The organism is Polaribacter sp. MED152 (assembly GCF_000152945.2).
Classification (GTDB): domain Bacteria; phylum Bacteroidota; class Bacteroidia; order Flavobacteriales; family Flavobacteriaceae; genus Polaribacter.
On the sequence record NC_020830.1, the window covers coordinates 2234632 to 2292302 of the forward strand.

A 57671-nucleotide genomic window follows, 5' to 3' on the forward strand; every position below is an offset into this window, starting at 1 on the left:
AATTACACCTGTAAATTATTGGTTGGCAGAGCATATAGAAGATGGAAAGAAACATTTAGATTTTTCGAATTGGAGCGCTTATTCTCTTAAGAAAAAAGAACACAAAATGGATGAGTTGTATGAAGAAGTAGAAGAAGGTGAAATGCCTTTAAACTCATACACTTGGACGCATGCAGAGGCAAATTTAACACAAGAACAAATTAATGCTGTAGTAACTTGGGCTAAAAAAGTTCAAGCAGATTACAAGCAACAATTGACAGAAAAGTAATTGACGAAAGAAACAATTTTAATCATTGGTGCAGTTTGGGTAGAGCCAAATTCATCTGCTGCAGGCAGCAGAATGATGCAGTTGATAGAATTGTTTTTAAAAGAAAATTATAGGATAGTTTTTGTTTCAACAGCTCAGAAAAATGAGAATGCTGTAGATTTATCTCAAATTGGTGTTGATGAAATTCAAATAGAATTAAATAATTCCTCTTTTGATGATTTTATAAAAAACTTGCAGCCTACAATTGTTGTTTTTGATCGGTTTATGATAGAAGAACAATTTGGTTGGAGAGTAGCAGAAAATTGCCCAAAAGCACTACGGATTTTAGATACTGAAGATTTACATTTTTTACGCAAAGTAAGACATCAACAATTAAAAAAAAGGGAAGAATTTAGTAACGACGCTTTATTAAAAGCCGATGATACTAAAAGAGAAATTGCAGCTATTTTAAGATGTGATTTGTCTTTAATTATTTCTACTTATGAAATGGATTTATTAACGTCAGTTTTTAAAATTGATGGAAAAATCCTTTATCACTTGCCATTTTTATACCATAGAATTGATAAAGATCATGAAGAAAAATGGAAGACTTTTAGTGAAAGAAGACATTTTCTTTTTATTGGTAATTTCTTCCATAAACCAAATGTTGATGCTGTTATTGCCTTAAAAAAAGAAATTTGGCCAATAATAAGAACAGCATTGCCAGAGGCAGAAATTCACATTTATGGAGCTTATGTAAATCAGCAAATACAGGATTTACAAAACAAAAAAGAAGGATTTATTATTAAAGGTTTTGCTAAAAATGCTCAAAAAGTTTTTGAGGATGCAAAAGTTGTTTTAGCACCTTTACGTTTTGGAGCAGGAATTAAAGGGAAGTTAACAGAGGCAATGCTATGTGGAACGCCAAGTATTACTACAAAAATAGGAGCAGAAGGCATGCATAATAATTTGCCTTGGAATGGCTTTGTGGAAAATGATTTTAAAGAATTTGCCCTAAGAGCTGTTGAGCTTTATTCAAATGAGAAATTGTGGTTATCATTGCAAAAAAATGGAATTGAAATTATCAATGAAATTTATAATAAAGAAAAATTGAGTCAACCTTTTATCAAACAGATAAATACTATTCAGAATCATATAGAAGTCCACAGAACTCAGAATTTTTTGGGTAGTTTGTTGCAACATCAAACAATGCAAGCTACAAAGTATATGAGTAAGTGGATTGAAGCTAAAAATAAATAGCAATCTACCTTAGTTTAACACTAGGAACATAGTCTAAAGGAAGTTCATCTGCAAATTGTTCATAAGACCAATAACCACTCACAAAAACTTTAAAAGGATTAGCAAAAGTTCCATTTTTATTCACCTTTACTTTATTGGCAAGAAGTCTTATATAGTTTTCTTGATACTCTAATCTATGTCCATTTCTTGGGTAGTTCGCTTCTTCAGATTCAGCCATATATCTTACTCTTAATTCATTAGGAAAACTAAAATAATAATCTTCATTTTCCTTATTAAAAAATTCTTTTTGTTTTAAGTATTTATTAATTATGATATACTCATGAAGAGGAAGGTTGCTACTTTTAACAGCAATAATTGCAGAGTCTAATTTTGTTGAGGGATATTCTATTTCTTTAGAAAAATCTACAAATACATTTTTCATTTTTTGTTCGGTAATATAATTATTTGCCTTAATTATTTCCTCATTAGTTGCTCTTTTGCTGTTTTTTATTTTTTGAACCAACTCAATTTTATATTTCTGTCTTCTATAATCTTTATTCATTAAAGATTTTAAAAAATGTTGTTTAGAGCCCAAGTAACTGCGTAATCTGTTTTTTTGCCATTTTTCAAGTACTTTTTTCCTTTGACTCTCCATATTTGAATATTTGCTATACCCTAAATAAGCAACTTGTGTTGGAGATAGCTCAAAATACTCTAAATTATAATCTATTAAATAACCTAAAGATTCATTCTTAATCTTTAAAGGTTGGGATGCGTCTACACTTAGTACTTTGGTGTCTTGGTTGTATTGATATTTTAGAACTTCTGGGTTTAATATTTTACATTTTTTAGAAAATAAGGTAGTTCCTATAAATGTCTTTTTGAACCTATTAAAATATTGATTACGTTTAAATCTAGATAATTTAGATTTTTTTCCTGTTTTACTGGTGATTATAATTTCATCTAAAGACTTTGTTTCTGGTTCTAATGAAAAAATCAATGGTTTTTTATATTCACTCGTCTTTAAATTATAGGTAATGTTTTTGTAGCCTAAATAGGATACAACCAATTGATACCTGCCTTGTTTGACGGGCATCCTAAAGGCACCATTATCGTCTGTGGTAGTACCAACCATAGTGCTGTTTAAATACACAGCAGCATTTTCTATTGGTTTATTATCTATATAAACGTAACCTGTAATTATTATTAAATCTTTATTCTGAGAGTAAGTATTAACTATAAATAGCCAAAAGAATACTGCTAGGAGGAAGCAATTTTTATTTTTCATAAAACTAAAACTAACCCTATTTCAGTAGATATGCAAATAAAACATTAATTAGTAGATTACGTTATAATTTGGGATTAGGTGCATAATCTAAAGGTAAAGAATTCGCAAATTTTTCATAGGACCAATACCCTTCATAATATGCAGATAAGGGTTCTTTTAGTATTCCTCTTTCATCTATAATTATATTTGGTTTTAAAGGAATAAAGCTTGATGTTTGAGTTAGGGGAGTTGTTCTTTTACTAAAGAGTTCTCTTCTTAAAAAACGAAGCTCCTCTTTTTCTTTGGTAAATACAATACTTAAATTATCATCAAAAATTAAGTAATATTGATTGTCTTTTTGGCTAATAATATCCGCTTGTTTTAATTGCGATTTGTATAAATAATCTTCAAATTTGGGTAATCTACTTTTTCTTACAATTGCGTAGGCAGAGTCTAATGCTGTTTTAGGATTATCTATATTTCTTTTTACATTAATACTACCTATTCTACTAAATCTAATAAGGGCTCTCGCTTTTTCTATAGCTTCCTCAGTGGGTCTTTTTTTATTTAATACCCTTTTAAATTGATTTACAATAAACCCTTCTTCTGTAAAAGTATTATTCATCAACGATTTTAAGAAGTGAACTACAGAACCATTATAAGCTATTTTTCTATTTAGCTCCCATCGTTTTTTCTTACGTTTTCCTCCCTTTAAATTCTCATATCTAGAATACCCTAAGTAAGACACATAATTATTGATTTTTGTAAAATCTTCAAGCTCATATGTAATTAAATAGCCTAAACCATTATTTCTGATTTTTAATGGTTTACGAGCAAAAGCAGTAAATTTATTTTGCTTATAATCAAACTCAAAATGCAATACTTCTGGATTTAGAATTTCACAATCTTCAGCCAAATTTGTTAGTCCAATAAATTCTTGTTTAAATGATGCTAAATTATGTTTCCAAGTTTCATTGTAAACTGTTTTTTTGATGACAATTTCATTTAATACATTTTCATTTTCAACTAAATCGAAACGTAAAGGCTTTGTATAATTGACAGTATTTAAGCGATAATTAATTTTTTTAAAGCCTAAGTAAGAAACTATTAATTCATACTCACCTTCATTTACTTTTAACTGAAACTCACCTTCTTTATTGGTAGTTGTACCTAACATAGTATTGTTTAAATACACAGCAACATTTTCTATTGGCGAATTAGATTCATAAACATTGCCTTTTATGGTAATTTGGGCTAATATTAAAGAAGGAAAAAGAATACCTAAAAGAAAAAATCGATTTTTCATATGCTAAAAATACACATTGAAAAATCGATTTTATAAAACTAAATGTTAATATCTATTTACCTAAAGCAAACCAGCTCTTTTCAATAAAGCATCTGGTTTAGGTTCTTGTCCTCTAAAACGTTTGTACAATTCCATTGGTTTTACTGTACCTCCTTTAGAAAGTACATTGTCTTTAAATTTAGTAGCTACTTCTTTATTAAAAATACCTTCTTCTAAGAAATATTCAAAAGCATCTGCATCTAATACTTCTGCCCATTTATAAGAATAATATCCAGCAGAATATCCTCCTTGAAAAATATGAGAAAAAGCAGTACTCATACAATTTTCAGCAACATCAGGATATAATCTAGTTTCAGAAAAAGCATCTATTTCAAAATCTTTTACAGAGGTAATTTCTGATGGATTTTCAGAGTGCCATTTCATATCTAAAAGTCCGAAACTTAACTGACGTAAAGTTTGCATACCTTCATGAAAGCTTGCAGATTCTTTAATCTTTTCTACATATTTCATAGGTATAATTTCACCTGTTTCATAGTGTTTTGCAAACAGTTCTAAAGCTTCTTTTTCATAACACCAGTTTTCTAAAACCTGACTTGGTAATTCTACAAAATCCCAAGAAACAGAAGTGCCTGATAAACTATTATATGTAGTGTTGGCTAGCATTCCATGCAAAGCATGACCAAATTCATGAAACAAGGTTGTAACCTCATTAAAAGTCAATAAAGAAGGTTTAGTTGTAGTAGGTTTGGTAAAGTTACAAACTATAGAAACGTGTGGTCTTTCATTGATTCCGTTTTTAATTTGTTGAGATTTGTAACTCGTCATCCAAGCCCCATTTCTTTTTCCTTTTCTAGGATGATAATCAGCATAAAAAACAGAAACAAAGTTACCATCATTATCTGTAACGTTATATGTTTTTACATCTGGATGATATTTTTCTAAAGTATCTACTTCTTCAAAATTTAAATCATACAAACGATTTGCAATTTCAAAAACACCATCAATTACGTTTTCTAATTTAAAATATGGCTTTAAAATTTCTTGATCTAAATCAAATAATTCTTTCTTTAATTTTTCTGAATAATAAGCACCATCCCATTTTTGTAGTTGATCAATTCCATCTAATTTTTTAGCATATTTTTCTAAATTTTCGAATTCTTTTTTAGCAGCAGGTTCTGCTTTTGCTAATAAGTTGTTAGAAAATTCAATTACCTTTTCTGGAGTTTCTGCCATTCTTTCTTCTAAAACAAAGTGAGCATGGGTTTTATAGCCTAATAAGTTTGCTCTTTGCTGACGTAATTTTACAATCTCTAAAACTATTTTTTCATTATTAAATTCATTGTCTTGAAATGCTTTTTTACCAGCTGCAATTGCCATTTTTTTACGCAACTCTCTATTGTCTGCATACGTTAAAAACGGAATGTAACTTGGGTATTGTAAGGTAAAAATATACCCTGGTTTATTTTGCTCTTTAGCCAATTGCTGGGCAGCTTCTTTTAAAGATTCTGGCAAACCAGCAACATCTTCTTCTTTAATTAAATGCATTTCAAAAGCATTGGTTTCTGCCAAAACATTTTCGCCAAATTGTAAAGATAATTTAGAAAGTTTTGAATCAATTTCTCTTAATTGAGATTTTTTGTCGTCGTTTAAATTGGCGCCATTTCTTGCAAAACTTTTGTATTGCTTTTCTAGTAGCATTAGCTGTTCTGCATTTAAATTCAAGTTTTCTCTAGCCTCAAAAACCGATTTAACTCTTGTAAAAAGTGCTTCGTTTAAAGTAATATCGTTTCTAAACTCACTTAACCAAGGAGAAACTTCTTGTGCTATTTTTTGAATATCATCATTTGTTTCAGCAGAATTTAAATTAAAGAAAATAGAAGTAATTCTATTTAACTTTTCTCCTGTATAATCTAAAGCCTCTGTAGTGTTTTCAAAAGTTGGAGCTTCATTGGTATTTACAATAGCATCTATTTCTGCTTTTGCAATTTCTATCCCTTTTTTTATGGCAGGTTTATAATCTTCTGATGCTATTTTTGTAAACGGAGCTGTATTAAAATCTTGTAAAAGTGGATTCATGTTCTTATAATTTATAAGCCCTTCAAATACGAATACTTGAAGGGCCTTTTATTATTTGTATTCTTTTATTTTTTTACTCTTTCAGAAGCTTTTTCAACCTTAAGTTTTAAGCCTTCTTTATAAGCTATAATTTTATCTAGTACACATTTATCTGATGCCCCAATTATCTGGGCAGCTAAAATTCCTGCATTTTTTGCACCATCTAAAGCAACAGTTGCAACAGGTACACCTCCAGGCATTTGTAAAATAGATAAAACAGAATCCCAACCATCTATAGAGTTTCTACTTTTCACAGGAACTCCAATTACAGGTAAAGGACTCATACTAGCAACCATTCCTGGTAAATGAGCAGCACCTCCAGCACCAGCAATAATTGCTTTTATTCCTCTTTTATGTGCGTTCTTAGAATAATCAAAAAGCTTTTCTGGTGTTCTGTGAGCAGAAACAATATCTACCTCTATTTGAATATCAAAACTTTCTAAAATATCTATTGCTTCTTGCATTATTGGAAGATCTGAATCACTTCCCATTATAATTCCTACCATAATTATTTGCTAATTACTCTTATTGTTTCTTTTACTTGTTGTGCTATTTCTCTTGCCTTATCAATATCTGAATTTACAATAGTAACATGCCCCATTTTACGAAAAGGACGAGTTTCTTTTTTTCCATAAATATGAGGTGTAACTCCATCAATCTTTAAAATATCATTTAAATTTTCATAGATTACTTCTCCAGAATAACCTTCTTCACCTACTAAGTTTACCATAATTCCTGCAACTTTACTAGCAGTATTTCCTAAAGGAAGATTTAAAATTGATCGTAAATGCTGCTCAAATTGACTGGTATAACTAGCTTCTATAGAATAATGACCTGAGTTATGTGGTCTTGGAGCAACCTCGTTTACTAAGATTTGGTTGTCTACGGTTTGAAACATTTCTACAGCCAATAAACCAACAAAATCTAATTTACTTACTACATCTAAAGCAACTTCTCTAGCTTTTTCAGCAACTTTAAAATCTATTCTTGCTGGGCAAATTACATACTCTACTTGATTTGCTTCTGGATGAAATTCCATTTCCACAACAGGATATGTAGATACTTCACCATCTGCATTTCTTGCTACAATTACAGCCAATTCATTTTTAAACGGAATTAATTTTTCTGTAATACATTCTACCTTTGGTAAACTTTGTAAATCTTCGATATTTCTTACAATCTTTACTCCATTTCCATCATAACCAAAACGTGCAGCTTTCCAGACGAAAGGAAAATCAATAATATCATTTTCGTAAGAATGTATTAATTCTTGCAAATATGCATAATGAGAAAATTCTGCAGTTGGTATATGGTTATCTGCATAGAAATTTTTCTGACGAGCTTTACTTTGAATAATTCTTAAGTCTTTTGGTTTAGGATAAATAGCCAAACCTTCTTCTTCTAATTTATCTAAAGCATCTAAATTAACTTTCTCTATTTCTATGGTTAGTAAATCTACAGTTTTACCAAAATTATAAACTGCATCAAAATCCAATAAATCTCCAACCACAAAAGTGTTGCAAATCTCTGTACATGGTGCGTTTTTGTTACCATCTAAAATAGAAGTATGAATATCGAACTTTTGAGTATCAGCCAGTAACATTCTACCTAATTGACCTCCACCTAAAATTCCTAATTTAAAATCTGAAGAAAAATAATTTTTCACGATACTTTATGTTGAGTTTACGCAAAAATACGCATCTAAAATATAAGAAACTATTAAAAATTACTGATTCGAATTGAAGAGCCATTTTTTGTAACTCTGTATTCAATTGCTGGGCAATCGAAACCATCTTTTTGAGGTGCACCACCAAAATCAACGCTATACGTGCCATCATCACAAGAACATTTAAGTAACCTGTTTTCAAAAATCATTGGAGTTGTGCAGTCATTGCTTGGGCAAAAACGATCAAAAGCAACAAAATCGGTACCGTTTTTATTGAATAATAGAATGCCTTTATTACCACCTGCAAGTTCTGCAAAACCTCCTGGGGTTTGTGCATTTATTAAGCTTGGGTTGTTTAAATCTGTTACCACACTTACATTAAAAGATCTAATACAATTGGCTAAATTGGTTGTATCTGAGCAATTTAGAAGTAAACTAAAAAGAAGTAAACAAGCTGTTTTTTTAATCATAATAGATTCCTGTTTCTGTAAAAACGATGACAAGTTACAAATATTTTGTACATTTGTAGTCTAATCTCATTCCTGAAAAGGCAATGAGATTTTTAAATTTACCTAAAAAGGTTTTTTAAATAATTATGTATGGTTTTCATTTGAAGATGTCTGATACAGAAAACGATACACTAAACATATATTATAATGAGCGATATTTCATATTATTCTCCTGAAGGATTAAAAAAATTAAAGGAAGAATTACACCAATTAGAACAAGTAGAAAGACCTAGAGTTACTCAAGAAATTGCAGATGCAAGAGATAAAGGTGATTTGAGTGAAAATGCAGAATACCATGCAGCAAAAGAAGAGCAATCTCATTTAGAAACTAAAATTGCGAAACTTAAAAATGTAGTTGCTAATGCACGTATTTTAGATGAGAGCCAATTAGATACTTCTAAAATATTGATTCATTCTAACGTGAAAATTAAAAACACAGCTAATGGTATGGAATTTTCTTATAGATTGGTTGCAGATTCTGAAACTGATGTAAGAAATGGTAAATTATCTGTGAATTCTCCTATTGGTAAAGGTTTACTAGGTAAAGAAGTGGGCGAAATTGCAGAAATTCAGGTGCCAAGTGGAATAATGAAATTCGAAATTGTAGAAATTACTAGATAATTAGTAACTATAATGTATTTATAAATTCGGGTTTTGACGCAGTCAAAACCCGAATTCTTTTTTATATTTACTTGATAGCAACAACCCAATATAAACTAAATTGTATGAGCATTTTTACCAAAATTATTAACGGAGAAATACCAAGCTATAAAGTTGCAGAAGATGATGATTTTATTGCTTTTTTAGATATTAATCCTAATGCAAAAGGGCATACGTTAGTAGTTCCTAAAAAAGAGGAAAACAAAATTTTTGACTTGTCTAAAGACGAATACACTAAGCTTATGGATTTTTCATATAGAGTAGCAAAAGCATTAGAAAAAGCAATAGAATGTAAAAGAATTGGAATGAGTGTTATAGGTTTAGAGGTACCTCATGTACATGTGCATTTAATACCAATAAATGAAATGGCAGATATGCAGTTTCAGCAAAAAACAAATCTTTCTTCAGAACAATTTGTAGAAATTGCAGCGACAATTGCTAGTAATTTTAAATAAAGAGATTTATTTTTAGAGAGGTACTCGTTTTATATTTTATCAATAATTATTTGAAAGCTAGTTCCTTTGTTTATTTCAGACTTTTTTACAAAGATTTTTCCTTTATGATAATCTTCTATTATTCTTTTAGATAGAGATAAACCTAAGCCCCAACCTCTTTTTTTAGTGGTAAAACCTGGTTTAAAAATTTGTTTGAACAGCTTTTTAGACATTCCTTTTCCAGTATCTGAAACTGTAATTTTTACTTTCTTCTGCTTGTTTTCTATAGTAAGGTGTAAATCGCCTTTACCAAGCATAGCATCAATAGCATTTTTAATCAAATTTTCTATAACCCAACCAAATAGCTCTGTATTTAAATTGGCAAAAATTTCTTTTTGGGATGATGAGAAAGAGAACGAAATTTGCTTAGAACTTCTAGATTCTAAATAATCAAAAGCTTGCTTTGTAACCTCTACTATATCTTCTTTTTTTAGTTCAGGTACAGAACCAATTTTAGAAAATCTGTTAGCAATGGTATTTAATCTGTGAACATCTTTTTCTATTTCAACAATATAAGTCTCATCTACATTTTCCATTTTTAAAATAGAAATCCAACCTAAGAGAGATGATAAAGGTGTACCTATTTGATGCGCTGTTTCTTTAGCCATTCCTGTCCATAATTTGTTGGTTTCAGAAACTTTATTTGTTTTGTAGAACAAGTAAATAATAGCTAGGAAAAGCACAAGAATTAGCAAAAGCGCTAAAGGATAGTAGGTAAGTTTATTTAACAAATCTGAATCTCTATAATAGATATAATCTGTTTTACCCAAATAATCAACCTTAATCGGTTGATTTTGACTTTTCATGATTTGCAATTGTTCCTCTAAATATTCAGGATCATTTTCTTTTTTTGGGTCTAAATTATTAGAGCCTTTAATTTTACCATCATCACCAACTAAAATAAAAGGGATATCTTTTGTTTTACTAATAATACTTAAAGGAAGGTTAGAAATATTCTGATCAAGGTCTGCCAAGCTTTCTGTGTTTAGCTCTTTTATGGCCTCACCATGAATTTCCATTTTTGCTCTTTCAGCCTGTTTAAATTTTTGAAAAAAACGATAGGTATTCCAAAGAATTAAAGTTACAATTACTAAAGATACAAATAGCGTAATTCGTTTAAATAAAAGGGTGTTAGAGAATAATTTCATTAAAAACAAATATAAGGTTTCTACAATATAACTCCTTTCAAGATTAGATAGTATCTTTACAAGACTAAAATTTATATTATGCTTTCTATTGATCCAAAAGAAATTACAACAGGTAAATTACATGGGTATTTATTGGGCGCAATTGCACCAAGACCAATAGCTTTTGCAAGTACTGTAGATGCAGATGGTAATCCTAATTTATCACCTTACAGTTTTTTTAATGTTTTTAGTTCTAACCCACCAACTATTATTTTTTCACCTGCAAGAAGGGTTAGAGATAATACCATAAAACATACCTTAGAAAATGCTGAAGCTACTAGAGAAGTAGTAATTAATGTAGTAAATTTTGATATAGTGCAGCAAATGTCTTTGAGTAGCACAGAATATGCAAAAGGAGTGAATGAGTTTGATAAAGCTGGTTTTACCATGTTAAAATCGGATGTTGTAAAACCATTTAGAGTAGCAGAATCTCCAGTGCAATTTGAATGTAAAGTAAAGGATATTATTTACACTGGTACAGAAGGTGGTGCAGGTAATTTAATTATTTGTGAAGTGGTTAAATTACACGTTTCTGAAGCGGTTTTGGCAGAAGATGGTTCTATAGATCAACATAAAATAGATTTAGTTGCAAGAGCAGGAGGTAGCTATTATTCTAGAGCTAGAGATGGTTTTTTCGAAATTCCGAAACCAATAGCAACCTTAGGTATTGGTGTAGATGCAATACCTTCTGAAATACGAAATAGTACAGTTTTAACAGGTAATAATTTAGGTATGTTAGGTAATGTAGAGCAATTACCAGATGCTATAACTGTTGATAACTTTAGCAAAGAACATCCAGAATTTATTGGGTTAGAAACTGTAAAAAAACATACATTTGCTCAGGAGTTTTTAAGTAAAAATGATGTAGAAAGTGCTTGGAAAGTACTTTTATTAAAATAAGTATTATGGAAGTTATTGGTAAAATAAAATTAATTGGAGACGTACAAACATTTGGTGCAAACGGATTTAGAAAAAGAGATGTAGTTGTAACTACAGATGATCAATATCCGCAAATGATTAGTGTAGAATTTCATCAAGATAAAACAGATTTGTTAAACAATTACAATGTTGGGCAAGATGTAAAAATCTCTATTAATTTAAGAGGTAGAGAATGGATTAATCCTCAAGGAGAAGCAAAGTATTTTAATTCTATTGTAGGTTGGAGAATTGAAAACTTATCTTCAGCACCACAAGCAGGTAATTTACCTCCTGTAGATCAATTTGAGCCAGCAAGTAATGTTTCTAACGATGAACCAGATGATTTACCTTTCTAGATAATTAGAGTTTAAGAAAGTTAAATTTTTAGATAAAAATATAAAAGAGAGCATCCATTAAATGAATGCTCTCTTTTTATTTATAGCTTCTCAAGTTTGATTCTAAAAAACAGTTTAAATGTCTAAAGCTAAACCTATTTTTTTTCTTCTTTTTTCTTGGGCATTGGGCCTCTTAAATGAATAATTAATCCGTTTAAAAAATTGCGCAAAAATTGATCTCCACATTCTACATACTTAGGATGATCTTCTTTTCTGAAAATTGCACCTAATTCGCCCTTAGTTACTTTAAAATCTACCAAAGCACAAATATCAATAATATCTGTATCTCTTAATTTATGAGCAACTCTTAGTTTCTTAAAAATATCGTTATTTGTTAATCCCATGCAACAAAGGTAAGGTTTTAATGTACCACTTTAAAAATTGCCCAGCCATAAATAGCATATCTAGCTAGCCTAAATAAACCAAAGAAAACAACATTTTTAAAAGGATATTTAATCATCCCAGCTGTTAAACAAGCTATTGCAAAAGGTAAAGGTAATAGTGCACCTACAAGAATTAATACTCCACCCCATTTTTGGATGTTTTGTAAACTTTTAGCCATTTTTACTTCTAAATACAGCCTAACCTTTTCTATTTTAGAAATGTATTTACCAATAAAATAAGAAATTAAACCACCACAATAAGAAAGTACTGCTAAAATAGATAGGTTTAAAATAGGGTCATCTGTTTTTTTTGTCCAAGCAATAAATATTTCTGGCGGAATTAAACCTAATAAACTCTCAGATAAGAAAAACGTAGCTAAAACACTTCCTCTAGAGAACGTTTCTGTAAAGTGACGTAAACCATCATTTATATTGTAAACATATCTGTTAAATAGAAAAATTAGAAGAATTACACCTAAAATAGGAAGAATTGCACTCTTTAAATTTCTACCAACAAAAGAATAAAAACCAGTTCTCTCATAATATTTATGAGTCAACTTAAAAATTTTTCTTTTGGATTTTTGTCTCTTTTTTCTTTTTATCATTTATATCTTTCCTCTCTTCAAAACAGTTTGCAAAAATAATGCAATAATCTCTAAATTTTAAGTTAAAATGAAAATTAAAGCATTCCTTTGTAAATAGTAAATTAGTAATAATTAGATTTTTAAGATGATTTGGCTTTCTGATAAAATTGAATTTCCTGATTATGCATACACTACCAAAGATGGTATTATAGCTTTGGGTGGAGATTTATCTGCTGAACGATTAATTTTCGCCTATGAAAATGGCATTTTTCCTTGGTTTTCTGAAGATGAACCAATTGTTTGGTATTGCCCTTTAAAAAGAATGGTTTTGTATCCAGACCATTTGCGAATTTCAAAATCGATGCGAAGACTAATTAACAAGGGCACATTTACAATTACTGAAAACAAGAACTTTGAAGAGGTTATTTACAACTGTAAAAATATTGATAGGAATGATGGTTTAGGCACATGGATTACTAATGAAATGGAGCAAGCTTACATCAATTTACATAAAAAAGGTATTGCAAAATCTATAGAAGTTTGGCAAAATGATGTTTTAGTTGGTGGTTTATATGGTTTAGAAATTAATGATATTTTTTGTGGAGAAAGTATGTTTAGTAAAGTATCTAATGCTTCTAAAATAGCCTTTATTTATTTGGTAAAAAAGAGTAGTTATAAGTTAATTGATTGCCAAGTTTACAATTCTCATTTAGCAAGTTTAGGAGCAAAAGAAATTGAAAGAGCTACTTTTTTAAAGGTTTTAAAAAATTTAGACTAATTTTTAAATTTCAATTATTTATTAAAATTAATTACATTGCAATATCAATACGCCTAAAAATGAATACTTTTTTAAAAATCTTGTTAACGGCTTTGGCTGTTATTTTACTGTCTAATATTTTACCTGGAGTATCAATTTCAGGATATTTATCTGCCATTATTGTAGCCATTGTAATTGCCTTGCTAAATATGTTTGTCAGACCTTTATTAGTGTTTTTTACATTACCAGCAACCTTAGTAACTTTTGGGCTCTTCTTGTTTGTGATTAATGCAATTATAATTCTTTTAGCAGATAAGTTGGTAGATGGTTTTTCTGTATCAGGCTTTTTTGCTGCGCTGTTTTTTAGTATTCTGTTATCTATTTTTAGATCGTTCTTATTTTCATTATTTAAAGAGAAACAATAAACTTAAAATTCACTTAAAAAAGTATGAATTTGGCTCACAGCCATAGAACCTTCTCCAACTGCAGAAGCAACTCGTTTTACTGAACCTTTTCTAACATCACCTACAGCAAATATACCAGGAATACTAGCCTCTAAAGATTGTGGTTCACGTTTTTTGTAAATGTCGCAATCTGTCAAGTTTTCTTTAATAAGAAGTTCTCCTGTACAGATAAAACCTTTTTTGTCTGTAACAACAATATCATTCAACCAAACTGTATTTGGTGCAGCACCTATAAAAGAAAATAAGTTTGAGGTTTCTAATTCAGATTTCTCGGTTTTATTAGTAGTCAATGTTATTTTTTCTAAATGATGATCTCCAAATAAATTCGTTACTTCTGTATTTATATGCACATCAATAACTTCAGAAGCGTTAATTCTTTGTACTAAATAATCGCTCATTTTAGCACCTAAATCATCACCTCTAATAATTACATGCACTTTTTTTGCTGTTTTAGATAAAAACATGGCTGCTTGTCCTGCAGAATTTCCACCACCAACAATTACAACATCTTGGTTTGCACAGTTTGAAACATCCATACCAGTTGCAGAATAATAAATTCCACAACCTTCAAAATCTTGAACATTATCTATAGGCAGTTTTCTGTAAGCAGCACCAGTTGCAATAAGTAATGCTTTAGACTTTATTAGTTTACCATTAGTTGCACAAACTGTAAAATGATTTTTATTGTACTCTAAACTTTGGGCTCTGTGAGGAATAGATATATTACAGCCAAATTTTTGAGCTTGTATATATGCTCTATTGGCTAATTCACTGCCAGAAATTCCTGTAGGAAAACCTAAATAGTTCTCAATTTTAGAACTTTTTCCTGCTTGTCCTCCAGGAGCTTCACTATCAATAGTAACCACACTTAAACCTTCTGAGGCAGCATAAACACTTGCAGCTAAACCAGATGGTCCAGCTCCGATTACTAAAACATCAAAAATTTTATCTTCAAAATCCATTAAAACACCACTATAAGTAGCAAGTTGTTCTATAGACGGATTTTTACATATTTTAGAGTTTCTATTAATTAGAAAAGGCAAATCGCTTTCAGACAAATTAAAATATTCTAATAAGTCTTTGGCTTCTTCTTTGGTATCGATATCAATAAAATTGTACCAAATGTGGTTTTTCTCCAAGAAATCTCTAATAGAATAAGTTTCAGTTGAGTTCCCTGAACCAACCAACTTTAAACCACCAGAAATTTCATTTAAAACGGTTTCTTGCCTTAGCAGAAATGCATCTAACAACACATCACTTAAATCACTGTTTTTTCTAATTGCTTCTTTAAGTTGATCAGATTTAATTCGTAAAATTTTAGTGCCTTTTACAGCAATTGCATCAAACTGAGCTGCTCTATGTGAAAGCATTCCACTATCTCCAGTAAATTCATATTTTTTATGAACTACGATATCTTCATCATTATACGCATCGTAAATACGTACTTTACCTTCTAGAATAACAAAAAAATCGTACTGTTTATCACCTGAAGCAAACAAAGTACATTCTTCTTTGCAGGTTTCTTTTGTGCCAAATTGTTCTAATTTCTTAATCTGGTTGTAACTTAATTCTGGAAATCTTGAATCTTTCATATTACCAAATATATAGAATTTGATAATGAATTATGTTAAAATGCAGCACGTTTTAATCTGTCGTTCATCGATTTTCCTAGGCCAAATTCTGGGAGTTTTTCTACAATAATTATATCTAAATTTAAATGATCTAATTGATGCATAGAATCGTATAAATTAGAGGCAGCTTCCTGTAGATTATTAGATGTGGAAAGCCTAATTTCTGCATCAACAGCATTATTTTTAAACGATGTAGAGAATGATAAAACACCAATTTTTGAAGTTTTGTATTTCTCTATTTCACTCTTTACATCTGTAGTTAAAATAGTTTTGGTTTTGGGTGCATAATGCTTTTGTAGCATTCCTGGGGCATCTGGATTTTTCTCTTTTTCATTCATTACAGATACTGGTCCTACAACATTTTCTATTTCTTCTAAAGCCAAAGCTCCTAATCTATAGATAACTGGCTCATTATTATTAAAGCCAATTATGGTTGATTCAATTCCGTTTTTACAAGTACCACCATCTAAAACCATTTCAAGACTTTCCTTAAAATAACGTGCTACATGTTCTGGTTTGGTAGGGCTAATGTTATTAAAAGGATTTGCACTTGGAGCAGCTAAAGGAAAAGGTAATTTAGACAATAGCTCTAAAGTTGTTTTGTGGTTTGGTATTCTAACAGCAACAGTACTTTTACCAGCCGTAATTAAATCTGGAATATTTGGGTTCTTTTTTAAAACCAAAGTCATTGAACCAGGCCAAAATTTTTCTGCTAGTAATTTTGCTTTTGCAGGAATTTCAGCTACAATTTTATCTAATTGATCGATACCAGAAACATGAACAATTAACGGATTAAATAAAGGTCTTTGTTTGGTCTCAAAAATAGATTTTATGGCTTTTTCACTAAAGATATTACCAGCCAAACCATATACAGTTTCAGTAGGAATAGCCACCAACTCTTCGTTCTCTAAAATTGAAATAGCTTTTTGTATGTCTTTAGAAATAATGCTCATAAACCACAAAATTACACATAAAAAACTTTTATAGCTCTAAAAATCAGCATCAACTTTAAAAGTCATTTTCTCTTTAGTAGTTGGGTGTATAAATGAAATTTGTTCTGCGTGTAAATGCAATCTATTCGATTTATTCCCATATAAATCATCACCAATTATAGGTGTATCTAAACCGTTTTTATGTGCTGAATGCACTCTTAATTGATGAGTTCTACCTGTAATAGGATAAAAGTAAACACGTGTTTTACCGTTTTCAATGCTAATTTTGGTCCATTTTGTTTCTGCATTTTTGCCATGAATAAAATCTACCAATTGCTTTGGCCTATCATCTAAATCAACTCTTAAGGGCAATTTAATTTTACCACTTTCTTTGGTTAGCATTCCATCTAACAAGGCTACATATCTTTTTTTAACAGTTCTGTTTATAAACTGACTTTGAACAATTTTATTGGCTTCTTTGGTTTTAGTAAGTACTAAAATGCCAGAGGTAGACATGTCTAATCTATGTACTATTAGTGGGCCAGTGGCATTAGGATATTGATTTTTAATTCTTGTATACATAGAATCTTTAATTGTTTTGCCAGGAACAGATAAAAATTCGGCAGGTTTGTTAACCACAATTAAATCATCGTCTTCAAAAATAATTTCTAAGTTTTTTTCTGATGATAAATTAGTCAATAAAGAATTAGAATCCATTTCTATATTTTGCAACATATGCCCCAAAATTGGTTTGCATCTGCTTTGACATGCAGGATAATAATTTTTATGTTTTCTAATAGCCGAGTTTGGCGAAATTCCCCACCAAAATTCAGCCATACAAATGGGTTTTAGATTGTTGGCAAAAGCGTATTGCAATAATTTAGGAGCTGCACACTCACCAGAACCTGCAGGAGGTTGTACTTCTGGGTCATTAAAAATTTCTAATAAGGTTTTTGACTCTTTATCTTTATTTAGAAATGCATATTTGCTAAATAAGGTTTGTTGTAAAAAGTTAGACTTTTCTTTACGTTCTAATTTTAATGCCTCTATTTTATTGGTAAACCTATTTACTTTTGCTCTTAGGTCATTTAGTTTATCATCATAATAAGAGACCAATTCTTTATAGAAAAACTGCTGATTATAACTTTCTTGCTTAAGTTGTTCTTCTAGTTTCTTAAAATCATTGCTAGTTAAACTACTTCTGGCATCTTTCTTTTTTTGCTTTCTCAAAGATTTAGCTTTGTTTATTTTTTTTCGTTGCTGCTCTAAATCTTTGGCAATAGATAGTTCTAATTCTTTTAAGGTTTTTAGTTGCTCTTTATATTCCGAATTTTCATTTAGCTTGGTTAGTTCTGCATTAATAGCATCTATTTCTAGCTCTCCTTTAATATAAAAACTACCTTCTGTTCTCATATTAAAAACGGGTGGCACAAATTTATCTGGTAAACTTTTGTCTTGTAATTTGCCAGAAAATGCTGCCAAATAACCGATTTCATCTTCTATATTTTTTACCAATAAAACACCGAACATTTTACCAATTGCATCTGTTGTTTCGTCTTCATTTAATCCAAAATTATGATTAAAATCTTTTTGAATAGACAAGTAATCTTGCAATTCTTTAGTTGCAACTTCTGCTAAAAGATGAGGTTGATAGTAAAAAGGAAAGGTAAATTTTTCGGGTAATTTTATCTTGGAAATATCCCTTCTAAAAAAATGAAAATGTTTTGGTATCATAGTTTTGCAGTGCAAAGATACTTAGTTTATGACTATTAATTGATTAATGAAAATGAGAATTAAGTTCCTTCGAAATTTATTCATAGAGTTAACAATTACATTTATTGCGTTAAGTCAAAGTTTGGTATTGCTTTAGTTTTGTATCAAATAAAATCAAGAATTATGAAAACTATAAAAATGAAATCAATAAAATTATTTGCTACTGCATTAACTGTTACCAGTTTTATGATGGTTTCTTGTGATATAAAAAAAGAGAACGCAGATAATGAAGAAATAATAGAGGTTGTAGAGGTTGAAAAAGATAATGTAGAGGTTGATGCTGATATGAACACTGAAAAAATAGCTGAGGTTGAGGTGAAAACTAGAACTTATAAAATGAAAGAACAAGAACCAATTGTATACGATTTAGATGCAAATGGAATTGCTGGTTTTGATGATTGGAGAGATTATACAGTAGTAAATTATGAATTGGCAGAAATTAGAAAAGCAAACTATTTGACCACTGCTCAACGTGTAAAAAACATGAACTACAGAATTGCAAACCTTGGTAATTCAATTCCTGCTTGGTTAAAAACGGAAGAAGTTATGGAAGATGTTTCAGACGTGCAAAAAGAGTACTTAGAGTTAATAGAAGATGCTGATGCTTCTGAAAATGAAATGAAAGAAAACTTAGAAGAATTATCAGAAAAGTTTGATGATTTAAAAGAGGAATTAGATGAAACTGTTCAAGAGTATGTAAGGATTCATGAGAGTGCAATTGAAGAATTCAATGAAGAGTTTAAAAAAGGAAAAATTGAAGCAGCCATTGAAGAGTACAATGAAGAAATTAAAAAGATGGATAAAATTTTAGATAATAAATAATACAAATCGCTAAGAAAAAGAATTAAAAATTGGAAAAAGAAAAAAAGAGGTAGATGAAAATCTACCTCTTTTTATTTTTGGTATGTAAATGCATCAAAAAGAACTGTGTTTTCTGATTTAGATGGAGTATCTCCCATAAAAAACAAGTTTTCAAGACTACAGTGTACTCTAAATTCAGTATTACTTTTAACGTTAGTCTGTAATTCTTTTACTAGCTTGTTATTAATAAACCATTTTACTAAATAGAAACCTTGAACGTCAATTAATTCCATTCTAAAATTAGCATATTCTCCCATCTTAACAGGAAAGTGACTAGAGTTGGAAGGTGAAAATTGAGATACACAATATACTATTGCTTCATCAGGTTTTAAGCCTATTTTCTCTCGATCTTTTTTTTGACCAGAGCCAATTTCAAAATCAAATTCAAATTCTTCTTTATCATTATGATATAAAAATGCGCCAACACTTACTTGTTCAAAAAGTGTGAATTTAGGAACTAGAATTCTCCATGTATAGCTGCCAGTTGTAAATGTTTTCTTACTTCTAATTTTAACCCTGTCATTTGTATTTGGTCTGGTTGAAAACTTTAGTTTACCATCTTCCAATTTGTATGTTGCAGGGCTTTTCCAAGAATTATTAATCCAATTATTTTTAAAGTCGCTCTTTTTATCAAAAGTCTCCATAAATATAGAATCATTCATAAGCATGGTTTTAGAAGTGCTACAACTTGAAGCAATTAATAGTAGTAAAACAATTAAAATTTTACGAAACTCGAAATTCATTATTGATGATAAAAGTTTGTGAACACTACTTAAAAAAGCCAAAAAATTGAATTAAGCTTGTAACAATCGTGTTTATGGTAAATAAAAACGATTTAAATTATGGCAAAAATGAATCTAATGCGCTTCTAACCAATTTTGGCCAATTCCCATTTCTACGTCTAAAGGTACAGTCATTTTAAATGCATTCTCCATTTCGTTTTTTATAATAGGTTTAATAGTTTCTAATTCATCTTTATGAGCATCGAAAACCAATTCATCATGCACCTGCAATAGCATTTTAGATTTAAAACCTTCTTGAATGAATCTATTATGAATATTAATCATGGCTAGTTTTATAATATCTGCAGCAGAGCCCTGTATTGGAGCATTTACAGCATTTCTTTCTGCACCACTTCTCACCATAGCATTTCTAGAATTAATGTCTTTTAAATACCTACGTCTGTTTAAAACGGTTTCTACATAACCATGTTCTCTAGCAAAATCTACTTGAGCAGACATGTATGCTTTTAATTTAGGATATGTTTCATAATACGTATCAATTAATTCTTTGGCTTCACCTCTGCTCAAGTCTGTTTGGTTACTTAAGCCAAAAGCAGAAACTCCATAAACAATACCAAAGTTTACGGTTTTAGCATTACTTCTTTGTTCGCGAGTAACATCATTTATATCAACACCAAAAACTTTAGCAGCAGTAGAAGCATGAATGTCTTCGCCATTTTTAAAAGCATTTATCATGGTTTCTTCTTCACTTAAAGCTGCAATAATTCGCAATTCTATTTGGCTGTAATCAGCTGCCAATAAAACATAATTTTCATCTTTTGGTACAAATGCTTTACGTACTTCACGTCCTCTTTCAGTTCTTATTGGTATGTTTTGTAGGTTAGGATTGTTAGAGCTTAATCTACCAGTTGCAGCAACAGCTTGCATGTATTGTGTGTGAATTCTACCTGTTTTTTTATTAATTTCGTTCGGTAAGGCATCAACATAGGTACTTTGTAGTTTTTTGTATTGCCTGTATTCTTGAATGTCTCTAATTATTTTATGTTCTTTAGCTAAGAATGATAAAATATCTTCACCAGTTTTATATTGACCTGTTTTGGTTTTTTTAGGCTTATCTACCAACTTCATATTTTCAAACAATACAATTCCTAATTGTTTTGGAGAGGCTATATTAAATTCTTCTCCTGCTTGTTCGTAAATTTCTTTTTCTAGTCTATTTATGTCATCAGTTAAAGCTGTAGAAAGTTGTTTTAGAAAGTTTGTATCTACATTAATTCCTTCAATTTCCATAGCTGTTAAAACAGATACCAAAGGCAATTCTACTTTGTTAAAAAGTTCAGTAACGTTACCACTATCTAATTCTTTGGTAAAGTGCTGTTTTAGTTGATAGGTAATATCTGCATCCTCAACAGCATATTCTGTTTGATCTTTTATAGGAACAACCCTCATAGAAAGCTGATTTTTACCTTTTTTACCAATTAGTTCTGTGATTGAAACTGGGTGGTAATTCAAATACGTTTCAGCCAAAACATCCATATTATGCCTCATATCTGGGTTGATGAGGTAATGAGCGATCATAGTATCGAACAATTTACCTTTAACAGGCATGTTGTAATTAGATAAAACCTTAATATCATATTTTAAATTATGACCAACCTTTTCTATCATTTCTGATTCAAAAAATGGTCTAAATTCCTCTAAAATAGCTTTTGTTTCTTCTTGGTTTTCTGGAAATGAAACATAGTATCCTTTACCAATTTCATAAGAAAATGCAATACCTATTAACTCAACCTCTAATGCTTTTAAACCTGTAGTTTCTGTATCAAAACAAACAGAAGGTTGTTGTAATAATTTTTTAATTAACAGTTTACGAGATAATGTACTATCTATGTGCTGATAAAAATGATTTGTGTTGTTTATGTTTTTAAAGCCAGATAAACTTTCTTCTTGAGTGATACTGCCAGAACCAGGTGCTGCAAATAAATCAAACTGACCTTCTGCATTTGTTGCCAATTTTTTAGTATTGCTTTCACTTTTAGTATCTGTTTCAGCTGTTTTTGTGGTGGTTTCTGTAGCAAATGTTTTTAAGAAGTTTGTTAAAAGGTTTCTGAATTCTAATTCATTAAAAATTTCTTTCACTTTTTCTACATCTGGCTGATCTAATGTAAAATCTTTGGCATTGAAAGAAACAGGAACATCTAACATAATGGTAGCAAGCTTTTTAGAAAGTAAACCAAGTTCACCATTTGCTTCTACCTTTTCTTTCATTTTACCTTTTAATTGATCTGTGTTAGCCAATAAGCCTTCCATAGAACCAAATTGCGCTAAAAATTTCTTTGCAGTTTTTTCTCCAACTCCAGGTAAACCAGGAATGTTATCTGCAGAATCACCCATCATTCCTAAAAAGTCGATTACTTGTAAAGGATCTGTAACTTGAAATTTTTCTAATACTTCTGGCACACCCCAAATGTCATAACCACCTCCAAAACGTGGCTTGTACATGAAGATATTTTCTGAAACTAATTGTGCAAAATCTTTATCTGGAGTAACCATAAAGGTTTTAAAACCCTCTTTCTCTGCTTGCTTAGAAAGTGTACCAATAACATCATCTGCCTCAAAACCTTCTTTAACCATAATTGGTATATGCATGGCTTCTAAAATATTGCAGATGTAAGGTATTGCTTGTGTTATTGGTTCTGGAGTAGCATCTCTATTTGCTTTGTATTCTTGAAACATTTCAACTCTATCTGTGCTTCCACCTTTATCAAAACAAACCGCTAAATGATCTGGTCTTTCACGTTTAATAACATCTAATAGAGAGTTCATAAAACCCATAATAGCAGATGTGTCTAAACCCTTAGAGTTTATTCTTGGGTTCTTTATAAATGCGTAATATCCTCTGAAAATTAATGCATAAGCATCAACTAGAAAAAGTCTTTTTTGATCTGCCATTTTATCTTTATTTCTTAAAAGATAAAACTACAAAAACTAAAATAAATTACCCTTCATATTCTGCTGATTTTAGGCCTTTTTGAAAAGGTGCTTTTAGTTGATAGAGTACATCATCTGATTTTTCTGCATCTAAAATATCTACACCATAAATAATATCATTTGTATCTTCATAGATGAAGGTTCCAAAGATTCTATCCCAAAAAGAAAAAATATTTCCAAAATTAGTGTCTGTCCAAGGCATTACATGATGATGATGAAATTTATGAGTATTAGGTGAGATAAAAACGTAACTTATAGCTTTATCTAACCAAATAGGTAGTTGAATATCTGCGTGAGAAAAATAAGTAAAAAGCACGGTTAAAATTCGGTAAATTAAATAATAGGCTAGAGGTAAACCTGCTATAATAATGCCTAATAAAGCAAAGGTTTCTCTAAATATAAAATCTATTGGATGATGCCTTGTTCCAGAAGTTACATCTACATGCCTATCACTATGATGCACTGTGTGAAAACGCCACATTACAGGTATTTTATGTAGCATAAAATGTACCACATATTGAGACATAAAGTCTAGTATCATAATGGCTAAAATAACCTCTACCCAAACAGGAAAATCAACTAAATTTAACAAGCCAAAATTATTAGTATCTAACCAAAGAAAAATACCTACAGTTAAAAGCCCAAAAACAACATTTATTAATATTGTTGAACCTAATAAAACAAAGTTGGTTTTTGCATGCTTCCATTTGTTGTATTTGTGTTTTTTGAGAGGATAAATACCTTCTAATATCCAAAAAACAGCCAAACAACTTATAATCCATATTAGTTTTTGTACACTAGTTAGGTTCTCAAAAAAAGCCACAATTGCATCCATATACCTTGAAAATTAATCTTATAAATCTAAGAAAAACTTTAACAAGTTGTTAAAAATCAATCGTTTTTTAACAGTTATCTTTGTGAATTCTAAAAAACAACTTCTATGCCTCGTTGGTTAATTCCTTTAATAATCTTAGTTATTGTAATTGTTGCAGTAGAGATTTATACTTTTCAAGCATTTAAAACATTATCTAAAAATAAGTGGGTTCGCTTTTCATTTTTAGTAGTTAGTATTGCTGTTTATATTAACTTTTTAATTACCATGCTAACCTATGATAGAGGTAATGGGCAAACACCACAATTTCAAATGGCAATGGGGTTATTGTTAACCTTTTCGATACCAAAATTAGTGGTAATTATTTTTCTCTTTGGAGAAGATGTTTATAGATGGATTGTAAAATTAATATCTGCAGTTTCTAATGGAGAAACACAGCCAATACCTAGTAGAAGAAAATTTATTTCTCAATTGGCTTTAGGTATTGCTGCTATACCATTTGTTTCTTTTATTTACGGTATTATACAAGGTAAATACAACTATAAAGTCATTAAGTATCAATTAACTTTTGATGATTTACCAGCAGCATTTGATGGCTATACCATCACTCAAATTTCAGACATTCACTCAGGTAGTTTTACCAATAGAGAAAAAATACAATATGGGGTGGATTTAATTAATGAGCAGCAATCAGATTTATTATTATTTACAGGTGATATTGTAAATAATAAGGCAGATGAAATGGATGATTGGATTGATGTCTTTGATAAACTTACAGCAAAAGAAGGCAAATACGCAATTCTAGGAAATCATGATTATGGAGATTATATGGATTGGAAAACGCCACAAGATAAAATTGATAATTTCGAGAAAGTAAAGAATATTCATAAAAGAATTGGTTTTGATTTGTTACTTGATGAACACAGGTATATTGAAAAAGATGGGGAGAAAATTGCTCTTTTGGGTGTAGAAAATTGGGGAAAAGGATTTAATCAAGCAGGAGATTTGGCAAAGGCTTCAGCTGGTGTAAGTAAAGACGATTTTAAAATATTAATGAGTCATGATCCTAGTCATTGGCAAGAAAAAGTAAAGAAAGACGATTTTAATTATCACTTAACTTTAAGTGGTCATACTCATGGTTTGCAAATGGGAATTGAGATTCCAGGATTTTTAAAATGGAGTCCTTCTCAATATGTTTACAAACAATGGGCTGGCTTGTATGAAGAATTTGGTCGATTTATAAATGTAAACAGAGGTTTTGGTTATCATGCTTTTCCTGGTAGAGTTGGTATTTGGCCAGAAATAACAGTTATAGAATTGAAAAAAGCCTGATTATCAGCTTATTTAATTAGAATTGCTATATTTGTAGCTATAGACACAAAAACTATACTATTTTTTTAGTTTAAAAAAATACAGTTATGACAAAATTTGGAGAATTAATTAGTGTTGAGAAACCAGTTTTAATTGACTTTTATCAAGATTGGGATGATGTGCAAGCCACAGTAGATACTTTAAGAGATGTTGCTGCAGCATTGGGTGATAGAGCAAAAGTAATTAAGATTGATATTAAGAAAAATGAAACCTTGGCAGATGCTTTAAGAGTTAAAGGTAATCCTACTTTTATGATTTATAAAAATGGAGAAATGAAATGGCGTCAAACAGGTTTTCAAGATGCAAACACCTTAATTGGTTTAGTTCAGAAATACGTTTAAGAAATTATATTATAAAAAAAACCGCAAACTTTAAAGTTTGCGGTTTTTTTTATTCTGTTTCTTCTGGCATGATATGCTGAAAAAGATTTAGTGTTTTATTAAACTCATCTTGCAATTCTTGTATGAATTCTTGATCTGAATCGTATCGTGAAACTTGATCTATAACACCTCTATATAGATATCTAAAGGTAACATCAAATTCTTCGAAAATAATATCAAAATCATCAGATGAAAAGGTGCTAAACCAAATTAATTTTTCTCTAAATAAACGAATTAAATCTTCTGCTGCTGTTCTTGCTTTTTTAACTTCACCTAATTGATAATACATTTCTGGATAATCCATAGATAAGCTATAGTGGTCAAAATCTTCAATTGGCATTTTCTCTAAAGAAAGGTCTAAAACTTCGATGGCTTTAATAGTATCACCTTCTTCTGCAAATGCTGCAGATAAACGTATTAAACTATTTCTCAAAGAAATAACGTTTCTTTTGGTTTGCTCATCTAAATAGATTTTGCCATCGTTAATATTTCTCCATTCCCATTTCTTGACATTGCTGTACATTTTATCAGGATCGATTCTACCAATATCAAAGAGCGTAAGTTCACGAACCACCTGCCCATTTTCATTGTAAACTTTAGTTGGTGTTTTTATTGGTACTAATTTAAAAGCAACACCATCTAATTGTAAATAGTCTTTCAGCCAAATATATTCGCTATTTGTGTTAGAGCCACCTGTAAAATAAATTGGTCTTTCCCAATTAAAATTATTTAAGATGTCTAGCATTAAAATGGTGTTTTTAGCAATGGCTCTATCAATAGTAATATCGATATAAGGCACAATTTTATCGGCATCTTTTTGAGCTACAATTCCATTTTTTAATACATTTTCTTTGTTTACAGGAATACGAATTTTGTTGGTTGGTAAAATCTTTTCAGGATTACCATCTTCGTCTAAATCGTAAAAAGTTCTTTTGCTATCACTTCTAATCCATTTCATGAAATCGTCTAAATCTAAAACAGAATCTTTTAGCTGAGGAAATAATTCTTGAAAATAGTAAGCAACATCTAATGTTCCATATTTGTATTCATCATGTGTTAATTGAGATGGAATAGGATCTGCATCATAACTCTTTTTCTTCATTTGGTCTATGTACCAATCTGTTTGAAAAAGACTTGTGTTAACCAGTTTTACATCGGTTCTAATGCCTTCTACTTCTTGCATATACCAAAGAGGAAAAGTATCATTATCACCAATGGTAAACATAATAGCATTAGGATCTGTGCTTTCTAAATACGCTTGTGCATTTAAACGAGTGGTGTATCTATTAGACCTATCATGGTCATCCCAGTTTTGAAAAGCCATTAAAGTTGGTACACCTAATAAACATAGTACAGTTACAGCAATAGCTACTTTTTTACGGGTTGCGAAATTTTTAAGGTACTCATAAAGTGCTAAGACTCCAAAACCTACCCAAATTGCAAAAATGTAAAAACTACCTACAACTGCATAATCTCTTTCTCTAGGTTCAAAAGGTTTTGGGTTTGTGTAAAAAATAATTGCAAAACCAGTGAAGGCAAAGAATAGAAATAGTGCAAAGAAGTTTCGTTTGTCCCACTTTATTTGAAATAACAAACCAACTAAACCTAATAATAGAGGTAAGAAATAATAGGTGTTTCTACCTTTATTTAATAAAGCTTGCCAAGGCAACATTTTTTGTGATCCTAGTCTTGCTTCATCAATAAAATCAATTCCACTTAACCAATTTCCATTAAATATATCTAATCTTCCTTGAATATCATTTTGTCTACCTACAAAATTCCACATAAAATAACGTCCATACATATAGCCAAATTGATAGCTAACCATAAACTTTATATTTTCTGCAAAAGTTGGTCTTCTTTGGCTGTTTTTTGGAATACCAGCGATAGCTTTGTATTTTTCTTCTGAAGCAGGATTTACCATTCTTGGAATAAATCCTTTATGTTTATCTGAATAATTAGGTAATACATCTTTGTAAACATTAACAATTACGTATTTGCCATCTTTCTTTTCATACTTAGGTTTATCATCTCTAGTAGGGTTTTCTCTGTCTCTTTCATCACTATACTTATTTGAGTAATATGTGTCGTAAAAAACATTAGCATCTCCATATTGTTCACGCTCATAGTAAGCTAACAATTCTCTTGCACTAGAAGGGTTATTCTCATTAATAGTAGTGTTAGCATTTGCTCTAATAGGTAGCATCATCCAAGATGAAAAACCAATAACTATAAATAATAAGGATAAGATTAAAGTATTTGCAGTTAGTTTGTTTTTCTTTCTGGTAAATTTTAAACCAAAAAAGAAAAGAGCTACTAAAATAATTGCAGCAATGATACTACCAGAATTGTAAGGCAAACCAACAGAGTTGATAAAAAATAATTCTGATGCACTAAAGAATTTTAAAGTAAAAGGAAATATAAATTTAAAAACTAAAATTAGAACAAATACTGAGAAAATTGTAGCAATTGCAGAGGTTTTTAGGTTGATGTTTTTGTACGTCTTAAAGAAATATAACATTACAATTGCTGGTATTACCAACAACGAAAGAATGTGCACTCCAAAAGATAAACCTACTACAAAACTTATAAGAACTAACCATTTATTACCTCTTGGTGTATGAATTTCGCTTTCCCACTTTAAACCTAGCCAAAATAAAAGAGCCATTAAAAATGATGACATTGCATAAACTTCGCCTTCAACTGCACTAAACCAAAAGCTATCTGAAAATGTATAGGTTAAAGAACCAACCAAACTACTCCCAAGTACAGCAATTCTTTTACCTTTAGATACATTACCTGTCTTTGCTGATAATTTTAAAGCCAAATTACTAATAGTCCAAAACATGAATAAAATGGTAAATGCGCTGGCTAGAGCAGACATAAAGTTTACCATTTTTGCAATTTGTGAAACGTCTGTAGTAAACATTGCAAAAAACGCACCTAACATTTGAAATAGAGGTGCTCCTGGAGGATGCCCAACTTCTAATTTTACAGAGGTAGCAATATATTCTCCAACATCCCAAGCACTTACAGTTGGTTCTAAAGTTAAACTATAAGTAATTAAGGCAATTGCAAATGTAACCCATCCTAAAATGATGTTCCATTTTTTATAATTTTCTACTGTCATTTTTCAAGTAATAATATCTTAGCGAATGTACTAATAAATATGAAAAAAAGAAGGTTTTGTGCCATTTTCTAAATGACTAATTCCTCATAAAAGTTTGTTAAAAGTAAAATTTTTAAAAAAATGTTTGTGAATTTAAAACTTTACTTTAAATTTGCACCCTCAATAAAGCATTGGCCTATGGTGTAATTGGTAACACACCGGTTTTTGGTACCGTCATTCAAGGTTCGAGTCCTTGTAGGCCAACAAAAGCAACTAATTTTCGAAAGAAGTTTAGTTGCTTTTTTTATTGACTTTATTTTCTTTTCGAAGATTCTCTAACAATCAACTCTGCTTCTAAAATATTCTTCTTTAAGGTTTGTTTAATTTCTTGCTGACCTTCGTATTCTAAAAATGTTCTAGCAGCTATTCTTCCAATTTCATAACTATGTTGATTAACACTTGTAATTTTAGGGCTAACAATATCTGTAAAGGGTTCGTTACCAAAACCTACCAATGCGATATCATTTGGTATTGAAATGTTTTGTTCTTTTAAAAGCTCTAAAACACCCAAAGCAGCATAATCTCCAGCAACATAAACAGCATCTGGTCTGTCTTTCAGATTAAGTAAATCTTGCATTTTTGCTCTACCATCTTCTTTGGTTAAACTACTTTCAATTAAGAGTTCATTGTCTAGAGGTAATTTGTGTTTTTTTAATGCATCTGTATATCCTCGAATTCTGTTATTATAAATTCGTGTTCTTTTAAAACCACCAATATGTGCAATTCTTTTACAACCTTGTTCTACTAAATGATCTACAATAATATGGCTACTGTTATAATCATCAATACCAATATAATCAACATTCAAATCATTTTCACCTCTATCAAAAGTGATTAACGGAATTCCTGCAGCTTTAATTTTTTCATAATGATCTAAATTTACAGTCTCATTTGCCATAGATGCAATAATACCATCTACTTGGGTAAAAAGAAGTGCATCAATGTTTGCACACTCTTTTTTATAAGATTCGTTAGATTGCGTTATAATAATGTTATACCCTTCTTTATTTAGGCCTTCTTCTATATTATGAATAACAGAGGAAAAGAAGTTACTGTTTGTTTTTGGCACAATAACACCAATAAGTTTACTTTTTCCACTTCGTAAAGCACTGGCTAAATGGTTAGGCTGATAGTTTAAATTTTCGGCAACTTGTCTTACTGCTTTCTTTGTTTTTTCACTAATTCTACTATCATTATGCAGCGCTTTTGAAACAGCTGCTGTAGAAATGTTTAAGACATTTGCAATATCTTTTATGGTAGTTTTGTTTTTTTTAGCCAAATTTATATATATTTGCTTAATCGTTTAAACAAAAGTACGGTTTGAAAGATTAGAATCAAAACAAATTGTAAAATATAGGTTTTGATTTTATTTTAATACAATGGTTAAACGTTTAACCAAATTAATTTTTTATAATATTTCATGGGAAAAGTAGTAACATTTGGAGAAATCATGTTAAGATTAGCTCCACAAGGATTTTTAAGATTTTCACAAGCAAATAACTTTGATGTAGTTTATGGTGGAGGAGAATCTAACGTAGCAGTTTCATTAGCAAATTATGGTGTAGATGTAGATTTTGTAACACGTTTACCAAAGAATGACATTGGTGAATGTGCAATGATGGAGATGAGAAAACGTGGAGTTGGCGTTGATAAAATTGTTTATGGTGGAGATCGTTTAGGAATTTATTTTTTAGAAACAGGAGCTGTATCAAGAGGTTCAAAAGTAGTTTATGATAGAGCACATTCTGCAATTTCAGAAATAGAATCTGGTATGATTGATTGGGATAGCGTTTTTGAAGGTGTAGAGTGGTTTCATTGGACAGGTATTACACCAGCAATTTCTCAAGGAGCAGCAGACGTTTGTTTAGAAGCTGTAAAAGCAGCTAGTGCAAAAGGAGTTACTATTTCTACAGATTTAAATTATAGAGCAAAATTATGGACCTATTGTGATGATGCTCATAGAGAAAAAATAATGACAGAAATTACTTCTTACTGTGATATTATTTTAGGTAATGAAGAAGATGCAGAAAAACATTTTGGTATTCATCCAGAAGGTTTAGATGTACATAAACATGGTCATGATGTTAAAGCAGAGGCTTTTTTATCTGTTTGTAAGCAAATGATGGAGAAATTTCCAAGAGCTAAAAAAGTAATTACAACTTTAAGAGGTTCTATTTCTGCTTCTCACAATACATGGGCTGGTGTTTTGTATGATGGTTCTAAAATGTACGAAACTCGCCAATATCAAATTACAGATATCGTAGATAGAGTTGGTGGAGGAGATTCTTTCATGGGAGGTTTAATTTACGGATTATTAAAATACCCAGAAGATGATCAAAATGCATTAGATTTTGCAGTTGCAGCTTCATGTTTAAAACATACAATTAAAGGAGATGCTAATTTAGTAACTGTATCTGAAGTAGAAAAATTAATGGGAGGTGATGCTTCTGGAAGAGTAGCAAGATAAAACCAATAAAATATGGCACAATATTCAAGATTAGAAGTAGCACAAGTAATGAAAGATACAGGTTTAGTGCCTTTATTTTTTAACAGTGATATAGAAACAAGCAAAAAAGTTTTAAAAGCGTGTTATGATGGTGGAGCAAGATTATTAGAATTTACAGCACGTGGTGATTTTGCTTTAGAAGTTTTTACAGCACTTACCAAATATGCAATTGCAGAATTACCAGGTATGATTATGGGAGTTGGTTCTGTAACAGATGCAGCAGCAGCTTCCCTATACATGCAAAATGGTGCTAACTTTATTGTTACTCCAGTTTTAAGAGAAGATATTGCTTTGGTTTGTAATAGACGTAAAGTATTATGGTCTCCAGGATGTGGTTCTTTAACAGAAATTGCAAGAGCAGAAGAATTAGGATGTGAAATCGTAAAATTATTTCCAGGTGGAATTTACGGTCCAGACTTTGTAAAAGCAATTAAAGGCCCTTGTCAATGGACAAGCATTATGCCAACAGGTGGTGTATCTCCAACCAGAGAAAATTTAGAAGGATGGTTCAATGCAGGTGTTACTTGTGTTGGAATGGGATCAAAATTAATAGCAAAAGATGCTAATGGTAATTTTGATTTAGATAAAATTGAAAGTATGACAAAGCAAGCCTTAGATATTATTAAAGATTTAAGGAGCTAGTCAGTTATTTGATTATTTAAAACGCGAAAAACTCCAACTGAAAGGTTGGAGTTTTTTATTTTTGAAAAAAAAAGGAATCTCATGAAAGAGTGGATCTACACAAATAGTATTAATCTAAAATTTATTTTAATCTCTACAATTGTTGTTTATATTGTTATTATTGTTTTAACGAGAATGTTTGGGAAACGCAGTTTTTCTAAAATGTCTAGTTTCGATTTTGCTTGTACAATAGCTATTGGTAGTGTTATTGCATCAACACTTTTAAGCAAATCTGTGCCTTTGTTCGATGGCTTATTTGGGTTAACATGTATCTTCTTACTCCAAGCAATAACTGCATTTTTAAGAAGGTTCGATTTCTTTTGTAAAACAGTAGACAATTCACCTTTACTTCTTATGGATAAAGATAAAATACTTTGGGATAATCTAAAAAAGGCCAAAGTTACAGAAAGTGATTTACAAGGTAAGTTAAGAGAAGCAAACGTAATTAGAATATCAGAAATTAAAGCAGTTGTTTTTGAATCTACAGGAGATATTTCTGTGCTACATTCAAGTGTAGATGAAGAAATTGAAGATTGGTTGTTAGAGGGTGTTGCTAGAAAATAATATCAATAGAGTTATCAATAATTGCAAAGCAGCAAATTTATTTTTCAATCAGTAGTTAATTTTGTGAAAAACAAGTATTAACAATAAAAAATTTGAAAAATGAAGGTACAAGCTTATTTAGCGTTTGATGGTAATTGTCAGGAAGCATTAAATTTTTATGGAGACTTATTTAATGCAGATATAAAGAACAAAGAAACCTATGAAGATAAAAAGATTGATGTACCATTAAACTACAGAAAAAAATTGCAACATGCAGAGTTAAAAGGTAAAGGCATTCACTTAATGGCTTATGATGCAGCTCCAGATACACCATTAAACAACGGAAATACAATTAGCATTAGCGTAGATTTAACTGATAAAGATGAAGCAGAAGATGTATTTAATAATTTATCAGCAGAAGGAATAACACATCATAACTTTAGAGAAAGAGAATGGGGTTATTTTGGAAGATGTACAGACAAATACGGAATTAGTTGGATGGTAAATTGCAACTGTTAAAATTAATTAATAATAAAAATGGATTGTAGGGAACTGCAATCCATTTTTTATCTTTACTAAAATCTACAGCTTGAAGTTTATAAAGTTTACAAAAAAAGGTATTTATTGCATTCCAGGTAAGTTCTATTTAGATCCATGGTATCCTGTAGACTATGCTATAATTTCACATGGTCATGCTGATCATGCAAGATGGGGTAACAAACACTACCTGTGTCATAATGATTCTAAAGCAATTTTAAAACACAGAATTGGGCAAGATATCTCCATAGAAAGTATGGGGTATAACGAACCTAAAACGATTAACGATGTAAAAGTTTCTTTTTATCCAGCAGGTCATATTATTGGCTCTGCACAAATTCGTTTAGAATATAAAGGTTATGTTATTGTGTTCTCTGGTGATTATAAAACCCAACCAGATTTTCTTACAGTGCCTTTCGAGCCTGTAAAATGTAATGAGTTCATTACAGAAAGCACTTTTGGTTTGCCTATTTATAAATGGAAAAGTGAATTAGAATTGCAAAACGAACTTCAAAATTGGGTGTTACAAAATCAGCAAAATAATAGAACAAGTGTTTTTATTGGTTACAGTTTAGGTAAAGCTCAAAGAATTATGAAGTTGGTAGAAGGTGTAGATGATATTTTTGTGCATTCTGCCATTAATAATTTAAACAAAGCCATTTCTAATTCAGGCATTAACATACCAAATACTACATTAATAACACCAGATTTCAATAAAAAAGAGATTCAAAACAAAATTGTAATTCTGCCACCAGCATTATTAGGTTCTAAAATGTTAAAACGCATTCCAAACGCAGCTACTGCTATTTGTTCAGGATGGATGCATATTCGTGGAAATAGAAGATGGAAAGGTGTAGATGCAGGTTTTGCAGTAAGTGATCATGCAGATTGGGATGGTTTGCTAGAAGCTGTGAAAGCTACAGAAGCAGAAAAAGTATATGTAACTCATGGCTCTCAGGCAGTTTTTTCTAAATATTTAAATGAAATTGGTATAGAAGCTCATGAGCTCAAAACAGAATTTGGAGAAGATGAATTAGCAAAACAAGACACTTTAAAAACCGAAACTGTTTAGCTATGAAAGACTTTTCTAACCTTATAAGTGCTATTGAAATCACGAATAAAACTAATGCTAAAATTGAAGCACTAGTCAATTATTTTAAAGTAGCTCCAGATAAAGATAAGTTGTGGTTAATCGCTCTATTTACAGGCAAAAGACCTAGCAGACCTGTAAAGTCGAACTTAATGAAAGAGTGGTGTATGCAAATTACTCAACTACCTGAATGGCTTTTTCTAGAAAGTTATTCTTCTGTAGGAGATTTAGGCGAAACTTTAGCCTTGTTATTGCCAAATCCAGAAAATGAAATTGAAAAACCACTACATGTTTGGATTGATGAACTCATCAACCTAAAATCAAAAACGGATGAAGAGAAAAAAGAATATGTTTTAAATGCTTGGAATGGCTTAAAGGCGCAAGAACGTTTAATTTTTAATAAATTAATTGGTGGAAGTTTTAGAATTGGCGTTTCTAAAAAAACACTTGTAAATGCTCTGGCAAAATTATCAGGTATAGATGTAAATCAATTAATGCACAGTATAATTGGTAATTGGACACCAAACACCATTTCTTTTGATGATTTATTGAGTGGTGAACATATTAATTACGACAATTCAAAACCATATCCTTTCTGCTTGGCTTATGCTTTAGAAAAAGATCTGGAAGATTTGGGCAGTGAAAATGAATGGCAGGTTGAGTATAAATGGGATGGTATTCGTGGTCAAATCATAAAAAGAGAAGGTGAAGTTTTTATTTGGTCTAGAGGAGAGGAATTGGTTACACAACAATTTCCAGAAATTGTAGAAGCAGTTTCACAATTACCAGGAAGTTTTGTTATTGATGGAGAAATTTTAGCCATAAAAGATAGTGCAGTATTGTTATTTAACGATTTGCAAAAACGGTTAAACCGTAAAAATGTTACTAAAAAGTTATTAGAAGAAGTACCTGTTGGTTTGTATGTTTATGATATTATTGAGTTAAATCATATTGATTTAAGGCAAGAATCAATGGCGCAAAGAAGAGATAAATTAGAAGAGCTATTTACACAAAATACAAGCGATATTTTAAAGCTATCAGAAGTAATTCAATTTAAAAAATGGAATGAATTAGATAATTTAAGAAATGCTGCAAGAAGTTTCAATAGCGAAGGTTTAATGCTAAAAAAGAAATCTTCTATATATCATGTAGGTCGTAAAAAAGGTGAATGGTGGAAATGGAAAGTAGATCCTTTAACCATAGATGCAGTTATGATTTATGCGCAAAAAGGAAGTGGAAGAAGAAGTTCTAAATACACAGATTATACCTTTGCAGTTCAAAATGAAGATAAATTAGTTACAGTTGCCAAAGCATATTCTGGCTTAACAGATAAAGAAATTACGGAAATTTCTAGATGGGTAAATAAAAATGCAATCGAAAAATTTGGGCCAGTAAGAACTGTAAAACCAGAATTAGTTTTCGAAATTGCTTTTGAAGGTATTGCCTATAGCAAACGTCACAAAAGTGGAGTTGCATTGCGTTTTCCAAGAATGAAACGTTGGCGAAAAGACAAAACTGTAAAAGATATTGACACCATAGAAAGTGTAAAAGCATTAATTGAGGCTAATTAAAAATCAACTACTAAAAACTATTTTTTGAGCAACTTTAAACAAAGCCAAGGTTATCAAATCATCCAAAACTGGATGCAAGAAAAAGGTCATGAACCTTTTAGTTTTCAGTCGCAAACTTGGGAACGTTATCATAACAATTTTAGTGGAATGGTGGTAGCTCCAACTGGATTTGGAAAAACATTTTCGGTTTTTCTAGCAGTGGTTATCGATTATTTAAATCATCCAAATAAATATAAAAAAGGATTAAAATTAATTTGGATTAGTCCCTTAAGGTCTTTGGCCAAAGATTTGGCAAAAGCAATGAATGATGCTGTAGAAGAAATAGGTTTAGATTGGGCAGTAGAAGTTAGGAATGGAGATACAGCTACTAAAGATAGAAGACGTCAAGAACGTTTAATGCCAGACGTTTTATTGACAACACCAGAAACCCTACACTTATTATTTTCTCAAAAGAAAAACTCAAGATGGTTTAAAAATGTTACTTGTATTGCTGTAGATGAATGGCATGAATTGTTGGGTTCTAAACGTGGTGTTTTAACAGAAATAGCCATTGCAAGAATTCGAAATTTATCACCCAAGTTAAGAATTTGGGGAATTTCTGCAACCATAGGCAACTTAGAAGAGGCAAAAGAGGTTTTAATTCCTTATGATGTAAAAACTACCATGATTCGTGCTAAAGAAAAGAAAAAAATTAAGATTACTTCTTTGTTGCCAGATCAAGTAGAAGAATTGTCTTGGGCAGGTCATTTGGGTAAACAAATGAGCTCAAAAATAATTCCGATTATTTATGAAAACACAACAACCTTAATATTTACTAATACAAGAAATCAAAGTGAACTTTGGTATCAAATAATTATTGATGAAGAGCCAGATTTAATTGGTCAAATTGCCATACATCATGGTTCTATAGATAAAGTTCAACGTAATTGGATTGAAGAAGCAATATCTCAAGGATTGTTAAAAGCTGTAGTTTGTACGTCATCATTAGATTTAGGGGTAGATTTTAAACCAGTAGATTGTGTAATTCAAATTGGTTCTGCAAAAGGAATTGCACGTTTTATGCAAAGAGCTGGTAGAAGTGGGCACTCTCCTTTTGAAACCTCTAAAATGTATGCAGTTCCTACACATTCTTTACAATTAATAGAAGTTGCTGCAGTAAAAGAGGCTGTAAAGCAAAAGGAAATTGAAGCCAGACAACCTTACGTATTAACCTATGATATTTTAGTGCAATTTTTAGTAACACTTGCAGTTGGTGAAGGTTTTAAACCAGAGGAAACCTATGCGTTTATCAAACAAATTCATGCCTTTCATTACTTAACAAAAGAAGAATTTGATTGGTGTATTCATTTTATTACTCAAGGTGGAAATACCTTAAATAGTTATGAGGAGTTTCATAAAGTAGTGCTTGAAGATGATGGCTTTTACAGAGTAAAAAGTAGAAGAATTGCCATGAATCATAGAATGAATATTGGGGTAATTGTGGGTGAAGTGATGCTTTTTGTAAAATTCTTTTCTGGGGGATATATAGGTATGGTTGAAGAGTATTTTATTTCTAAATTAAATAAAGGTGATGCTTTTGTTTTAGGAGGAAAAGTTGTAGAAATACAACAAATAAAAGACATGACAGTTCTGGTAAAAAGGAGCAAAAAGAAAAAAGCAATAACTCCAAGTTGGATGGGAGGAAGACTGCCTTTAACATCTGGCTTAACTCATTTTTTACGATTAAAACTAAGTGATGCTTTAACACCAAATAACAGAGAAAGAGAACTTAAGTTTCTCTATCCTTTATTAAAAAGACAAGAAACGAATTCGCATATTCCAAGGCATGATGAATTTTTAATAGAAATGATCGAAACCAAAGAAGGTTTTCATCTTTTTGTATATCCTTTTGAGGGTAGATTGGTACACGAAATTATGGCTTCTTTAATTGCTTACAGAATTAGTCAAATTAAGAAATTAACGTTTACTATTGCCATGAATGATTATGGTTTTGAGTTGTTAAGTGATCAAGAAATTCCGTTAACTGACGAAAATATGAATGCTATATTTTCTAAAGAAAATTTAATTAAAGATGTTACAGCAAGTATTAATGCAAGTGAAATGGCTTCACGTAAATTTAGAGATATTGCAGTAGTTGCTGGTTTAGTAATACAAACACAGCCAGGTAAACGCAAAACAAATAAAAGTTTACAATCATCATCTGGTTTAATATTTAGAGTGTTGAATGATTATGAGCCTTCTAATCTTTTACTGAAACAAGCCTATAATGAAGTGTTTGATTATGAGCTAGAAAAAGTACGTTTACAAGCTGCTTTTCAACGTATTTCTAAGAGTAAAATTATTTTGAAAAAAGCCAGTAATTTTACACCTTTGAGCTTTCCTTTAAAAGTAGATAGTTTAAGAGGTACAATGAGTAACGAAGACTTAAGCAAACGTATAGAGCGTATACAAAAGCAGGCTTTAAAATGATGCAAAACATTTCTATTATTTCTAAAACTATTCCTTGTAGTGATGAAGTTTTAGAACTTACCAATCAACGTGTAATTTACTGGAAAGCTGAAAAAAGTTTAATTTTGAGTGATTTGCATATTGGTAAATCTGCTCACTTTCAAAAGAGTGGAATTCCTATTCCTAAGAATGTTTTAACTACAGATTTAGAAAGATTAAAGCAACTCATTTTACATTTTAAAGCAGAAAATTTAATTATAGTTGGCGATTTATTTCATGCAGAGTACAATTCAGATTTAGATGAATTTAAAACTTGGCTTACCCAATTTTCTAATTTATCTATACAATTAATTAAAGGAAATCATGATCGGTTTTCTAACTCGATTTATGAACAATTTAAAATCGAAGTTTTCAAGAAGGATTTAGTGTTAAATTGCTTAAAATTTGTGCATGATTTTCTAACACCTTCTCCAGATTATTTTACAATTTCTGGGCACACACATCCAGGAGTTTTTATAAAAGGAAAAGGTAAGCAACGAATAAAATTACCTTGTTTTCAGGTAACCAATAACCAATTAATTTTACCTGCATTTAGTTTGTTTACGGGATTAAATACTAGAAGTGCGCCTAAAAACTGTAAGAATTATTGTTTTACCAATGATGGTATTTTCGAAATATAAGAGCTATGAAAATTTTTGATTTTTTTAACCAAGAACCAATTCTTCTCAGAATTATTTATGCGATAACTTTTGTATTGTTTTGGTATTATAGCTATTGTTTTTTTACAGACACTCCATTAGTTTACAAATACATTCCAATGATTATGAACTGTGGAATTCTTCTTTTGATTTTTAGAAAGATGAATTATAATTCAAAACAAAGAAAATAGCGTGTTTATTTCATTAAATAAGATTTTAAATCTTCGTAAAATAGAATATTTGTTGATCTGTTTAGTGTTTAAACGAAGTTTTAAATTATCAAATAAGCTAATCACTAAATTATCACCTAAATGAAAAAAACAATTTATTTGCTCATATTATTACTTTCTCATCAAACTATATCTTGTCAGAAAAAATTAATTTCAGGAAAAATTATAGATAATATAACTCAAAAAGGTATATATAATGTTCACGTATATTCTGCTAAATTAGGAGAAGGTACAATTACCAATGCTGATGGTAATTTTTATTTAATAGTTACTAATAATGATAATTTGCATTTCTCTTGCGTTGGTTTTGAAAAACAATCCATACAATTATCAGACAATGATACAGGTAATTTAGTTATCAAAATGAACCAAAAAATTGAAAGTTTAGATGAAATAGTTGTCAGCACAAAAACATTAACTGCTAATGAAATATTAAACAAGGTTTTTGACAATTTTGAGAAAAATCATTATGTAGAACCAGTTTATTATAATTTTTATAATAGGGTTATTAATTATAAAAAGGATAGTACTTTACAATCAATAGAAGAATATGCTGGAACTATTAAACAAAACAGAGCACACTTTACAAAATACAATATAGAAAAAGGACGTATAAAATATGTTACAAAAGATTCTGTACAGCAATTGAAAAAGCATAGAGTAGTTGCTATGGATAAAATGTACACAGATAATATATATAAATACAGAGAAGATTATCTTAAGAAAAAGGGTTTGAAAAAATATACTTATAAAGTTATAGGAAGAACTAATTTTTTAGATAGAAACTGTTATGAAATATCATTTTATACTGATAAAAGCACCTACTATAAAAAAGGAATATTGTACATAGATATGCAAGATTTTGCAATAATCAGAAAGATATTATTAGACAACGATAATGAAATTTTGAATGATATTACTTTTAAAAAAGAAAATGATAAATGGTATTTAAAGAAAGCAGAAGATTTTCATACTGGGTATTATACCCCAAATTTGACTGAAAAACGAATTACTTTATATAACTTTAAAACTATAGAAAACAATAATTTAAATTTTATAAAATTAACATCAGGAGATTTTAGCACTCAATTTACCAGTGATTTTAATGATAAATACTGGGAAAACAAAAATTTTATACCATTACCAAATTGGATAAAAGAACAACTTTATTAAAAAATTATTCCATTAAATAAGATTTTAAATCTTCGTAAGTACTAATTTTTAAAGCAACTTTTTCTTTATCAATTACCTTCTTAATTTGCTCTGGTATTGCAACACTAACAGGTAAAGTGCTTTCTACAACATCTAGAAATTTAACAGGATGTGCAGTTTCTAAAAAGATACCAATTTCGTTTTCTTGTAAACTATATTTTTCTAGACCTAAATAACCAACAGCTCCATGAGGATCTGACACATAGCCAGAAATGTCATAAATATCTTGCATTTTTTCTCGAGTTTCATCATCAGAAAAAGAATAAGAAGAAAATGAATTTTTTAATTGTTGTAAATCATTATTAAATAATTCTCTAATTCTTATAAAGTTGCTAGGATTACCAACATCCATAGCATTAGAAATGGTTGCTTTAGATGGTTTAGGTTTATACTCACCACTTTTTAAATAATTAGGCACAGTATCGTTTACATTGGTAGATGCAACAAAATGTTTCACTGGCAAACCTAACTTTTGAGCCATAATTCCTGCGCAAATATTACCAAAATTTCCACTTGGAACAGAAAAAACCAAGTCTTTCTTTTTTTGATGTAGTGCTTTATAAGCAAAGAAAAAGTAGAACATTTGTGGTAACCATCTTGCAATATTTATTGAATTTGCTGAGGTTAATTTCCTTTCAATTTCATCATCTAAGAATGCAGTTTTTACCATTTCTTGGCAATCGTCAAAGACGCCATCAACTTCTAAAGCTGTAATATTTTTACCTAAAGTTGTAAGTTGCTTTTCTTGAATATCGCTCACTTTTCCTGAAGGATATAAGATTACCACATTTACACCTTTTGCGCCTAAAAAGCCATTAGCTACTGCACCTCCAGTATCACCAGAAGTAGCCACTAAAACAGTAACTTCTTCATCATTATCTTTATTGAAATATTCTAAACATTGAGCCATAAATTTAGCGCCAACATCTTTAAAAGCCATTGTTGGGCCATGAAAAAGCTCTAGTGATGAAATTTGATTTGTAATTTTTTCGATAGGAAAATCGAAAGTAAGTGTATTTTTTATAATCTCTTTTAAAATAGGCTCAGGAATATCATTACCTACAAATTGTTTAATTACTTCAAAGGCAATTTCATGATTTGTGTAATCTGAAATATTTTGAATAAATGCAGTATCTAAAGGTGTTATTTCTTCTGGAAAATAGATTCCTCTGTCTTTCGCTAAACCTTCTATTACAGCTTTTTTAAAACTTGTTTTGGGTGATTTATGGTGTAAACTATAATATTGCATGTTAGTTAGATTCTAAAATTTTAATTCCTTGGTTGTTAATTTTTGAGGTAAATAAAGTGTATTCAATACCTTTATTCTTGTAGCTTTCATTAATTGCTGAGTGAACATCACTTGCACTTTTATCACCTTTACATAGCGCAAAAATGGTTGGCCCTGAGCCAGAAATTCCAGCTCCTAAAGCACCAGATTTTAAAGCTGCATTTTTAACATTATCAAAATAAGGAATGAGTTTTTTACGATAAGGCTCTACAATAATATCTACAAGAGAATTGCTAATTAACTTATAATCATTAGCATATAAGCCACTAATTAATCCACCAACATTTGCCCATTGAGTAATAGCATCTTTTAAGTCAATTTGTTTGGGTAAAACCTCTCTTGCATCTTTTGTTTTGACTTCTACTTGAGGATGAATGGCCACCAATCTTAATTCTTTGGGTACAGGAAGTTTTACAATTTCTAAGGGGTCATAACTTCTAATTAGTACAAAACCTCCATAAATGGCAGCAGCAACATTATCTGCAATTTGTGAACCACAAGCCACTTCTTCTCCATACATGGCAAACTTTACCAATTTTAATTCTGAGTAAATATTTCCTAATAATTGATTTGCTCCAAAAGCTGCACCTGCTGCACTTGCTGCAGAACTGCCTAAGCCACTTCCAGGAGAATAACCTTTTGATATGGTTAATTCTACTCCAAAATCGGCTTTAGCCTCAATCAACATTTTTTGAACTACTGCACTTGCTGCATTTTCATCTACATTATAAGATAATTTTGCTCCAGTAATATTGGTGATTTTTACACCTTTGCTTGCTGTTTTTGTAAATGTCATTTCATCTCCAACTGTATCAACAGCAAAACCAAGAGAGTCGAAACCACAAGAGACATTTGCTACAGTAGCAGGAGAAAATACTTTTAAATAGTTCATTTTTTATTGATTTGCAATTCGTATTACATCTGCAAAAATACCAGAAGCTGTTACATCTGCACCTGCACCTGCACCTTTTATGATTAAAGGATTTTCTGGATATCTGTCTGTGAAAAATAATACAATATTATCACTTCCTTCTAAATTATAAAAAGGATGATCTGCAGGAATTTCTTGTAGTCCCACATTTGCTTGTCCATTTGCAAATTCAGCCACATATTTTAAACGTGAATTTTTTTCTTGTGCTTTATTAAAAATCTGTTGAAAATGATTTTCATTCTTTGTTAAAGTAGCATAGAAATCATCATTATTTGTAGTTTTTAAACTTTCCTCAGGTAAAAAGGCGTTGTTTTTAATTTCTTCTAATTCCAGTTGATAACCACTTTCACGTGCTAAAATCAAAATTTTTCTGGCAACATCAATTCCACTTAAATCTATTTTAGGATCTGGTTCTGTATAGCCTTCTTTTTGAGCTTGAAGAACTACATCATGAAAAGTTGTTTCTGTATTAAAATTATTGAAAACAAAGTTTAAACTGCCAGATAAAACTGCTTGTATTTTATGAATGCGATCTCCTGAATTTACCAAGTTTTTTAAAGTGTCAATAACAGGTAAACCTGCACCAACATTTGTTTCAAATAAAAACGAAGCATTGTATTTTTTAGAAAGGTTTTTTAAATTTTTATAATTACTAAATTCAGAAGCACAGGCAATTTTATTGCAAGTTACCACAGAAATACTATCTTTTAAATAGTTGGCATAAACTTCAGATACGCTTTTGTTAGCTGTATTATCTATAAAAACGCTATTCCTTAAATTTAGTTTTTTTACTTGCTCATGAAAAGCGGTTAATGAAGTTTCTTTTCCATCACCTAGTAGTTCTTTCCAGTTTTTTAGGTTTATTCCAGATTTATCAAAAAACATTTTTCTTGAGTTAGAAATACCAATTACTCTAATATTTAGTTTAAGATTCTCCTTTAAAAATTTCTTCTGTTGGTGTATTTGTGCTAAAAAGCGCTCTCCAACATTTCCAACTCCTGTTACAAATAGGTTGAGTTGTTTAGTGCGTTCTTCAAAAAATTGTTCATGTAAGGCATTCAGTGCTTTCTTAGCATCAAAACTATTAATTACTGCAGAAATGTTTTTTTCTGATGAACCTTGGGCAATAGCTCTCACATTTACATTGTTTCTACCTAAAGTACTAAACATTTGTCCACTTAAACCCTGGTAATTTTTCATGCTTTCTCCGACAACAGCTATAATTGCCAAATCGTTTTCAACATTAATAGGTTTAATTTTCTTACGATCTATTTCAATGCTAAAAGTTGCATCTAAAACTTCTTTAGCTTTTACAGCATCAGCTTCATAAATACCAACACATATTGAGTGCTCTGAAGATGCCTGAGTAATGAAAACTACATTTATTTGTGCTAGAGATAAAGCTTCGAATAAACGTTTTGAAAAACCAGGAATACCAATCATTCCTCCACCCTCTAGAGTAATTAAGCTAATTTCATCGATATGTGAAATTCCTTTTACATCACTTTTACTTTGTGGATTTTTACAAATTAAAGTACCCTCATTCTCTGGTGAAAATGTGTTTTTGATTTTTATGGGGATGTCTTTTCTTAAAGCAGGTTGTATTGTTGGTGGATACAAAACTTTTGCTCCAAAATGAGAAAGTTCCATAGCTTCTTCGTAAGAAATTTCTGGAATAGGATGTGCTTGTTTTACTACACTTGGGTTTGCTGTGAACATTCCTGAAACGTCTGTCCAAATTTGTAGTTCAGAGGCATTTAAAGCTGCTGCATAAATAGCAGCAGAAAAATCAGAACCTCCTCTACCTAAAGTAGTTATTTCGTTTTCTAGATTAGAAGAAATAAAACCACCTAAAACCGTTATTTGATGCTGATTGTTTTTAAAATAGCTAGCTATTAATGCATCTGTTTTCTCAAAATTAACCTGTGCATTTAAATAAATATCATTGGTAATAATTAATTCTCTGCTGTCTTTATGAGTTGCATTTAAATTTTCTTTTGCTGCATTTGCAATGATGTAAGAAGATAACCTTTCTCCAAAACTAGAAACTTTAGCCAAGGTTTTGTCAGACAGTTCTTGTAGAAGAAAAATACCTTCGTAAATGGCATTTAATTTGGTAAAAAGTATTTCTACATTTTCTAGAACTTCATCAGTATTAGTTTTAACCAAGTCATTAATTACTGTAAAATGCAATGTTTTAATTTCTGCTAAAATTTGTTTAGCATGCTCCGCATTTTGCAATGCTTTGGTTGCACCTGCCAATAGTTTGTTTGTGGTTTTGCCAAATGCAGAAACTACAACTGCTATTTTATCTTCTTTAGATGTATTTGCAATAATGCTTAATACTTGTTTTATGTTTTCTGAGTTTGCGACTGATGAGCCTCCAAATTTTAATACTTTCATCTTGTAATTTTAAGTATTCAATAAATAATATGTTTTGATCGAATTGCTTTTGCAATGCTTGATAACCTGATATAATATGAATAGAAATAAACCCTTAAAGGGTTGTAGTAGTTGTAGAGCGAATTAAACCACCAAAAGTAGTTGCTACTGTAGCAGTAGTTTGTAGTAATTGATTATGTATTTTAGATAAAATCACACCACAAAAATAGAAGTATTATTTATTCAAGGGTAATGGATTGTCAATTATTTTCTAAAATTGACCAATAAATGAATACTTGATAAAATATGATTGTCAATAAAATGAAAATAGCATTATTTGTGGGTGAAATTTGCTTTTTCTTTAATAACTGAAGAAATGGATTTGTTTTGAATTTTACTTTCTAACCAAGAAAGGATGTCTAAGTATAAAAAGGCTCTTTTCTCATATGGATGATCTTCATACACCTTTAATTTTGCATGAATTTTCTTAAACTCATTTTTAATTTCATGAGGAAAAACATCACTTAAGTCTCTTATAGATGTCAAGAATACTTTTTGAACTTCCTGCAAATTTTCCATTTTTAATAGAAATTTATAGGTATCTACAAACTGCCTTTCTAAATCGTAATCTAGACCACATTCATAATGTGCAATTAAATTTAGAACTCTTGCAAAACACTGTAAATCTTCAGCAGAACTTAAGTTTTTAGACTTGATTATTTTTTGCAAATAGGCAATGCACAATTCATTTTTGCCCATACCAAAGTACAAACAAGCAATTTTGTAGTATAGCATTACAATGTAATGGCTGTCTAATCTATTTTGATATTCTTCTAATTTTTTGTTGATGATATCAACCAAATATTCACCTTCAGAAAAAGTGGCTTCTAAAAAGTGTAAGTGCAATTTATTGGCATATAAATATTGAAAAATCAATAAATCTGTATTCATGTTAGAAGGGATTACCTTCTTATCTACATCATCTTCAAATGCTTTAAGTTCACTCTTAAAAGTTGAAGCTTTTTTTACAAAAAAAGAAGCTTCTAATAAGTAGTTAATTCCTTTTAAATAAAATACAGGATGTTGAGTTATGTACTTTTTATCTGCTTTGAATAGTGAAACCCATTGACTTGCATACTTGTAACTATGTAAAAAATCTTGAGTTAAAAAACTAAACCACAAATGACTTTTATACAACCATAACTTTTCTCTAAAACCAAAAGTTTCAAAATTGTATTTAGGTAATTTGCTGTAAAAATATTGATTAATAAATTCTAATTCCTCGTTATTTTTTACATAACCATTCTGTAAAAGATGACTGTATAATTGTAGTGATAAATTAGATAGTTTACTAGCAATAACATTTTGCTGGCTTAAGGTTTTTGCTTGCACAGAAAGTTGATCTGCTCTATTGCTTAAACTTCGGGTAATATATTGTGTTTCAATGACCTTCTCAAGTTCTACAATTTCGTAGGCAATGTTTTTTTCTTCATTGTCTAAGGCCAAGTTTTTTGCTTTATCTAATAATTTTAAGCTCTGTTTGTATAATCCTTTTTGGTATAAGACAGTAGCAAAGTCTAATTGTTCTCTAATTTGAATTCTAATATTCTTATGAGCAGGATTTAATCGCAAACTAATTAAAATCTGCTTGTATAAATGTGCTTTTAGATTTGATAATTGTTGTTTAGAAACAATGCCACTATTAATAATTTCTTTCTCATCGTAAGCTTTTAGTTTTTCTAAAAACTTAAAAAGTGAGAAAAATTTGGCATCAACATTTCCACCTAATCTACCTACATACAAGTTAAATTGTCTCTTCTCAGATTTGGTTAAAGACTTAATTAAAACGAAAAGAGCATCATTTTGTTGGCTGACTGATGTAAGCTTTTTAATCATAAAAAATTGATTATTAAATACTTAAGTTTTTATATAGGATATTAGAAATCGTACAAAGTGGTAAAAGTAACTATTTATTTTAATCTCATTAAATACTTTTGATTAAATATAAAGTCAATTTTTTTAATTATGCAAAACAATCAAGTTCAAATATTTGATACAACTCTTAGAGATGGAGAACAAGTTCCAGGTTGTAAGTTAGATACTACCCAAAAGTTAGTTATTGCAGAAAGATTAGACTTATTAGGCGTAAATGTTATAGAAGCAGGTTTTCCAGTTTCTAGCCCAGGAGATTTTAAATCGGTTTCAGAAATTGCAAAAATTGTTAAAAATGCTACAGTTTGTGGCTTAACAAGAGCCGTAGAAAATGACATTAAAGTTGCTGCAGAGGCATTGAAATATGCCAAATTCCCTAGAATTCATACTGGTATTGGTACAAGTGATTCTCATATAAAATATAAATTCAATTCAACCAGAGAACAAGTTATAGAAAGAGCTGTAAAAGCAGTTGCTTACTCTAAAACCTTTGTTGAAGATGTAGAGTTTTATGCAGAAGATGCAGGTAGAACAGACAATGAATTTTTAGCAAGAGTTTGTGAAGAAGTAATTAAAGCAGGGGCTACTGTTTTAAATATTCCAGATACTACAGGATATTGTTTGCCTGAAGAATATGGTGCAAAAATGAAATACTTAAGAGAAAATGTAAAAGGTATAGAAAATGTTACACTTTCTTGTCATTGTCATAACGATTTAGGTTTGGCTACAGCAAATTCAATAGCAGGTGTTGTAAATGGTGCTCGTCAAATTGAATGTACTATAAACGGAATTGGTGAAAGAGCAGGTAACACAGCTTTAGAAGAGGTGGTTATGATATTAAATCAGCATCCTTATTTAAATCTAGAAACAAGTATCAATACAAAATTACTGTACGATACAAGTATGATGGTTCGTGAAAAAATGGGAATGCCAGTACAACCAAATAAAGCAATTGTGGGTGCTAATGCATTTGCACACAGTTCAGGAATTCATCAAGATGGAGTCATAAAAAACAGGGAAACTTATGAAATTATGGATCCTGAAGATGTAGGTGTTACCGAAAGTGCTATTGTATTAACAGCTAGAAGTGGTAGAGCAGCTTTGGCTTATAGAGCTAAAAAAGTAGGTTATGAACTAACTAAAGTTCAGTTAGATGAAGCTTACAAAGCCTTTTTAAACATGGCAGATCAGCAAAAAGAAATAAAAGATGAAGACATACATGTCATCATGAAAAAAGTTAGTAATTTAGAGAAGTCAGCTATTGCATAAAATACTAGTACTATGAAATTTAATATAGCAGTAATTCCAGGAGATGGTATAGGTCCAGAGGTTGTAGAGCAAGCAAAAAAAGCTTTAAATGCAGTTGCTGAAGCATATGATCATATATTTATTTATAAAGAAGCGCAATTGGGTGCAAATGCCATTGATGCTACAGGAGGTCCTTTACCAAAAGAAACAATTACTATTTGTAAAAGTGCAGATGCTATATTATTTGGTGCAGTTGGTGATCCTAAGTACGATAATGATCCATCAGCTAAAATTCGTCCAGAACAAGGCTTGCTAAATTTAAGAAGAGAATTAGATTTATATTGCAATGTTAGGCCAGTAAAGGCTTACGATAATCTAATATCTAACTCCCCATTAAAAAGAGAAGTAATAAAAAATGCAGATTTTGTTATTTATAGAGAATTAACAGGAGGTATTTATTTTGGTGAAAAAACATTAAGCGAAGACAAGCAAACTGCACATGACGTTTCTACTTATACAGTAAAACAAATTTCTAGAGTTGCTCATTTGGCATTTCAAGCAGCACAAAAACGTAAGAAGAAAGTAACTTTGGTAGATAAAGCAAATGTTTTAGAAACTTCTCGTTTATGGAGAAAAACAGTTTCAGAAATAGCCAAAGACTATAAAGATGTAGAACTAGAATATTTATTTGTAGACAATGCAGCTATGAAAATGATTCTAAATCCTACGCATTTCGATGTCATATTAACAGAAAATCTTTTTGGAGACATGATTTCTGATGTGGCAAGTTCACTTTGTGGCTCAATAGGTTTATTGGCATCATCTTCTATTGGTTCAGAAAATGGTTTGTTTGAGCCTATTCACGGCTCATATTCGCAAGCAAAAGGTAAAGATATTGCAAATCCGTTAGCTTCTATTTTATCAGCAGCAATGATGTTGCAGTATTTAGGTTTACATGAAGAGGCAGATGCTATAGAAAGAGCTGTAGACAAGTCTTTAGCTTTAGGTATCACTACTCAAGATATCAAAAGAAAAATGCAGAAATCAACAACAACTTCTAAGGTTGGCGATTTTGTAGCAGATTATATTACCAATCAAGATGATAGTAATATGAACTTTAGAAACATTCACATGGGTCAAAGCACCATTATTTAGTAGCTATTTCCAGCTTTCAGTACTCGCTTTTTTTGAAATCTGAATTAAATTCAGTTTCAAAAAAGAGCTCAAACAAGTGCCTCAATCTGGGCTAAACTTGTTTGTGAACTAAAGTCAGTTTTAGAAATATCAAATTCTTATTAAAATAAAAAATTCTTTAAAAATATTATAACTATTGAATATCATTTTAAAATATAATTAAACAACTGTTATTCAGTAAATTAAATAGTTATTTTTTAACCTGAATTTAAACGAAGTCATTGTAGTATTATTAAAAAAATAGCGCAATTATAATATTTTTGTTAACACAGAAACAGTTTGTAAATGGAATTAAATAAACATAGCAAAAGATTAACCCAAGACGAATCTCAACCAGCTTCTCAAGCCATGTTGTATGCAGTAGGTTTATCAGAAGAAGATATGAGCAAAGCCCAAGTTGGTATTGCAAGTACAGGTTATGATGGTAATCCATGTAATATGCATCTAAACAATTTAGCTGCAGAAGTTAAAGTAGAAAGTAAAATTGCTGGTTTAGTTGGGTTAGGTTTTAATACTATTGGAGTTTCAGACGGAATTTCTATGGGAACTTCTGGTATGAATTATTCTTTAGCTTCCAGAGATATAATTGCAGATTCAATAGAAACTGTAATGAATGCTCAAAGTTATGATGCCTTAGTTTCTGTGGTAGGTTGTGACAAAAATATGCCAGGAGCTGTAATTGCAATGTTACGTTTAAATAGGCCATCAATTATGATGTATGGAGGTACAATTGCCTCTGGTAGTTATAAAGGTAAAAAATTAAATATTGTATCTGCCTTTGAAGCTTTAGGTCAAAAAGTAGCTGGAGAAATAGATGAGAATGAATACAAAGAAATTATAAAAAGAGCCATTCCAGGAGCAGGTGCTTGTGGAGGTATGTATACTGCAAATACAATGGCTTCTGCAATAGAATGTATGGGTTTTGCTTTGCCTTATAATTCTTCTATTCCAGCAGAAAATCCAAATAAACTATCTGAAGCAGAAAGAACAGCTTTAGCTATTAAAAACTTATTAGAGTTAGATTTAAAACCTTTAGATATCATTTCTAAAAAGTCGTTAGAAAATGCTGTTGCTTTAGTAAATGCTTTGGGTGGATCTACAAATGCAGTTTTACACTTTTTAGCTATAGCACATGCAGCAGAAATAGATTTTACTTTAGAAGATTTTCAAAAAGTATCAGATAGAACGCCTTTAATTGCAGATTTGAAACCATCAGGAAAATATTTAATGGAAGATGTTCATGGAGTTGGAGGTACGCCTGCAATTATGAAATATTTATTGGATAATGGGTATTTGCATGGAGATTGCTTAACTGTTACAGGTAAAACTTTAGCAGAAAACTTGGCAGATGTTAAAGCAATGGAGTTTGAAGCTCAAGATGTTATTTATCCAAAAGATAAAGCTTTAAAAACGTCAGGAAACATTCAAATCATTTATGGAAATCTAGCAACAGAAGGTGCAGTAGCTAAAATTTCTGGAAACGAAGGCTTGTTGTTTGAAGGTAAAGCTGTGGTTTACGATGGTGAGCAAGCAGCAAATACAGGTATTTCTAATGGTGAAGTAGAAAAAGGTGATGTAGTTGTTATTAGATATGTGGGGCCAAAAGGTGGGCCAGGAATGCCAGAAATGTTAAAGCCAACTTCTTTAATTATGGGAGCAGGTTTAGGTAAATCTGTAGCTTTAATAACAGATGGACGTTTTTCTGGAGGTACACATGGTTTTGTTGTGGGGCATATTACACCAGAAGCACAATCAGGAGGAGCTATTGGGCTTTTAGAAACAGGTGATAAAATTAGAATTAGTGCAGAAGACAACTCAATAAATGTGCTTATTTCTGATGAAGAGTTAGAGAAAAGAAGAGCAAATTGGGTGGCTCCTGCTTTAAAACATAAAAAAGGAATTTTATACAAGTACGCAAAATCTGTAGCCTCTGCATCTAAAGGATGTGTTACTGATTTATAAATAAATGAATTAAGATTTAAGAGAAAAGAGCAAGTGTCAAATACAAAAAAGTTTTGAGCTAATTTCTTTAAACTCTTATTTAAAAGTAAGAATTATGGAGACAAAAACCATATCAAGTACACAGTCAAAAGCTAAAGCAACAGAGCGTATTTCTGGAAGTGAGGCAATTGTTAGATGTTTAATTGAAGAAGGTGTTGATATTTTATACGGATATCCAGGAGGTGCAATTATGCCTGTCTATGATGAGTTGTATAAATACCAAGGTAAAATTCACCATGTTTTAACACGTCATGAGCAAGGTGCAACACATTCTGCACAAGGTTATGCACGTATTTCTGGAAAAGTTGGTGTTGCTATGGCTACCTCTGGTCCTGGAGCAACAAACCTAATTACAGGAATTGCAGATGCGCAAATAGATTCTACACCAATGGTTTGTATTACTGGACAAGTTGCGTCACATTTATTGGGTAGTGATGCTTTTCAAGAAACAGATATTGTTGGTATTTCAACTCCAGTTACGAAATGGAACTGCCAAATTACAAAGGCTGAAGATATTCCAAAAGCAATGGCAAAAGCATTTTACATTGCCAAAAGTGGAAGACCAGGTCCTGTTTTAGTAGATATTACAAAAGATGCTCAATTTGAAGAGTTTGATTTTGCTTACGAAAAATGTACTCATGTTAGAAGTTACAATCCTGTACCAACAACAGATATTACAAAGGTTAAAGAAGCTGCAGATCTAATAAACGCAGCAAAGAAACCAATGATTGTTTGGGGTCAAGGTGTAATTTTAGGTAAGGCAGAAGAAGAGTTTAAGGCTGTTGTAGAAAAAGCAGGAATACCTGCTGCTTGGACAATATTAGGAGCTTCTGCAATACCAACTTCACATCCATTAAATGTTGGTATGGTTGGTATGCATGGTAATTATGCACCAAATATTTTAACTAATGAATGTGATGTGCTTATTGCAATAGGTATGCGTTTTGATGATCGAGTTACAGGGAGTTTAAATACTTATGCAAAACAAGCCAAAGTAATTCACTTCGAAATTGATCCTGCAGAGATTGATAAAAATGTAAAATCTGATGTAGCAGTTTTGGGTGATGCAAAAAAGAGTTTAGCAGAACTTTTGCCATTTTTAGAAGAAAAATCTCACTCAGATTGGCATCAGAAATTTAAAGATCTGTATCAAATTGAATATGATAAAGTAATTAAAAACGATTTGTATCCTACAAAAGAAGGCCTAACAATGGGCGAGGTTTTAAAAGAAATCAACATTCAGAGTAAAGGTAAGGCTGCAATTGTAACAGATGTTGGTCAACATCAAATGGTTGCTTGTAGATATGCAGATTTTAACGTGTCTAAAAGTAATATCACTTCAGGTGGTTTAGGAACAATGGGCTTTGGTTTGCCAGCTGCAATTGGTGCAAAAATGGCAGCTCCAGTTCGTGAAGTAGTTTCTATTTCTGGAGATGGTGGTTACCAAATGACAATTCAAGAATTAGGTACTATTTTTCAGCAAAAAGCTGCAGTAAAAGTAGTGGTTTTAAATAATGATTTCTTAGGTATGGTTCGTCAATGGCAACAATTGTTTTTTGATAAAAGATATGCCTCTACAGAAATGGTGAATCCTAATTTTGTAGCTATTGCAGAAGGGTATTATATTAAGGCTAGAAAAGTTGCTAAACGTGAAGAATTAGCTGAGGCTGTAGCAGAAATGATGCAAAGTAAAGAAGCTTATTTCTTAGAAGTTTGCGTAGAAAAAGAAGATAATGTATTTCCAATGATACCTTCAGGAGCTAGTGTTTCTGATATAAGATTAGAATAAGATGAGTACAGAAGAAAAACAATTATACACAGTATCTATTTATACTGAAAATAATATTGGATTGTTGAATAGGATTTCTGCAATTTTTCAAAGAAGACATATTAATATAGAAAGTTTAAATACTTCTCCATCTGAAATAGAAGGTGTTTCTAAGTTTACTATTGTTGTAAATATTGATGAAGTAAATATCAAGAAGATTATTGGTCAGATTGAGAAGCAGGTAGAGGTGATTAAAGCTTACTATCATAATCTAGATCAAATTATATATCAAATTTCTGGATTGTTTAAAATAAAATCAGAATTGTTATTCGAAGAGCCTCAAATACAAAACATTATTAAAGAAAGCAATGCTAGAATTGTAACAGTAAACAAAGCCTTTTTTATTCTTGAGAAGTCTGGAAGAAAAGAAGAAATTGTAGAAATGTATAACCAGTTAAGTAAATTCGGGATTATGCAATACACACGTTCTGGCTTAATTGCAGTTACAAAAGAAGAAATGAAAATTTCATCATTATTAGAATCATACAACAACTAAAAATAGAGAAAAGAGTATCATTTTAAACGAAAGAAGTTCTTAAAACTTTTTTTTTCATGTGCTCTAATCAACAATTAAAAACAAAAAAATGTCAAATTATTTTAACACATTAACATTAAGACAAAAACTAGAGCAATTAGGGAAATGTCGTTTTATGGATGCTTCAGAATTTGAAGATGGAGTAGCTGCCTTAAAAGGGAAAAAAATTGTTATTGTGGGCTGTGGAGCACAAGGATTAAATCAAGGTTTAAACATGAGAGAATCTGGTTTAGATATCTCATATACCTTAAGGCAAGCAGCAATTGATCAAAAAAGAGAATCATATACAAATGCTATTTCTAATAATTTTGAAGTAGGTACTTATGAAGAGTTGTTGCCAACTGCAGATTTGGTAATTAACTTAACACCAGACAAGCAACATACAAACGTGGTGAAAGCAGTAATGCCTTTAATGAAAAAAGGAGCAACATTATCATATTCTCATGGATTTAATATTGTTGAAGAAGGGATGCAAATACGTAAAGATTTAACGGTTATTATGGTTGCACCAAAATCTCCTGGATCTGAAGTAAGAGAGGAGTATAAAAGAGGTTTTGGAGTGCCAACATTAATTGCAGTACATCCAGAAAATGATCCTGAACAAAAAGGTTGGGCACAAGCAAAAGCGTATGCAGTTGCAACAGGTGGTCATAAAGCTGGTGTTTTAGAATCATCTTTTGTTGCAGAGGTAAAGTCAGATTTAATGGGTGAGCAAACCATTTTATGTGGATTGTTACAAACAGGTGCTATTTTATCTTTTGATAAAATGGTTGAAGAAGGTATTGATGCTGGTTATGCAGCGAAATTAATTCAATATGGCTGGGAAACTGTAACTGAGGCATTAAAGCATGGAGGAATTACAAATATGATGGATAGATTATCTAATCCTGCCAAAGTTGAAGCCTTTAGATTGTCAGAGGAATTAAAAGATATTATGCGTCCATTATTTCAAAAACATATGGATGATATCATGACTGGTCATTTCTCTAAAACTATGATGGAAGACTGGGCTAATGATGATGTAAACCTATTAAAATGGAGAGAAGCTACAGGTGAAACTGCATTTGAAAAACAGCAAATAACAGATCAAGAAATATCTGAGCAAGAATATTTTGATCATGGTACATTGTTAGTTGCTTTTGTTAGAGCAGGCGTAGAGTTGGCTTTTGAAGCAATGACAGAATCTGGAATTATAGATGCCTCTGCTTATTATGAGTCTTTACATGAAACACCGTTAATTGCAAACACTATTGCACGTAAAAAATTATATGAAATGAATCGTGTAATTTCTGATACTGCAGAGTATGGTTGTTATTTATTTGATCATGCATGTAAGCCTTTATTGACTGATTTTATGAAAACTGTCTCTACAAATGTTATTGGTAAATCTTTTAGCAGTGATAATTGTGTAGATAATCAAGAATTAATTAAAATCAATAAAATTATAAGAAATCATCCAGTAGAAGTTGTAGGAGAGCAATTAAGAGCTTCTATGACAGCTATGAAGGTGATTAAGTCATAAATTTAAATTGTTTATTATTTTTAAACCTGCTAATGAAAATTGGTAGGTTTTTTGTTTTTTACTCGTTTTTTTCGAAATCATTTTCGTAGTTAATTAGCAACTTTCATTAATAGGAGTGTTATTTTTGCTAACTTGATTACCCATATTTCTGGTTGTATAAAACAACCAAAAACTAGCATAATTATGATAAAAATAAATCAGAATATACCAGAGGAATTTAAAATTGATACACTTTTACATCAAAAATCATATTTAGTAAATGGTGAGTTAAAAGAGTGGAAAGGTGAGTTCACTGAAGTGTATTCTACAATATCTTCTACAGAAGAGTATAAACCCACTCTTTTGGGTACAATTCCTAATCTCACAGAAAACGAAGCTATAGAGGCTTTAAATTCGGCTTATAGAGCTTATGATAGAGGTCAAGGTATGTGGCCTACAATGCGTGTTGCAGATAGAATATCTTGTATGGAGGAGTTTGCAGACCAAATGAAAACCAAACGTGAAGAAGTTGTTAAACTTTTAATGTGGGAAATTGGAAAATCGCACGCAGACTCAGAGAAAGAATTTGATAGAACAGTTGAGTATGTTTATGACACCATTGAGGATTATAAACAAATGGACAGAGATTCTGCTAAGTTTGAAAAACATAGTGGAGTACATGCTCATATTAGAAGAGGTCCCTTAGGTGTTGTATTGTGTTTGGGGCCTTACAATTATCCTTTAAATGAAACTTTTGCGCTGTTAATTCCTGCTTTAATTATGGGTAATACAGCTGTGTTTAAGCCTGCTAAGCATGGGGTTTTATTACTTTCTCCAATAATGGAGGCTTTTCAGAATAGTTTTCCTGAAGGGGTTGTGAATATTATTTATGGTAGAGGTCGTGTTTTAGCTACACCAATCATGAAAACAGGTAAAGTTGATATTTTAGCGCTAATAGGCAATAGTAAATCAGCAAATGCTATACAAGCGAATCATCCTTATAAAAATAGGTTAAGGTTGGTATTGGGTTTAGAGGCTAAAAATCCTGGAATTGTTTTGCCAGATGCTGATTTAGATTTGGCGATCGAAGAATGTTTAACGGGTTCAACTTCCTTTAATGGCCAAAGATGTACAGCACTTAAAATATTGTTTGTACATGAGCATATTGTAGATAAATTTAATAAACGTTTTGCAGAAAAGGTAGATGCTTTAAAATTTGGAAATCCTTGGGAAAAGGATGTAAAATTAACTCCATTACCAGAACCAGGCAAGCCAGATTATATACAAGAATTGATAGATGATGCTAAAGAAAAAGGTGCAAAGATTTTGAATGAAAAAGGGGGTGAGCGAACCGAAAACTATATTTTTCCATCAGTATTATATCCTGTATCAAAAAACATGAGGGTTTATGAAGAAGAGCAATTTGGGCCAGTAATTCCTATTGTTTCATTTAAAAATATACAAGAACCTTTAGATGCTATGGCTGATTCTAACTATGGTCAGCAAGTAAGTGTTTTTGGGAGTGATGTAAAAACTTTAGCACCACTAATAGATACATTGGTTAATCTAGTTTGTAGAGTAAACCTTAATAGTGCAGCACAAAGAGGGCCAGATGTATATCCGTTTACGGGTAGAAAAGATTCTGCAGTGAGTACTTTAAGTGTGCATGATGCTTTACGATCTTTCTCAATAAGAACCTTTGTAGCCTCTAAAGATACAGAGTATAACAATAGTATATTGCAAGAACTCTTAGATAAAAAAACGTCTAACTTTATTAATACAGATTATATTTTATAGGGCAAAAAAAAATACCAAATCAAATGATTTGGTATTTTTTTTATCTGTACTTGTTTGATTTATTTTCCTAATGGAATCACGATTAAGCCAGAGAATTTTTCAGAAAAATTCATCATTGCTTTATCAGCTTCAAGTTTCGTTTTATAATTACCAACCAATACTTTCCAATAAGGCTGATTGTAGTCTAATTTGGTATAATTTCCAGGAAAAAGTACATTGAATTTACTTTGCGTACTTCTTGCCTTAGTTTCATTTCCATAATATAGTTGAATACGATAGCCATAACCAAATTGCTTATTAAATGCTCTTTTTTTAGCAATTAACTTACGCACACTTTCGCTTGCATTTGTATTATTTTGAGCATTCGATTCTGTAGTTGTTAACAAACCAAAGGCTAAAAAAATGAATAAAATTATGAAGTTTTTCATAAAAAAAATTTCTACAAAAATAACGACATCTTTTAGATTATATTGAAAAAAACCTTTATTTAGAATTGTTATAAATTAATATTTACCATCCTTTTCCTTTTTTTAAATTTAGCAATATGTAGTACTTTTGTACAACTGTTCAAAAAGTGGTTTTTGGGCTATTTATACAGATATTAAAATAGTTTGTAAATATGAAAAGTGTAGCGTTACACAGTA

Annotated in this window: 50 protein-coding genes and 1 tRNA gene (2 of these 51 only partly in view); 29 read left to right on the forward strand and 22 right to left on the reverse strand. The window is 30.7% G+C overall.

All coding sequences use genetic code 11. The features are described 5' to 3' along the window. Together MED152_RS09900 and MED152_RS09905 are read left to right on the forward strand one after the other, a co-directional pair. Positions 1-268 carry the 3' portion of a heme-binding domain-containing protein gene (locus tag MED152_RS09900; protein WP_015481740.1) on the forward strand. It extends 206 nt beyond the left edge of the window, so 268 of the gene's 474 nt are visible here — the last part of the coding sequence; the start codon falls outside the window, past its left edge; the stop codon is at positions 266-268. Next, entirely contained in the window at positions 269-1507 is a 1239-nt protein-coding gene (locus MED152_RS09905; protein ID WP_015481741.1) for a glycosyltransferase, read from the forward strand. Between the two features lie 4 nt (positions 1508-1511). Here the strand turns inward: MED152_RS09905 and MED152_RS09910 are convergent, their stop codons facing one another. The 6 genes from MED152_RS09910 to MED152_RS09935 form a co-directional block, all read right to left on the reverse strand. Next, positions 1512-2774: a carboxypeptidase-like regulatory domain-containing protein gene (locus MED152_RS09910; protein WP_015481742.1), complete on the reverse strand. Its 1263-nt coding sequence runs from the start codon at positions 2772-2774 to the stop codon at positions 1512-1514. 61 nt (positions 2775-2835) lie between these two features. Then, complete coding sequence (locus MED152_RS09915; RefSeq protein WP_015481743.1) at positions 2836-4059, reverse strand: carboxypeptidase-like regulatory domain-containing protein; 1224 nt, start codon at positions 4057-4059, stop codon at positions 2836-2838. A 60-nt stretch (positions 4060-4119) separates the two neighbouring features. Continuing rightward, a complete protein-coding gene (locus MED152_RS09920) occupies positions 4120-6135 on the reverse strand; it encodes a M3 family metallopeptidase (protein ID WP_015481744.1) in 2016 nt (671 codons plus the stop codon). A 65-nt stretch (positions 6136-6200) separates the two neighbouring features. Continuing rightward, positions 6201-6680 carry a 5-(carboxyamino)imidazole ribonucleotide mutase gene (gene purE, locus MED152_RS09925; protein ID WP_015481745.1) on the reverse strand — a complete coding sequence of 160 codons (480 nt, stop codon included), beginning with the start codon at positions 6678-6680 and terminating at the stop codon, positions 6201-6203. A 2-nt stretch (positions 6681-6682) separates the two neighbouring features. Continuing rightward, a complete protein-coding gene (locus MED152_RS09930; protein WP_015481746.1) occupies positions 6683-7840 on the reverse strand; it encodes a 5-(carboxyamino)imidazole ribonucleotide synthase in 1158 nt (385 codons plus the stop codon). A 53-nt stretch (positions 7841-7893) separates the two neighbouring features. After that, a complete protein-coding gene (locus MED152_RS09935) occupies positions 7894-8310 on the reverse strand; it encodes a hypothetical protein (protein WP_015481747.1) in 417 nt (138 codons plus the stop codon). 186 nt (positions 8311-8496) lie between these two features. Between MED152_RS09935 and greA the strand changes: the two genes are divergently transcribed. Together greA and MED152_RS09945 are read left to right on the forward strand one after the other, a co-directional pair. Beyond that, positions 8497-8970, forward strand: coding sequence for a transcription elongation factor GreA (gene greA, locus MED152_RS09940; RefSeq protein WP_015481748.1), 474 nt, complete (start codon positions 8497-8499; stop codon positions 8968-8970). 104 nt (positions 8971-9074) lie between these two features. Next, positions 9075-9464 (forward strand): HIT family protein, encoded by a 390-nt coding sequence (locus MED152_RS09945; protein WP_015481749.1) that lies wholly within the window; start codon positions 9075-9077, stop codon positions 9462-9464. 29 nt (positions 9465-9493) lie between these two features. Here MED152_RS09945 and MED152_RS09950 read toward each other — a convergent pair whose 3' ends face one another. Then, positions 9494-10651, reverse strand: a complete 1158-nt coding sequence (locus MED152_RS09950) for a PAS domain-containing sensor histidine kinase (protein ID WP_015481750.1) — start codon at positions 10649-10651, stop codon at positions 9494-9496. Between the two features lie 78 nt (positions 10652-10729). Here MED152_RS09950 and MED152_RS09955 point away from each other — a divergent pair, with 78 nt between their 5' ends. After that, positions 10730-11590, forward strand: a complete 861-nt coding sequence (locus MED152_RS09955; RefSeq protein ID WP_015481751.1) for a flavin reductase family protein — start codon at positions 10730-10732, stop codon at positions 11588-11590. Between the two features lie 5 nt (positions 11591-11595). Continuing rightward, positions 11596-11964, forward strand: a complete 369-nt coding sequence (locus MED152_RS09960) for a DUF3127 domain-containing protein (RefSeq protein WP_015481752.1) — start codon at positions 11596-11598, stop codon at positions 11962-11964. Positions 11965-12098: 134 nt separating this feature from the next. Here MED152_RS09960 and MED152_RS09965 read toward each other — a convergent pair whose 3' ends face one another. Together MED152_RS09965 and MED152_RS09970 are read right to left on the reverse strand one after the other, a co-directional pair. Further along, positions 12099-12347, reverse strand: coding sequence for a DUF1456 family protein (locus MED152_RS09965; protein WP_015481753.1), 249 nt, complete (start codon positions 12345-12347; stop codon positions 12099-12101). 17 nt (positions 12348-12364) lie between these two features. Then, positions 12365-12943 carry a YqaA family protein gene (locus MED152_RS09970; protein WP_015481754.1) on the reverse strand — a complete coding sequence of 193 codons (579 nt, stop codon included), beginning with the start codon at positions 12941-12943 and terminating at the stop codon, positions 12365-12367. Positions 12944-13115: 172 nt separating this feature from the next. On the opposite strand from MED152_RS09970, the gene aat reads away from it, so the two are divergent. Continuing rightward, complete coding sequence (gene aat / locus MED152_RS09975) at positions 13116-13748, forward strand: leucyl/phenylalanyl-tRNA--protein transferase (protein ID WP_015481755.1); 633 nt, start codon at positions 13116-13118, stop codon at positions 13746-13748. A gap of 59 nt (positions 13749-13807) precedes the next feature. Next, positions 13808-14152 (forward strand): phage holin family protein, encoded by a 345-nt coding sequence (locus MED152_RS09980; protein ID WP_015481756.1) that lies wholly within the window; start codon positions 13808-13810, stop codon positions 14150-14152. 2 nt (positions 14153-14154) lie between these two features. Here the strand turns inward: MED152_RS09980 and MED152_RS09985 are convergent, their stop codons facing one another. Genes MED152_RS09985 through MED152_RS09995 form a run of 3 tightly spaced genes read right to left on the reverse strand, consistent with a single transcriptional unit; the run spans position 14155 to position 18488 of the window. Then, positions 14155-15783: an FAD-dependent oxidoreductase gene (locus MED152_RS09985; RefSeq protein ID WP_015481757.1), complete on the reverse strand. Its 1629-nt coding sequence runs from the start codon at positions 15781-15783 to the stop codon at positions 14155-14157. Positions 15784-15818: 35 nt separating this feature from the next. Then, the gene (locus tag MED152_RS09990) at positions 15819-16775 is read right to left on the reverse strand and encodes an L-threonylcarbamoyladenylate synthase (RefSeq protein ID WP_015481758.1); all 957 of its coding nucleotides are present in this window, start codon (positions 16773-16775) and stop codon (positions 15819-15821) included. Positions 16776-16811: 36 nt separating this feature from the next. Next, complete coding sequence (locus MED152_RS09995) at positions 16812-18488, reverse strand: RluA family pseudouridine synthase (RefSeq protein ID WP_015481759.1); 1677 nt, start codon at positions 18486-18488, stop codon at positions 16812-16814. Positions 18489-18665: 177 nt separating this feature from the next. Here MED152_RS09995 and MED152_RS10000 point away from each other — a divergent pair, with 177 nt between their 5' ends. Next, positions 18666-19349, forward strand: a complete 684-nt coding sequence (locus MED152_RS10000; protein ID WP_187288758.1) for a hypothetical protein — start codon at positions 18666-18668, stop codon at positions 19347-19349. Positions 19350-19420: 71 nt separating this feature from the next. On the opposite strand, the gene MED152_RS10005 is transcribed toward MED152_RS10000, so the two are convergent. The 3 genes from MED152_RS10005 to MED152_RS10015 all read right to left on the reverse strand — a co-directional run bounded on the left by MED152_RS10005 (position 19421) and on the right by MED152_RS10015 (position 23957). Continuing rightward, entirely contained in the window at positions 19421-20050 is a 630-nt protein-coding gene (locus MED152_RS10005) for a hypothetical protein (RefSeq protein ID WP_015481761.1), read from the reverse strand. Positions 20051-20245: 195 nt separating this feature from the next. Then, on the reverse strand, positions 20246-23083 hold the full coding sequence (gene polA, locus MED152_RS10010; protein ID WP_015481762.1) for a DNA polymerase I: 2838 nt from the start codon (positions 23081-23083) through the stop codon (positions 20246-20248). Between the two features lie 46 nt (positions 23084-23129). Continuing rightward, entirely contained in the window at positions 23130-23957 is an 828-nt protein-coding gene (locus MED152_RS10015) for a sterol desaturase family protein (RefSeq protein WP_015481763.1), read from the reverse strand. Between the two features lie 105 nt (positions 23958-24062). Here MED152_RS10015 and MED152_RS10020 point away from each other — a divergent pair, with 105 nt between their 5' ends. Both MED152_RS10020 and MED152_RS10025 read left to right on the forward strand, forming a co-directional pair. Continuing rightward, entirely contained in the window at positions 24063-25286 is a 1224-nt protein-coding gene (locus tag MED152_RS10020) for a metallophosphoesterase (protein WP_015481764.1), read from the forward strand. 86 nt (positions 25287-25372) lie between these two features. After that, positions 25373-25666: a co-chaperone YbbN gene (locus MED152_RS10025; protein WP_015481765.1), complete on the forward strand. Its 294-nt coding sequence runs from the start codon at positions 25373-25375 to the stop codon at positions 25664-25666. Positions 25667-25715: 49 nt separating this feature from the next. Here the strand turns inward: MED152_RS10025 and MED152_RS10030 are convergent, their stop codons facing one another. Next, entirely contained in the window at positions 25716-28835 is a 3120-nt protein-coding gene (locus MED152_RS10030) for a DUF2723 domain-containing protein (RefSeq protein ID WP_015481766.1), read from the reverse strand. A gap of 171 nt (positions 28836-29006) precedes the next feature. Here MED152_RS10030 and MED152_RS10035 point away from each other — a divergent pair. After that, positions 29007-29078 (forward strand) — tRNA-Gln (locus MED152_RS10035). Between the two features lie 49 nt (positions 29079-29127). Here MED152_RS10035 and MED152_RS10040 read toward each other — a convergent pair. Then, positions 29128-30153 carry a LacI family DNA-binding transcriptional regulator gene (locus MED152_RS10040; protein ID WP_015481767.1) on the reverse strand — a complete coding sequence of 342 codons (1026 nt, stop codon included), beginning with the start codon at positions 30151-30153 and terminating at the stop codon, positions 29128-29130. A gap of 141 nt (positions 30154-30294) precedes the next feature. On the opposite strand from MED152_RS10040, the gene MED152_RS10045 reads away from it, so the two are divergent. From MED152_RS10045 to MED152_RS10085, 9 genes are all read left to right on the forward strand, one after another. Then, positions 30295-31341: a sugar kinase gene (locus MED152_RS10045; protein ID WP_015481768.1), complete on the forward strand. Its 1047-nt coding sequence runs from the start codon at positions 30295-30297 to the stop codon at positions 31339-31341. A 12-nt stretch (positions 31342-31353) separates the two neighbouring features. Further along, positions 31354-32022 carry a bifunctional 4-hydroxy-2-oxoglutarate aldolase/2-dehydro-3-deoxy-phosphogluconate aldolase gene (locus MED152_RS10050; protein ID WP_015481769.1) on the forward strand — a complete coding sequence of 223 codons (669 nt, stop codon included), beginning with the start codon at positions 31354-31356 and terminating at the stop codon, positions 32020-32022. An 81-nt stretch (positions 32023-32103) separates the two neighbouring features. Continuing rightward, positions 32104-32625, forward strand: coding sequence for a DUF421 domain-containing protein (locus tag MED152_RS10055; protein ID WP_015481770.1), 522 nt, complete (start codon positions 32104-32106; stop codon positions 32623-32625). A 99-nt stretch (positions 32626-32724) separates the two neighbouring features. Beyond that, positions 32725-33123 carry a VOC family protein gene (locus MED152_RS10060; RefSeq protein ID WP_015481771.1) on the forward strand — a complete coding sequence of 133 codons (399 nt, stop codon included), beginning with the start codon at positions 32725-32727 and terminating at the stop codon, positions 33121-33123. A 70-nt stretch (positions 33124-33193) separates the two neighbouring features. Next, positions 33194-34213, forward strand: a complete 1020-nt coding sequence (locus tag MED152_RS10065; protein ID WP_015481772.1) for a ligase-associated DNA damage response exonuclease — start codon at positions 33194-33196, stop codon at positions 34211-34213. Between the two features lie 2 nt (positions 34214-34215). Beyond that, entirely contained in the window at positions 34216-35802 is a 1587-nt protein-coding gene (locus MED152_RS10070) for an ATP-dependent DNA ligase (protein ID WP_015481773.1), read from the forward strand. Positions 35803-35826: 24 nt separating this feature from the next. Beyond that, positions 35827-38271, forward strand: coding sequence for a ligase-associated DNA damage response DEXH box helicase (locus tag MED152_RS10075; protein ID WP_041383589.1), 2445 nt, complete (start codon positions 35827-35829; stop codon positions 38269-38271). After that, positions 38268-38930 (forward strand): ligase-associated DNA damage response endonuclease PdeM, encoded by a 663-nt coding sequence (gene pdeM / locus MED152_RS10080; RefSeq protein ID WP_015481775.1) that lies wholly within the window; start codon positions 38268-38270, stop codon positions 38928-38930. The genes MED152_RS10075 and pdeM overlap by 4 nt, the downstream gene beginning before the upstream one ends. 329 nt (positions 38931-39259) lie before the next feature. Then, complete coding sequence (locus MED152_RS10085; RefSeq protein ID WP_015481776.1) at positions 39260-40351, forward strand: carboxypeptidase-like regulatory domain-containing protein; 1092 nt, start codon at positions 39260-39262, stop codon at positions 40349-40351. 4 nt (positions 40352-40355) lie between these two features. Here the strand turns inward: MED152_RS10085 and thrC are convergent, their stop codons facing one another. The 4 genes from thrC to MED152_RS10105 all read right to left on the reverse strand — a co-directional run bounded on the left by thrC (position 40356) and on the right by MED152_RS10105 (position 46887). After that, entirely contained in the window at positions 40356-41639 is a 1284-nt protein-coding gene (thrC, locus tag MED152_RS10090; protein WP_015481777.1) for a threonine synthase, read from the reverse strand. A gap of 1 nt (position 41640) precedes the next feature. After that, the gene (locus MED152_RS10095; protein ID WP_015481778.1) at positions 41641-42570 is read right to left on the reverse strand and encodes a homoserine kinase; all 930 of its coding nucleotides are present in this window, start codon (positions 42568-42570) and stop codon (positions 41641-41643) included. Positions 42571-42573: 3 nt separating this feature from the next. Further along, positions 42574-45012, reverse strand: coding sequence for a bifunctional aspartate kinase/homoserine dehydrogenase I (gene thrA, locus MED152_RS10100; RefSeq protein ID WP_015481779.1), 2439 nt, complete (start codon positions 45010-45012; stop codon positions 42574-42576). 312 nt (positions 45013-45324) lie between these two features. Then, positions 45325-46887: a hypothetical protein gene (locus MED152_RS10105; RefSeq protein ID WP_015481780.1), complete on the reverse strand. Its 1563-nt coding sequence runs from the start codon at positions 46885-46887 to the stop codon at positions 45325-45327. Positions 46888-47016: 129 nt separating this feature from the next. Here MED152_RS10105 and MED152_RS10110 point away from each other — a divergent pair, with 129 nt between their 5' ends. The 7 genes from MED152_RS10110 (at position 47017) to MED152_RS10140 (ending at position 57027) form a co-directional block, all read left to right on the forward strand. Beyond that, a complete protein-coding gene (locus tag MED152_RS10110) occupies positions 47017-48192 on the forward strand; it encodes a 2-isopropylmalate synthase (RefSeq protein ID WP_015481781.1) in 1176 nt (391 codons plus the stop codon). Positions 48193-48204: 12 nt separating this feature from the next. After that, positions 48205-49326 carry a 3-isopropylmalate dehydrogenase gene (gene leuB, locus MED152_RS10115; RefSeq protein WP_015481782.1) on the forward strand — a complete coding sequence of 374 codons (1122 nt, stop codon included), beginning with the start codon at positions 48205-48207 and terminating at the stop codon, positions 49324-49326. Positions 49327-49650: 324 nt separating this feature from the next. Beyond that, positions 49651-51327, forward strand: a complete 1677-nt coding sequence (gene ilvD / locus MED152_RS10120; RefSeq protein WP_015481783.1) for a dihydroxy-acid dehydratase — start codon at positions 49651-49653, stop codon at positions 51325-51327. Positions 51328-51421: 94 nt separating this feature from the next. Then, positions 51422-53155 (forward strand): biosynthetic-type acetolactate synthase large subunit, encoded by a 1734-nt coding sequence (ilvB, locus tag MED152_RS10125; RefSeq protein ID WP_015481784.1) that lies wholly within the window; start codon positions 51422-51424, stop codon positions 53153-53155. A 1-nt stretch (position 53156) separates the two neighbouring features. Then, positions 53157-53690, forward strand: coding sequence for an acetolactate synthase small subunit (gene ilvN / locus MED152_RS10130; RefSeq protein ID WP_015481785.1), 534 nt, complete (start codon positions 53157-53159; stop codon positions 53688-53690). Between the two features lie 88 nt (positions 53691-53778). Continuing rightward, entirely contained in the window at positions 53779-55251 is a 1473-nt protein-coding gene (ilvC, locus tag MED152_RS10135) for a ketol-acid reductoisomerase (protein WP_015481786.1), read from the forward strand. A gap of 183 nt (positions 55252-55434) precedes the next feature. Then, positions 55435-57027, forward strand: coding sequence for an NADP-dependent glyceraldehyde-3-phosphate dehydrogenase (locus tag MED152_RS10140; protein WP_015481787.1), 1593 nt, complete (start codon positions 55435-55437; stop codon positions 57025-57027). A 59-nt stretch (positions 57028-57086) separates the two neighbouring features. On the opposite strand, the gene MED152_RS10145 is transcribed toward MED152_RS10140, so the two are convergent. After that, positions 57087-57455 carry an SPOR domain-containing protein gene (locus MED152_RS10145; RefSeq protein WP_015481788.1) on the reverse strand — a complete coding sequence of 123 codons (369 nt, stop codon included), beginning with the start codon at positions 57453-57455 and terminating at the stop codon, positions 57087-57089. A 191-nt stretch (positions 57456-57646) separates the two neighbouring features. Here MED152_RS10145 and MED152_RS10150 point away from each other — a divergent pair, with 191 nt between their 5' ends. Beyond that, positions 57647-57671, forward strand: partial view of a c-type cytochrome gene (locus MED152_RS10150; RefSeq protein WP_015481789.1) — the 5' portion only. The gene runs 1283 nt beyond the window's last position; the window shows 25 of its 1308 coding nt (coding positions 1-25); the start codon lies at positions 57647-57649; the stop codon falls past the right edge of the window.

Bases quoted from the DNA above. Each gene is read 5' to 3' on its own strand.
- MED152_RS09920 (WP_015481744.1), bottom strand. From the start codon at position 6,135: ATGAATCCACTTTTACAAGATTTTAATACAGCTCCGTTTACAAAAATA.
- MED152_RS10050 (WP_015481769.1), top strand. From the start codon at position 31,354: ATGGCACAATATTCAAGATTAGAAGTAGCACAAGTAATGAAAGATACA.
- MED152_RS10020 (WP_015481764.1), top strand. From the start codon at position 24,063: ATGCCTCGTTGGTTAATTCCTTTAATAATCTTAGTTATTGTAATTGTT.
- MED152_RS09995 (WP_015481759.1), bottom strand. From the start codon at position 18,488: ATGATACCAAAACATTTTCATTTTTTTAGAAGGGATATTTCCAAGATA.
- MED152_RS09980 (WP_015481756.1), top strand. From the start codon at position 13,808: ATGAATACTTTTTTAAAAATCTTGTTAACGGCTTTGGCTGTTATTTTA.
- MED152_RS10015 (WP_015481763.1), bottom strand. From the start codon at position 23,957: ATGGATGCAATTGTGGCTTTTTTTGAGAACCTAACTAGTGTACAAAAA.
- thrC (WP_015481777.1), bottom strand. From the start codon at position 41,639: ATGCAATATTATAGTTTACACCATAAATCACCCAAAACAAGTTTTAAA.
- MED152_RS10145 (WP_015481788.1), bottom strand. From the start codon at position 57,455: ATGAAAAACTTCATAATTTTATTCATTTTTTTAGCCTTTGGTTTGTTA.
- MED152_RS09965 (WP_015481753.1), bottom strand. From the start codon at position 12,347: ATGGGATTAACAAATAACGATATTTTTAAGAAACTAAGAGTTGCTCAT.
- MED152_RS10140 (WP_015481787.1), top strand. From the start codon at position 55,435: ATGATAAAAATAAATCAGAATATACCAGAGGAATTTAAAATTGATACA.
- MED152_RS09990 (WP_015481758.1), bottom strand. From the start codon at position 16,775: ATGAGCATTATTTCTAAAGACATACAAAAAGCTATTTCAATTTTAGAG.
- MED152_RS10000 (WP_187288758.1), top strand. From the start codon at position 18,666: ATGAAATCAATAAAATTATTTGCTACTGCATTAACTGTTACCAGTTTT.
- ilvC (WP_015481786.1), top strand. From the start codon at position 53,779: ATGTCAAATTATTTTAACACATTAACATTAAGACAAAAACTAGAGCAA.
- thrA (WP_015481779.1), bottom strand. From the start codon at position 45,012: ATGAAAGTATTAAAATTTGGAGGCTCATCAGTCGCAAACTCAGAAAAC.
- leuB (WP_015481782.1), top strand. From the start codon at position 48,205: ATGAAATTTAATATAGCAGTAATTCCAGGAGATGGTATAGGTCCAGAG.
- MED152_RS10005 (WP_015481761.1), bottom strand. From the start codon at position 20,050: ATGAATGATTCTATATTTATGGAGACTTTTGATAAAAAGAGCGACTTT.
- MED152_RS09910 (WP_015481742.1), bottom strand. From the start codon at position 2,774: ATGAAAAATAAAAATTGCTTCCTCCTAGCAGTATTCTTTTGGCTATTT.
- ilvN (WP_015481785.1), top strand. From the start codon at position 53,157: ATGAGTACAGAAGAAAAACAATTATACACAGTATCTATTTATACTGAA.
- MED152_RS10070 (WP_015481773.1), top strand. From the start codon at position 34,216: ATGAAAGACTTTTCTAACCTTATAAGTGCTATTGAAATCACGAATAAA.
- MED152_RS09985 (WP_015481757.1), bottom strand. From the start codon at position 15,783: ATGAAAGATTCAAGATTTCCAGAATTAAGTTACAACCAGATTAAGAAA.
- MED152_RS09960 (WP_015481752.1), top strand. From the start codon at position 11,596: ATGGAAGTTATTGGTAAAATAAAATTAATTGGAGACGTACAAACATTT.
- MED152_RS10085 (WP_015481776.1), top strand. From the start codon at position 39,260: ATGAAAAAAACAATTTATTTGCTCATATTATTACTTTCTCATCAAACT.
- ilvB (WP_015481784.1), top strand. From the start codon at position 51,422: ATGGAGACAAAAACCATATCAAGTACACAGTCAAAAGCTAAAGCAACA.
- MED152_RS09915 (WP_015481743.1), bottom strand. From the start codon at position 4,059: ATGAAAAATCGATTTTTTCTTTTAGGTATTCTTTTTCCTTCTTTAATA.
- purE (WP_015481745.1), bottom strand. From the start codon at position 6,680: ATGGTAGGAATTATAATGGGAAGTGATTCAGATCTTCCAATAATGCAA.
- MED152_RS09955 (WP_015481751.1), top strand. From the start codon at position 10,730: ATGCTTTCTATTGATCCAAAAGAAATTACAACAGGTAAATTACATGGG.
- polA (WP_015481762.1), bottom strand. From the start codon at position 23,083: ATGGCAGATCAAAAAAGACTTTTTCTAGTTGATGCTTATGCATTAATT.
- MED152_RS09945 (WP_015481749.1), top strand. From the start codon at position 9,075: ATGAGCATTTTTACCAAAATTATTAACGGAGAAATACCAAGCTATAAA.
- MED152_RS09950 (WP_015481750.1), bottom strand. From the start codon at position 10,651: ATGAAATTATTCTCTAACACCCTTTTATTTAAACGAATTACGCTATTT.
- MED152_RS10105 (WP_015481780.1), bottom strand. From the start codon at position 46,887: ATGATTAAAAAGCTTACATCAGTCAGCCAACAAAATGATGCTCTTTTC.
- MED152_RS10095 (WP_015481778.1), bottom strand. From the start codon at position 42,570: ATGAACTATTTAAAAGTATTTTCTCCTGCTACTGTAGCAAATGTCTCT.
- MED152_RS10060 (WP_015481771.1), top strand. From the start codon at position 32,725: ATGAAGGTACAAGCTTATTTAGCGTTTGATGGTAATTGTCAGGAAGCA.
- MED152_RS10025 (WP_015481765.1), top strand. From the start codon at position 25,373: ATGACAAAATTTGGAGAATTAATTAGTGTTGAGAAACCAGTTTTAATT.
- MED152_RS10110 (WP_015481781.1), top strand. From the start codon at position 47,017: ATGCAAAACAATCAAGTTCAAATATTTGATACAACTCTTAGAGATGGA.
- aat (WP_015481755.1), top strand. From the start codon at position 13,116: ATGATTTGGCTTTCTGATAAAATTGAATTTCCTGATTATGCATACACT.
- greA (WP_015481748.1), top strand. From the start codon at position 8,497: ATGAGCGATATTTCATATTATTCTCCTGAAGGATTAAAAAAATTAAAG.
- MED152_RS10055 (WP_015481770.1), top strand. From the start codon at position 32,104: ATGAAAGAGTGGATCTACACAAATAGTATTAATCTAAAATTTATTTTA.
- MED152_RS10030 (WP_015481766.1), bottom strand. From the start codon at position 28,835: ATGACAGTAGAAAATTATAAAAAATGGAACATCATTTTAGGATGGGTT.
- MED152_RS10045 (WP_015481768.1), top strand. From the start codon at position 30,295: ATGGGAAAAGTAGTAACATTTGGAGAAATCATGTTAAGATTAGCTCCA.
- pdeM (WP_015481775.1), top strand. From the start codon at position 38,268: ATGATGCAAAACATTTCTATTATTTCTAAAACTATTCCTTGTAGTGAT.
- MED152_RS09935 (WP_015481747.1), bottom strand. From the start codon at position 8,310: ATGATTAAAAAAACAGCTTGTTTACTTCTTTTTAGTTTACTTCTAAAT.
- ilvD (WP_015481783.1), top strand. From the start codon at position 49,651: ATGGAATTAAATAAACATAGCAAAAGATTAACCCAAGACGAATCTCAA.